Origin of the sequence: Stenotrophomonas maltophilia, assembly GCF_047782825.1 — a bacterium.
GTDB lineage: Bacteria > Pseudomonadota > Gammaproteobacteria > Xanthomonadales > Xanthomonadaceae > Stenotrophomonas.
In genome coordinates, this window is the sequence record NZ_CP180589.1 from 340,778 (window position 1) to 395,483 (window position 54,706).

A 54,706-nucleotide genomic window follows, 5' to 3' on the forward strand; every position below is an offset into this window, starting at 1 on the left:
ACCAAGGCCCGTATGTGCAGGGCGCGGGGGAATCGATCGTCGTGTTCGTGCACAACACCGCCGGGCCGGTGCTGCGACCTGAGCTCTCGCCGGTGTCGACTGATCCCAGGGCATCCCTGCACGTGAGCCTGATTGACGGAAAGTCCGACTTCAAGCTGCTGTTCAGCACGGGCCTGCATGGCGCCGGCCCGCCGATGACCGAGCTGTTCCTGTGCCTGCAGGGCAACTGGCCACTGCCACGCACAGGGCTGGCCGATGAGAGTGTGTGGCGCTTCCCCGAACGGCTGCTGTCACGCGTGGTGGAGCAGGTGTTCGCGAAGGGACCGATCAGCGAGGGGGACCTGCTGGAGCGCAGCGATCCCGCGTTCACCGATCTGCCGTGGCCAGAGGATGTCGACGCGCTGCTGGCGGTGGACAAGCCCTGGAATCCGGTGGACGAGCGCGAATCGATTCCGGCGCACCAGCGCGTCCTGCTGCTGGTGCTGGCGCCAGTGAAGTACACGAAGAAGGGTCGGCCTGATGCCAGCGCGCTGGCGACGCTGGTGGAGCGCAAGCGCAAGGCCGGTTGGCGGGTGTTGTCGCTGCGGCGGGATGATCCACGCGTCCGCCGCGACATCCTGCCCGGCTGACCAGGTGCCGCCTCAGCGCGGCACCCGCACCATCCTCGTCATCAGATGGTCCACCACGCCGGCCGGATCGGCCGTGCGGCCCACGTGCGTGCTGGACATCTGCACGATGGAACTGCGCTTGGCGGTGAGGAAGTGGAAGCGCGCCCGTGCCGGCAGCTGCGCGATGGGGCCGGCATCGGCGTCGCCGCGGCAGATCGCCACGATGGCATCCAGCCAGGGCTGCAGCGCGTCCAGGTCCAGCGCGGGCGCGAACGCCTGCAGGCGCGCCGTATCGATCTCGATGGCCGCTTCCAGATGGCGTGCGCCGGGGCAGGACACGATCACCCCGACGTTGATGAATTCCTCGCGTTCCACCCGCGGTACCACGCGGATGACGGCATAGTCATACGTGTGCAGCGTGGGCACGGATGGCCTCCTGCACGAACACCGCACGCACCTTCAGGCGGTGCTTGAGGTAGTTGATATAGCCCTGGCGGTACGCCTGCGGGCTGTCGAAGGCCGGCTCGTCCACCAGCCAGCTGTCCGGCACCAGGCCAACGATGCGCTCGATTTCCGCATCGGGCAGGCGCGCGGCCAGCTCGGCATCCACCTCGGCAATGCGGTTGGCAAATGGCAGCAGCACGTGGTCGCGGATCAGCACGAAGGGCTTTTCGCAGGCATCGCCGGCATTGGCCCAGTCGTGGTGGAAGTACATCGCCGCACCATGGTCGATCAGGTACAGCTTGCGGTGCCAGACCATCAGGTTGGGGTTGCGCGTGGTGCGGTCGACATTGCTGGTGAACGCGTCGAACCAGACGATGCGCGAAGCCAGATCGGCGTCCACCGGCATCGCCGCCGGATCGTAGTTGATCGAGCCGGGCAGGTAATCCAGGCCCAGGTTCAGGCCCTCGCTGGCGCGGATCAGGTCCTGGATCTCCGGGTCCGGTTCGGTGCGGGCGAATTCGCTGTCCAGCTCCACGAACAGGATTTCCGGGATCGGCAGGCCGACCGCGCGGGCCATTTCGCCGGCGATCAGCTCGGCGATCAGGGCCTTGGGGCCCTGACCGGCGCCACGGAACTTGAGTACGGCCATGCCGTCGTCGTCGGTCTCGACCACGGCGGGCAGGGAACCCCCTTCGCGGAGCGGGGTAATGTAACGGAGGGCGTGGACGGTGCGCATGCGCGCATTCTAGCGTGGCGTGCGATGGGAGCGCCGGATGATCGTCCGGCGCCCCATCGCCAAGCTGCCTCAGTGGGAGAGCGGGCTGCGCTGCTGGTCCTGCACCTGCGCGCGTGCGTGCTCCTGCGATGCGGCCTCGACCTGCCGCTGGTTCACCAGGGCCAGGCTGTCCAGACTGTCCCGCACCGGCCGCTGTGCTGCCTCGGTCGTGGCCATGGAAGCGCGCACTGAAGCCGGGTCATCAAGCGCTCCCTTCACCACGAAGACGTTCTGTGCGCCTGCGGCATCGGCGGTCTGCCGGCTCAGTACGACATGGTCTACGCGGTCCAGGCCATTCTCGCGGGCCAGCACCAGCAGGCTGGCGCTGAGTCGCTCGCTGTGCTGGTCGAAACTGCGCCCGTTGGCTGCATCAAGCCCAGCCACCTTGTTCCGGATCTGTTCGTGGAGGTCACGGTCGGCATCCGGGGCGAGCGGGGAGGCGTCCTGATCGCGCGGTACCGCGGGAATCACCGCATCGGCAGACGAGCGCGCGGCGATGGGCACGTGCACGTGGCTTCCTTCGGTGTGGTCGAAATAATGCAGTGTCGAGGGCGCGCTGCTGGTGTCGAAGTAGGGCTGGCGTGGGGGCGTTCCCTCGCCCAGATAGAGGCCATTCTGTTCAAGCAGGCCCTCCTGCAGGCCCAGCCGTTGCATGTTGATCTCCATCCTGCTGATGCCGTCGGGCGGCGGGTTGGCCGCTTCGTACTGGCAGGCGCGGGCAACGGCATAGGCGCCATACAGATTCTGGTAGTCCGAGTTCCCATGGTGCCCAAGCTTCGCGCTTACGCCCTGGTCAAAATAATGCCTTGCCATGCCCTCGATGTTGGCTGGGGTGGCGGTCATGCTCAGGTCGGCATTGAGCGTCAGGTCGGTATGGGCGGCGTAGCTGGCGGGCGGGCCTGGAACCATCCGTACGAAGTCCTTCGCGCGTGGGCTGGCGTCGTACAACTCCTTCAGGGTCGCGTTCGGGTCTGCTGTGCGGATCTGGCTGACCAGCGCGTTCCAGCCCTCGATGTTCGCCGTGGCCTCATCGCGGCGGTTGGCAGCCAGCACGGTTGCGATGGCCGGGGTGTAATCGTGGCCCGTGCGTCCTGCGACAACTCTCTCGAGGTCATCTTCGAATGCTTCATACGCATCGCTGGTCGCCTGGTGGTTGAAGCCGTGCTGGATTTCGTGCCCGAGCACGAACGTCAGTTCCGCGGTATCCAGGCGGCCATTGCCCGCTGGCGTGGACAGGCCCGCTGAAGGAAGTTCGATGGTCTTGGTATCGCCATGGTAGGTGCCGCCGGCATGTTCCCCGGCAGGCTGCAGCTCGAAGTGCTGCAGGTGCCCCGCGCTGATGGCCGCATCGACCTGGGCAGCCAGTACGGGGGAATGGCTGATGACCGCGCGCAGGTTGTTTACCTGATCGGCGGTAACGCCGGTCTTGCCTGCAAACTCGCCCAGCAGGCGCTCGGTCGCTTCTGAAAGGGTCGCCATCGATCGCAGCCCTTACTGCACGGTCACAAGGCGGATGCACGCATGCAGTGCCTCGCCAGTCGCCGCAGGACGCTCGGGGGTGGTGTCCACTTTGATGCTCAGCTGCGAACGGTCAAAGCGGTCGTAGATGGTCCGGCCATGCTCGCCCCGCACGGTTTGCCGGGTGAAGCCCGCAGCATCCAGCGCTGAGGCGAACCGGTTGAAATCGATCTGGCAGATGGCCGTGGCCGGTGCCTTCTGCTGCGTACTGGTGTCGATGAAGTTCAGATCCAGCCGTGCGTCCGCGGTACCCGCGTGTTTCACTTCCAGCCCATAGCTCCACTCTGGGGTGAGCGCGCCACCGTATCCGAAGTGACCGGGTGCAAACAGGCGGGCGGGTTCACCCATCGCGGCAGAGACGCGCTCGACGGTCAGTTCGCTTGCCGAGGACGTGGCCTGGACCAGATCCAGCAGACGCAACAGCAACTGCTCTGCGTCCAGCGGTGCAGCGGGGGTGGTCTGTGAAGCGGTCGGGGCCATGGTGTCGAGTCCTTGAGTTGTCTGCGTGCGGGCGGCGGTGTGGGAACACGCGCTGAGCGTGGCCGAAACAAGAAGGAGCCACGTTGGTATGAATGCGTGCCTGGGCATGCGCGTTCCTTGCGTGATGAAGGCTGACCTTAGGGGCAGCAGGGTGAAGCAGAGGTTACTCCAATGGATCGCCAGGACCCTGCGGCCGACCGCAGCCGGCGCGCGATCTTCACTTCCCCCTGCCGCAGCCGGTGGCAGCATACAGCGTTGGGGAGACTGAACCGGCCAGGATGGTCGTGGTGTCCGCAAGCTGCCATCCTTCAAGCGTTTCGAAGATGTCCCTGCAGGCTTTGGAGGTGCACCCATGAGCAACGAATCCATTCCCCTGCTGCCGACCCTGGACGACGCCAAGGTCGAGCAGATGATCGGCAAGGTGGTGCTGGTGGGCATTACCCGTTATGGCGGTGATGGCCAGATGCAGGACCAGCAGCAGTATTCGGGCACGGTGCTGCGCATCAGTGCGGAGGAAGGCGTGGTGCTGGCCGACGAGGCCGATGGCCATGAACGTTACCTGCCTCCGATGCTGGACCAGTACCTGCCGGCGGAGCCGGGTGAGTACCGCCTGCGTTCGGGCGGCGAGATCGTGGTCGACCCTGACTATCTGACCACCTGGGATCTGCACGCGCAGCAGTAACGCAAGGGCAGGTGGTCGCCGGGCATGGCCCGGCGCTACCGGAGACAGCCCTGTGCCTGGTAGCGCCGGGCTATGCCCGGCGGACTTGGCCCCATCCGGCCACTAGCCCTTCCGGCCCATTCACGACAGCTCCTGGGGTGCTAGATTCGGCCGATGCCCGCTGTGCGGGTACCCAATCACACCCCAGGGGATCACGGATGCTCATCCATCGCACCTCGCTGGCGGCGGCCATTGCCGTTGCCACTGCCGGCCTGCTGGCCGCCGGCCCGGCCCTTGCCGACTACGCAAAGCCGCCGGAACAGCTGCTCAAGGTTCTCAAGGCGCCGCCGCCGCCGATGCCCAACATCGACCCCAGTGGCCAGCGCCTGCTGCTGACCACCGCGCAGACCTATCCGTCCATCGCGCGTGTGGCCCAGCCCTACCTGAAGCTGGCCGGCGTGCGCCTGGAGCCGAAGAACCGCAGCCGCCATGACACCCCTGGTGGCTACGGCATTCCGGCCTGCGTCGCCGATTTCAGCGTGGTGGAAATCGCGAGTGGCAAGACCACCAAGGTCGACCTGCCGCAGGGCTGCGCCGGTGCGGCGCAGTGGTCGGCCGATGGCAGCCACTTCGCCTTCCAGAACGCGGTTGATACCAGCGTGCAGCTGTGGGTGGGCGATGCGGCCACCGGCCAGGTCAAGCAGGTGCCGGGCGTGCAGCTCAACCCGATCTTCGGCAGCACCGTGCAGTGGCTGGGCGGCAGCCAGAACCTGCTGGTGAAGCTGGTGCCGGCCAACCAGGGTGCAGCCCCGTCCAACGGCGGCGTACCCACCGGCCCGGATGCGCAGGAATCGCTGGGCAGCAGCGGCGAAAGCAGCACCTATGAAGCGCGCGACACGCTCACCAGCGTGCATGACGAAAAGCTGTTCGCCTACTACGGTGCTTCGCAGCTGGCCGTGGTCGACACCGCCAGCGGCAAGGTGCGCCCGGTGGGCACCGCCGCCATCTTCAACGACGTCAGTGCCGCGCCGGATGGCGTGCACGTGCTGACCGAATCGATCAAGGCGCCGTTCTCGCACGCAGTCACCTACCAGCGTTTCGCCAACGATGTGGCGGTGCTGGACATCACCAGTGGCAAGACCACGGCCATCGCCAGCCTGCCGCTGGCCGACCGCGTGCCGGTGCACGGCGTACCGGAAGGCCCGCGTGGTTTCGATTGGCGTTCCACCGATCCGGCCACCCTGGTCTATGCCGAAGCGCTGGACAAGGGGGACTGGAAGGTGAGCGTGCCGCAGCGCGACCGCGTGCTGATGCTGAAGGCGCCGTTCAACGGCAAGCCGGTGGAAATCGCCCGCACCACGCAGCGTTTTGAAGGCCTGGCCTGGTCGGCTGACCCGGCGGTGTCCTTCATGTTCGAGAACGACGAGAACCGCCACTGGGTGCAGACCCGCATCGTCGATGTCGACCAGCCGAAGAAGGAAGGCCGCCTGCTGTGGGACATGTCCAGCGATGAGCTGTACGGCGACCCGGGCAACCTGGTGTTCAAGCGCCTGCCCAACGGTGCGGCCGTGGTGCGCCAGGAAGGCAATTTCGTGTTCCTGCGCGGGCAGGGCGCTTCGCCGCAGGGCGACCGTCCGTTCCTGGATCGCCTGGACCTGGGCTCGCTGAAGACCGAGCGCCTGTTCCGCAGCGACGCCGATGCCTACGAGCAGTTCCTGGGCTTCAGCAACACGCCGGGCCGTTACCTCACCTGGCACCAGTCGGTGATGGACCCGCCCAATGCGTTCGTGCGCCAGCAGGGCGAGCCGGTTGCCGCAGCCAAGCAGGGTGAGGCCCAGTTTGCGTCCACTGCCACCGCGTTGACCAAGCTGGTCGACCCGACCCCGGAAGTGCGCCAGATCAAGAAGCAGCTGGTCACCTACAAGCGTGCCGATGGTGTGGACCTGTCCTTCACTCTGTACACGCCGCCGGGCTACAAGGAAGGCCAGCGCGTGCCGGCCATCCTGTACGCGTATCCGGCCGACTTCGCCAACGCCGCCCAGGCCGGGCAGGTGTCCGGTTCGCAGCAGACCTTCACCCGCCTGCAGCCGTACCGCCTGATGCTGCTGGCCGGCTACGCGATCATCGACAACGCCTCGTTCCCGATCGTGGGCGACCCGAAGACCGCCTACGACACCTACCTGGAACAGCTGGAAGCCGACGCCAAGGCGGCGGTGGACAAGGCCGTGGACATGGGCGTGGTCGACCGCAACCGCATCGGCGTGACCGGGCACAGCCATGGCGGCCTGATGACCGCCAACCTGATCGCCCACACCAACCTGTTCAAGGCTGGCGTGGCCACCAGCGGTTCGTACAACAAGACGTTCACCCCGTTTGGCTTCCAGAACGAGCGTCGTTCGGTGTGGCAGGCGCAGGATGTGTACCTGAAGGCCTCGCCGTTCTTCTACGCCGACAAGATCAAGCTGCCGCTGCTGCTGGTCCACGGCGAAGACGATGCCAACCCGGGTACCGAGCCGTTCCAGTCGCGCAAGCTGTACCAGGCCATCCGTGGCAACGGCGGCACCACCCGCCTGGTGATGCTGCCCAACGAACCGCACTGGTACACGGCGCTGGAATCGAACGAACAGCTGGTGTCGGAAATGCTGAACTGGTTTGACACCTACGTGAAAAACGCGAAGTAGAGTCGAGCTTGCTCGACTGCTCCACGCAGGGCCGCCTTTGGGCGGCCCTGTTCGCATGCACCGGACCTGACGCAAAGGAGTGCACGATGAAAACCTGGTTGCTGGCCGTTGCAGGCGTGATGGCCCTGGCCCCGCTGGCTGCGTGTTCCACCACGCACCCGCCGGCGCCGCGCGTGGAGCTTCCCGTCGCCGCCGATCAGCTCGGCCTGCACCTGGACATGGACTACGCACAGGCGCGCCGGATGCTGTTGGCCGCTGGCTGGGTCGCCCAACCGCACGACTACGAAGGGCGCGCCCCGATGGACGCGCATCCGGAGCTGGACTGCGGCAATGGCCTGCGCTCGGTCTGCACGGTGGTCTACGGCAAGGCAGGCCGCACACTGTTCCTTACCCTGGAACCGCAGGCGGATGATCGCCTGGCTGTAGCCGCTGTCGATGACCTGCAGGATTCCGCGTACGCACGGTAACGCGGCTGTGCCGGTGCAGCGCCTTTGCGTAACCATCTGTGATGTGTGCATGGCAGTGCCGCAAAGCTGCGGTACGCTGCAGCTCTGATGCTTGCCACGGATGCGTTCAATGAAAGCCATCGCCCTTGCAGTGTCCCTGTCGTTGGCCATCGCCCCGGTCATCGCGTCGGCGCAGGACGTGACCGGTGAGCTGGCCGCGTTGGGCATCACCGCCGGCATGCCCTATGCCAAGGCCAAGCGCCTGCTCGATGCGGCGGGGTGGCAGGCCACGCTGCCGGAATCACGCCAGGCCGCATTGCCGGATTTCCCGGAAATCGAGTGTGGCCAGGGGCGCGATGCGGTGTGTTCGGCGGGTTTCCGCAAGGAGGGTCAATCGGTGGCGATGATCATCGGCACCACCCAGGCGGGCCAGCCCTTCGTGCAGGGCACGTACTGACCGGGCAGGCATGTCGCGATGAAAAAGGCTGCCGTGGGGCGCGCTGGATTCGGATGGTTGCTGATCGGCCTGCTGTGCAGCGGCGTGGCCGCGGTGGGCTGTACCGCGCTGGGCAGGTTTGCCATACCGCGCTTCGCTGAAAGCTTTGCCGAAGCCGGCCAGCCGCTGCCAATGATCACCCAGGTATTTGCCAGCAGCTATGGGCTGGTCTGGCTTGCACCGTTGCTGGTGATTGCCGCGTGGCTGGCAGGGCGGGCGCGCCTGTCCGCGCTGATCGGCAGCGTGACGCTGATGCTGGCGACCCCGCTGGCCATGTTCGCCGCATACCTGCCGCTGTTCAAGCTGGGCACGCTGTTCTGATAGAGGCGCCCGCCGGGCGCTGCGGTTCGTGATCGGGTACCGGCAACCATGACCTACGGCCTGTCGCCCGGGGGTCAAGCACGTACTACTCTCAGTGGCTCAAGGCGCGTGGGTGCCTCCTTCCACTGGAGTTGTCGATGTCCCGTTCGTTGCTGGTCGTGGTGTCTGCCGCGCTTTCCGCAGGCGTGTTGTCGCTGGCCCCGGTGCCACTGCTGGCGGCCAAGGCTCCCGCGCAGGATCTGGCCGCCGAGGTCAATCCTTTCATCGGCACCACCAACGCCGGCAACGTCTATCCCGGCCCCACCGTGCCCTTCGGCATGGTGGCCTTCAGCCCGGAAATGACCGCGCTGCCGGGCAAGCGCTTCCCGATTGCCGCACCCGGTGGCTATGAGTGGCGCAGCAACGGCGTGCGCGGTTTCAGCCTGACCCACGTCAACGGTACCGGCTGCACCGGTGCCAGCGGCGATATCCCGTTGATGCCGGTCACCCTGCCGGTGGAACTGTCGCCGTCTTCGGCCGATGCGGGCATGCGCTATACCAGCCTGCTGGACCATCGCAAGGAAACGGCCAGCCCCGGCGCCTACACGCTCACGCTGGACAATGGCGTGGCGGTGAGCCTGGCGGCGACCGCGCGCACGGCGGTGGGGCAGTTCCAGTTCCCGGCCGACAAACCGGCCAACCTGCTGTTCCGCACCTCCGACAGCGAGGTGGGCAGCAGCGATTCGACCATCATCATCGACCCGGCCACGCGCACCGTGCGCGGTTCGGTCACCAGCGGCAACTTCTGCGGCTACCTGGCCGAAGACCGTCGCGAGAGCTACTACACCCTGCATTTCGTTGCCGAGTTCGACCAGCCGTTCGGGGTGGGTGGCACCTGGCGCGATGACGCCGTGCAGGCCGGTGCGCGCGAAGGCGGTGGCGGCACCACCTATGGCAGCAAGGGCCACCCGCCGGCCGGCAAGGGCGCGGGCGGCTGGATCAGTTTCGATGCCAAGCGCACGCCGGTGGTGACCGCACGTATCGGCGTGTCCTACGTGGACGAAGCCGGCGCGCGTGCCAACCTGCGCCGCGAAAGCCCCAAGGGCGCCACGGTAGCGGCCACCCAGGCGGCCACCCGCGCGCAGTGGAACGCGCTGCTGGGCCAGGTGCGGGTGCAGGGCGGCACGCCGGACGAACGCACGGTGTTCTACACCGCGCTGTACCACGCCATGCTGGCGCCCAACCTGCACAGCGATGGCGACGGCCGTTACCGCGGCATGGATGGCAAGGTGCATGGCCTGTCCAAGCGGCAGAAGGCGCAGTACGCCAACTATTCGGGCTGGGATGTGTACCGTTCGCAGCTGCAGCTGGTCACCCTGCTGCAGCCGCAGGTGGGTTCGGACGTCGCGCAGTCGCTGCTCAACCAGGCCGACCAGAATGGCGGCGTGTGGGACCGCTGGACCCATATCACCGGCGCGACCGGGGTGATGAACGGCGATCCGTCGCCGCCCTCGGTGGCCGCCATCCATGCCTTCGGTGGGCGCAGCTTCGATCTGCAGCGTGCCTACGCATCGCTGAAGCAGGCCGCCACGGTGCCCACCGCGCGCGACCTCGACAAGCGCGGTTGCCCGGTGCTGTGCGTGGGCCAGCGGCCGGGCCTGGACCAGTGGCTTGCCCTGAAGTACATGCCGGAAGGCGCACCAGGCTGGGGCAGTGCGGCCGATACGCTGGAAATGGTCGCTGCCGATTTCGGTCTGTCCGAGCTGGCCCTGGCCGCCGGCGATGCGCAGGGCGCACGGCAGTTCCGCGAGCGTTCCGGCTGGTGGCGCAACCTCTACAACCCCAAGGCCACCGCGCAGCAGGGCTATATCCAGCCGCGCAACGCCGATGGCAGCTGGCCGGCCTTCGATCCTGCCGCCGATGAGGGTTTCGTTGAAGGCAGTGGCGCGCAGTACCTGTGGATGGTGCCGTTCGACCCGGCGGGCCTGTTCCAGGTGCTGGGCGGCCGCGAGGCCAGCATCGCGCGGCTGGACGCGTTCTTCCGCAAGCCCGATGGTGGGTGGGCGGTGACCAAGTCCGGGCCGCTGCACGCGGAACTGGACAATGAACCGTCCATCGCCGCGCCCTGGCTCTACAACTTCCTGGGCCAGCCATGGAAGACCCAGGAAACGGTGCGCCAGGCCATGCGCCAGATCTGGACCAATACCCCCGAAGGCATGCCCGGCAACGATGACCTGGGCCAGATGTCCTCCTGGTACGTGTGGTCCGCGCTGGGCCTGTACCCGGTGTATCCGGGCCGTGCGGACCTGGTGATCGGCAGCCCGCTGTTCCCCGAAGTGGTGATCGCCCGCCCGGGCGCGAAGATCGTGGTGCGTGCACGCGGCGCGGCGATGGATGCGCCCTATGTGCAGTCGCTGCGCGTGGACGGCAAGGACAGCGGCGCCAGCTGGTTGCCGGCCGACTTCGTGCAGCGTGGCGGCACCCTGGATTTCGAACTGGGCACCACGAAGAACGAACAGTGGGGCGCACAGGACGTACCGCCTTCGCACGGCCCCCGGTAACTCCGCACCATGCGTGGATGAACCAACGCACGGCCGGGCACCACCCGGCCCCGGTAACTCCGCACCACACGTGGACGAATCGCCACCCGCCCCAGTAGATCCACGCCATGCGTGGATGCAGTGCCACGCCATGCGTGGATGCGGTACCACGCCACGCGTGGATGAACTGCCACCCGGCCGTGCTAGCCTGACCGTGCAACACACAAGCGGCAGGAGGTTCCCATGGAAATTCCACAGGACGTGTACGACCACGTACTGGGCGTAGCGGTCGAAATGGCCAACGCCAGCACCCACGGCGACACCCGCAGCCAATGGCGGCTGCACGATGAACTTCGCCAGTACTGCGATGCGATGGCGACCGAAGGCCGCGACCATCCCTTCATGTGGGAAACACTGGGCGACTTCACCAGCGACAGCGGCGTGGCGATTGGCTACTACCAGCGCGCGCTGGCCCAGGCGCGCCAGCTGGGCGTGATCGAAGGCGAAGCGTCCATCTGTCTGGAACTGGCGCGCCGCCACATCGACCAGGGCGAGCCCGAGCGCGGTTACGAATTCGCGCTGCGCGCCGACGAGGCCGCGCGGCAGACCGATGACCTGGACCTGCGGCGCGAGATCAGCCAGTTCCTGCTGGAGAATTCATGAAACGCGCACCATCGCGGGTACGCATGGCCTGCACGGCCGCGCTCTTGCTTGGCGCGGCCGCCGCACAGGCGCAGCCGGCACCGGCCATCAACCCGCTGCTGGTGAAGCCGGTCGGGCAGGTCACTGCCGACGAAGTGCAGTTCATGCAGCAGCGCCTGTCCGACTGGGCCGAACTGGGGCGCTACCGTGCAGCGAACGCACAGCTTCCCGCCAGGCAGGCCGGTGTGCCGCGCGTGCTGTTCTATGGTGATTCGATCACCCAGGGCTGGGGCGAAGAAGATGCGGCTGCGTTCTTCCCCGGCAAGGGCTACCTCAATCGTGGCATCGGCGGGCAGACCACCGCGCAGCTGCTGCTGCGCTTCAGCCAGGATGTGATCGCCTTGAAGCCGGATGTCGTGGTGATCCTGGCGGGCACCAACGATCTTGCCGGCAATACCGGGCCCAGTACGCAGGCGATGATCGAAGACAACCTGCATGCAATGGTGGATCTGGCCAAGGTGCACGGCATCGCCGTGGTGCTGGCCTCGGTGCTGCCGGTCAGTGACTACCCGTGGATGCCTGGCACCCAGCCAGCGCCCAAGGTACGCGCACTGAACGCCGCACTGAAGGACTACGCCGGTGTACAGGAACTGGTGTACCTGGATTACTACACGCCCATGGCCAATGCGGCCGGCGGGTTGGATCCCGCCTTGGCGGCCGATGGCGTGCACCCCACCGCGAAGGGCTATGCGCTGATGTCGCCGCTGGCCGAAGCGGCGATTGCGCGGGCGCTGAAGGGCAGGCCGTCTGATGCGCGTTGATCGTGCAGGCATCGGGCGCTCCGCGTTCGCTGCACAACGGCGGCCTGGCAACCCGGTGTAACGATGGCGGCTGTGTCCAACAGAGTGGTGGAAACCATGGCACACGCCGTGTTCAAGCGTGGCCCGGTGCTGGTCACCGAACTCTATTCCAGTGCGGGCATGCCGCCGCGCCGCTTCGATTCAGCCGAAGTGTTCTGCGGGCATGCGCGCGCGTTGCAGACCCTTTCCGGCGGCATGCTGCTGGTGGGCGTGCAGTACCCGGACATGGGCGGTGGCGTGCGGGTGCGTCCCTTCGAACCTGGCCGTGGTGAATCCGGCCGCTTCAGCGTGGCCGGTTGGGGCCTGATCAGCATCCTGCTGCCGATGGCCGCCGATGCAAACTGCGTGGCAAAGGTGCATGCGCTCACCGAACGCGCCGCCCTCGACCGCGAGCGCGGCGCATTGGATGTTCCGCCGGTGTGTGATTGGAACTGGAGGGCCGTGGAATCGCACAAGCGCCGGTTGAAGGACGTGCTGAGGAAGGCGCTCTGACCATCCGGCTCAGCCGTCGTCGCGCTCCAGCGTGGCCAGCAACCAGTTGCAGAAGCTGACCACCAGCGGATCGCGGGCGCTGTCATCGTGCAGCAGCCAGCTCCAGCGTGGTCCCTGCACCCGGTGTTCGTCCAATGGCTGCAGCAGGCCCTGCGCGCGGGCACCGGCAGCCAGCAGTTCACTCACCAGGGCGATGCCCAGGCCCTGGCAGGCCGCATCCAGCAGTTGCCCCGGCTCGGAAAAATTCAGGCCCGCGCGCTGCTGGCCCACGTCCGCGCCGCCCTGCACCTGCCATTGGCTCCAGTCCATTTCGCGTTCGCCATGCAGGGTGGTGCGTTCGGCCACCGGCTGCGCCAGCACGCTGGGGTGGCAGGCCGGATACAGACGGTCCTGCAGCAGTACCCGCTGCTGGCACTGCGCCTGCGGCTGCAGGTCATCCCCCACTGCGATATCCACCGTCTGGCTGGCCATGTCCGGCGGCGTTTCACTGGTCAGCAGCCACAGGTCGGCTTCCGGGTGCCGCCTGCGGAAGTCGCCCAGGCGCGGCACCAGCCAGTGGCGGGCGAACGCCGGGCTGGCGCTGACAATCAACTGGTGCGGCTTGCGGTACTGGTCCAGGCGGCGGATGCCGCCGGCCAACTGGCGCAGCATCGCCTGGGTCGTGGCCAGCAGATCGATACCGGCATCGGTCAGGCTGACGCTGCGCCCCTGGCGGAAGAACAGCGGCTGTTCCAGATAGTCTTCCAGCCCACGGATCTGCTGGCTGATGGCCGACTGGCTCAGGTGCAGTTCCTCGGCGGCACGGTGGAAACTGCCCAGCCGGGCGGCGGCTTCAAAGCCACGCAGTGCGGTCAGCGGGGGCCAATGCTTGAGCATGATCGATAAGTAAATCTGATCAGATATGCGCTGAATCTATCGTTTGTCGGCCGGCGCCGGCAAGCGCAGCATGGGCCCATCGCGCTGCACGCGCTGGATTCCCATTCATCAGCTGGACTTCACCGTCATGTCGACCCGACGTTTCTTCCTTTCCCAACTCGCCGGCGCCGCAGGCCTGGGCGGCCTGGCGGCACTGGGCCTGGCCGCCACCCCGGCCGCGCGGGCCGCCTTGCCTGCCGGCTGGTACATGCCCGACGAACACGGCCCGCAGGAACGTGTGTTCCTGGCCTTCGCCGCGCAGCCCCGGGTGTGGGGCGCGCAGGCCGCAGCGGTGAATGACACCGTGGCCCGCCTGGCCCGCACCATCGCCCGCTACCAGCCGGTCAGCGTGCTGTGCCGCCCCGGGCAGCGCCGCCAGGCGCAGGACCGCTGCGGCCACGACAACATCGAATTCCTCGATGTGCCGCTGGATGACATCTGGGTGCGCGATTACGGCGGCTGCTTCGTCACCGACGCGCGCGGCGGGCTGGGCCTGGTCGATTTCAACTTCAACGGCTGGGGTGGCAAGCAGACCGCGCGCAACGATGGCGCGGTGGCGCCCTGGCTGGCGCAGGCCACCGGTGCCACGCTGCTGGAAAGCGACCTGGTGGGCGAGGGCGGCGGCATCGAAGTGGATGGGCACGGCACGGCCATCCTCACCGAGAGCTGCTGGGTGAACCGCAACCGCAATCCGGGGTGGTCACGCGCCGAAATCGAAGCCGAACTGAAACACCACCTCGGCCTGCGCAAGGTGATCTGGCTGCCGGGCATCGCCGGCGAAGACATCACCGATGCGCACGTGGATTTCTATGCACGTTTCGTGCAGCCGGGCGTGGTCATCGCCAACCTGGACAACGACCCCGACTCCTACGACCACGATCTGACCCGCGAACACCTGCGCATCCTGCGCGCGGCCACCGATGCCGATGGACGCCGCCTGCAGGTGCATACGCTGCCGCCACCGCTGGGCGGGCGCAGCAACGTGCACACCCGCAACAATGATGATCTGGCCCGCGGCTACATCAATTTCCTGCCGATCAACGGAGCGGTCATCGCCCCGCAGTTCGGCGATGCGAACGCTGATGGCTACTGCCGCGAACTGCTGCAGACGCTGTACCCGGGGCGGGTGATCGAACAGGTGGACATCGATGCCATCGCCGGCGGCGGTGGTGGCATCCATTGCGTGACCAAGAACATGCCGCGCGTCTGAGCCTGCCCAACGCACGGGCAGGCAGCGCTCAGTCGTTGTCGCGCTTCAACGCCGCATCGGCGGCCAGCAGTGCTTCGGCGGCCGCACTGAGCGGCGGCGACGGTGGCGTATCGCAGCCGATGGCGGCCATCATCCGTTCCATGCCCACGAAACTGCGCGCGCGGCGGTCGTAGATGCCGGTGACCAGCAGCGCGCGCGTGGCCACCTTCTGTTCCGCGCCCACCAGCACGCGCTGTTCCATGATCACCCGCGTGCCGACCCAGCCCGCCAGCCGCGTTTCCAGGGTAAAGCGCTGGAACGGCTTCAGTTCACGGCGGAACTGGATGGTGCCGGCACCGACGATGGGCGCCCACTTCTCGCGCAGCGCCACCTTGCCCAGGCCCATGCGCAGGATCAGGTCCAGCCGGCCCAGATCGAAGATGTTCCAGTAGCGGCCGTTGGTCATGTGCAGGTTGCTGTCCAGATCGTTGGGCAGCACCCGGAACGGCAGGCGCGAGACCCCGAACGGAGCCTGCAGCTTCGGCCGGAACAGGCTGCACAGCAGCAGGTGGAGCAGGCGGAACCAGAGATTCATGGCTATGACGACTGTTATAGAACCGCCGGTACGCTAATCTATGACGACTGTCTTAGCAAGGAGAGTGGCATGTGTCCTCGAGCCTCCGATGCCCCGCAGCGCGTGATCGATGCCGCCGCGCAGATGCTGGCGCGGGTAGGGCTCAATGCCACCAGCATCCGTGAAGTGACCCGGCTGGCCGAAGCGCCGCTAGGCTCCACCTACCATCATTTCCCGGGCGGCAAGCAGGAACTGCTGGCCAAGGCGACCCAGATGGCCGGCGACAAGGTGGAAGCGCTGCTGGTGGAGCTGCTGAAGGGAGGCGCGGTGCAGGGCCTGCAGCAGTTCCTGGCCATGTGGCGCGAGCGGCTGCTGCGCACCCAGTTCCGTGCCGGTTGCCCGGTGCTGGCCGCTGCGGTTGAAGAGCCGGTGGACGCCTTGCCCAGCCAACCCCGTGCCGCCGCTGCCGACGTTTTCGTGCGTTGGCAGGGCCACCTGTCTGCGGCGTTTGTTGTCGATGGCCATGCGCCGGCGCAGGCCGCCAGTCTGGCCAGCCTGGTCATCGCCAGTGTGGAAGGTGCGGTGGCGATGAGCCGCGCACTGCAGGGCATCGCACCGTTCGACCAGGTGGCAGCGCAGCTGCTGAAGGCGGCCGCGCCGCCGGCCTGACATCGGCGGTGGCAGCGTGCGGATTACTTGAAGATCATGAAGTAGGCCCAGCCCGCCAGGATCGGCAGCAGCGCGGCAACGGCCGATGCACCCAACCATTGCACGTAGCTGTGGGAGACCTTGGTGACGTGCCGTTTCAGGGCCCACGCATGCAGCGGAAGCACCAGCAGCGCCTGCAGGATGAAGACGGCAACAGCAGCAATCCATGCCAGAGCAGCCGCGAGGCAGCCGTCGCTCAGGCAGTAACTGCCGAACCACGTTCCCCAGCTGCCCAACCCGAACATCGGGATGAACATGAGGACGGCGACGGGGCGGGTGAACTGATAGGCCTTCATCGGTGAAGCGTCCATTCTTCGGTGGCCAACCATAAGCGATCGGGCAGGCCCATACCACGCACGGGCCCGCCGATGCGCGAAGGCCGCGGCCACGCCGGGTAGACGGCGCCGGGGGGCAGGCTAGAATCGGATCGACCGCGCAACCGCGTGCCCGGCAAGGATGTCCGCATGCTGCACCACCTTTCTCTTGGCGTCCGCGATCTGCACGCGGCCGGCCGTTTCTACGATGCCGTTCTGGCCGCGCTGGGGTATCGGCGCGTATTCGAGGATGACACCGCCATCGGTTACGGCCTGGTGGATGACCAAGACGTGCTGTGCCTGAAGCTGCGCGATGACGCCACCGCGCCGGGCCCCGGCTTCCACCTGGCATTCGCTGCGCAATCGCCCGCGCAGGTCGATGCCTTCCACGCCGCGGCGATGGCCACTGGCGGCCGTGACAATGGCCCGGCCGGCCTGCGCCCCGATTACGGCGATACCTATTACGCCAGCTTCGTGGTCGACCCGGATGGCCATCGCATCGAAGCGGTTACCAAGCAGCGTGCCCCATGAAGCCGCGCAAGCGCTTCATGCCGCGCCCGCTGAAACGGCCGATGACGCGCGGCAGTGAAGTCGCCCGCGCGCGCCGGCAACTGCAGCACCACGGGTGGCCGCGCCTGCAGATGTCCTTGATCGTGCTGCTGACCGGTGGCGCCGGTTTTCTTGCTTCGTATCTGCTGCGGCTGGCGGGCCTGGACAGCATGCTGCTGCGCTACCCGCTGGCAGTGCTGCTGGCCTATGGCGTGTTCCTGCTGCTGATGTGGATCTGGATCCGCTGGCGCTGGGATGCCGTGGTCGATGGCGTCGCCGACGTCGCCAGCAGTGGCGGCGGTGGAAGCCCGCCACGCAGCGGCCCCGGCTGGGGTGGCAGTGGCGGCCATTCCGGTGGCGGTGGTGCATCTGCCTCCTGGGCCGAGGCGCCGGCCGCGTCGGTGATGGACAGTGATGCGCCCGCGCTGCTGGAGGTTGCCGATTCCGAGGCCGGCCTGCCGTTGCTGGTTGTGCTGGGCATCGTGGCGATTGCCGCCAGCGTGCTGCTCGCCAGTGCCTGGGTGGTGTGGTCGGCACCGGTGCTGATGGCCGAACTGCTGGTGGATGCCGCCATTGTCGGTGGCCTGTACCGGCGCATGCAGGGCATGGGTGCGCAGGGCTGGTGGCGGCTGTGTCTGTCCCACACGATCTGGCCGTTGCTGGGCCTGCTGGTGTTCTTCGCCGCGCTGGGCTGGCTTGCACAGGAACTGGCACCCGGGGCGGTCAACCTGATGCAGGTGGTGCGGGCGCTCTGACAGGCGCTGGGCTATGATCCGGCCGTGGCTGCGGTGTGTAGCCACGCAGTAATCACCACTGACAAGGACAAGCGAATGGATGTCGCTGCACGCAGAAACAGGATGTTGTTTCGTTGGTTGATGGGCGCGATGTTCGTGCTCCTGATGCCGTTTACGGTCTGGGCCCAGCCGGCTTCGGGCCCGGCCGAACCCATCGTTGACGCGGCGGCCGCCACGGCCGAGGACGCAACGTGCCGCGCCTGCACGTATGAGCGCTTCGGGCCCAAGGTCAACATCGGCCTGGTGGCACTGGTGTCGCTGCTGGTGGTCGGCCTGCTGGTGGCGGTGTCGCGCGAATGGGGCACCACCTCGCAGCGCTGGACCTTCCGCACCACGGCGCTGCTGCTGGTCGCCATCGGCGTGGCTCTGCTGTGGTGGGCAGGCAGCATCCTCTACCTGGGCTACAACCCCTGGCAGGAAGCCGCCGCACCCGCCGATGGTTCACTGGCCAGCAACGTGCTGGGCACCTCGCCGAAATGGCTGGCCGGCCTGCTGATGATCGGCTTTGCGCCCAGCATCTGGAAGCGCAGCGAACGCCTGCCGCGCTGGCGCATCGCCTGAGGGAACGCCGGGCCACCCCCGGCGGTTCCCCGCTGGCGCTCAGTCAAAGCGCCAGCGCACCCCGGCGTAGGCGCCGCGGCCTTCGCCCGGTGTCGAGCGCGCAACGTCCTTGCCGGCGTCGTTGTAGCCCGGCGTGACCGTGGCCGCATAGTGGCGGTCGCCGATGTTGCGCATTTCCGCCCATGCCTGCCAGCGGCCGCCCGGTGCTTCGTAGCCGATACGGCTGCCGAAGATCACATGGCTGCCGGCCCAGTAGCTGTTGGCGTAGTCCACGGCAATGCGCGAGGCGTATTCGGTATTCACGGCCGCATACAGGCCTGAAGCATGGTCGAAGCGCAGTTCGGCCTGGTAGCTGTGCTGCGGCAGGCCGGGCAGGCGGTTGCTGCCGAAGCGGGCATCGTGGCGATAACGGAAATCGCTGAACGTATAGGCCTGGCGCAGCGACAGGCGGCCCGGCGCTGCCTGCCACAGCGTGCTGTCCAGACCGGCTTCGATGCCGCGGTGCACGGTGGGGCTGGCGTTGTTCTCGGCCACGAACAGGTTCGGCACCGGCTGCAGCTCCACGCTCAACAGTTCGTGGTTCACATGCGCGTAGTAGCCGGTCAGATCCCATCGGCCCAACGCCGCTTCACCGCGCGCGCCCAGTTCCAGCGTGGTGGCGGTCTGGTTCTGCATCGCTACCGGTGTGCTCTGGCGGCCGGTGGACGGGCCGTTGCCCGCACCGAAGAACTGGTTTGAACCCCAGATCATCGACCACGGGTGCGGCGCCTCCACCGAACGGCTCAGGTTGCCGAACCACTGCGTCTGTGCGCTGTGCTGCCAGATGAAGCCCAGGCGCGGCGCGTAGTCCCAGCCGCTATCGCGCAGGCGGCCACCACTGCTGGGCCAGGTCACCTGCACGTCGCTGCGGGTGTTGATCACGGCCAGGCCGGTCTGCACGCGCAGGCGATCGTTCATGGCCACGGTGTTGCCGATGTGCAGCGTGCTGTGGGTGCCAAGATGGCGGAAATCACGCGTGCGCGTGCCGGCGGCATAGCCGTTGCTGGCATAGCGCAGCGACTCGCGCACGTTCGCGTCCAGGTCGTGGGCCACGCGCAGGCCGAGGGTGGTTTCGCTGTCCAGGCCGAACAGCGGATGGCGCCGGCGGTAGTCCAGCGTGGCATTCAGATCGGCGTAGTCCAGCTGCTGCCGGTACAGGCTCTCGCCCAGGTCCATCGGGTACTTGTGGTAGACCAGTCCGGCCTGCAGCGAAGAATCCTCATCGATCTGCAGCGTGGTCATGTTGCCGATCCAGGTGCTGCCCGGCTGCGGGCGGCGCGCGTCGATGGCCAGGTTGGCCGGGTTGGCCGCGCGCGGATCGTTGCGGATCTGGTCGCGGGTCAGGCGCCCGGGCGTTTCGTGGTTGGTTTCGCGGTAGCGCACGTAGAACCGCGTCTGCAGGTCCGGGCTGATCTGCCAGCCGATATTGGCCATCGCACCCGTGCCATCCCCGCGTGCATGGCGCTGGTAGCCGTCGTACTCGCTGTCGGTGTAGGCCAGGAAGTAATCGACATCACCACTGACCTCGCCCCAGCTGATCCCGCGCTTCTGGTAACCACGGCTGCCGGCTTCGTAGTGCAGCTGCACGCCGGCCGAATCACGCCCGCTACGGCTGACGTAGTCGATGGCACCGCCCAGCGCCGGTGCGCCGCGCTCGAAGCCGTTGGCACCGCGCAGCACCTCTACCCGCGACAGCCACAGCGGTTCCAGCAGCTCATACGGCGTGCCGCCCGGGCCGGTCAGCGGCAGGCCATCCAGGGAAACGGCAATGCCCGACGCATGCGCACCTGGCCCGCGATTGATGCCCGAACCACGAATCGACACCTTGGTGCCTTCGTTGCCCGGCGATTGCGCGCTGATGCCCGGCTGCAAGGCCAGCACATCGGCGCTGCTGGACAGGCGGCTGTCCGCCTTGGCCACATCGATCACATTGCCGGCGCCGGGCACGCGCTTGAGCGCCTGGCGGGCCTGCGCGCTGGCATCGGCTGCGGTGACCTGCACGGCGTCCAGCGTTGTGGCCTGCGGTGCGGCCTGGGCGCTGGAGGCAAGGCCGAGGGATACGGCCAGGAACAACAGCGACGGGGTGGGGCGGTAAGACGGAAGCGACATGCGGGAATGCTGTAAACCACGAAAGTGGCGCGAAAGTTAACAGTTCGCGCGCGCCACGTCACCCACCGCCAGCGTATGGGGCATGCCTTTGTAGAGCCGAGCCCATGCTCGGCTGCTTTGTTCTTACGGAGCCGAGCATCGGCTCGGCTCTACAGGTGCGCCAGTCGAGCATGGCTCGGCGCTGCAAGGGCTGTCGCGCCAACCGCGCCGATCAGCGCCCGAACACCTTCTCCACGCCCAGCATCACCGACTGGTCATTGCCGCTGCTGCTGTCCAGCCGGGTCTGGTACTCGGCCCGCAGCAGCCAGGCGCTGTCGGTCTGCAGGCTGATACCTGCACCCAGCAGCCCATGGCTGCGCGACTGGCCATACAGCGTCGTGCGGTAGAGCGGCGCCCCCGGCAGATCCGCATAGCCCAGGCGCGCCTCGCTGCTGCCCTGCAGGTCGCGCCCGAATTCGGCGCGCAGCTGCGGTGACCACAGCGCACCATCGCGCTTGAATGCCCAACGTGCCAGCGCACCTACCGTGGCGGTGGAAAGGTTCACCGTCTGCGACTGGTACGCCAGTGCATCCAGCACGTCGCCCTGTTCGGTGAATCCATCCAACCGCGCACGCGCCATGTCCAGGCGGCCATACGGGGTGAACTCCAGCGTGCGGCCGACGAAGCGGTAGCCGCTGGACAGCGACGCAAACCATTGCCTGCCATCACGCTGGCCATGCAGGGTATTGCCGCTGTCGGTGGCGTGGCGGCGTGCATCCAGGTCCAGTCGCTGGTGGCCGAGCAGGGCATCGACATACAGCCGCTCGCTTGGCCGGTAGCTGGCGTACACCGCCATGCTGTAGCTGTCCACGCTGCTGCGGCTGCCGTTGTCGCCGATGTCCGAGCGGTCCCGGCCGTAGCCGATGCCGCCGCCCACGGCCAGCTTCCCGTTGATGGCCCGGTCCGCACCCAGGCTGATGCCGGAGGTGGTGAAGTCGGTGCCGCTGTCACGTCCACCACCGCGTGCGGAACCGAAGTTCAGTGCGCCACCGGTCCACAGCGACCAGTCACCAGCCAGGCCGCCCGGCTGCAGTCCGGCGGCCTGCGCGGTGTCCGCCGAAGCGGCGTCGGCCTGCAGCAGGTAGCGGCGGCTCATCTGCTGCGGGTCGGGTCCGGTGTCACGGCCGTCGCGCTGGCGCGTGGCCCCTGCCGAAGCCAGGGTGATGCCGTTGCTGAAGCCGGTGACATTGCCGCTGTGCAGCTGTTCCAGGCGGCGCTGGAAGTTGTTGATCTGGCCCATCGCCATGCGTCGCGCGGCATCGGCGTGCGCTGACAGCAGTCCACGCACTTCGGCATCAGCGGAGGGATCGCTGCGTGGCGCCACGGTGATGGTCACCACGCCCTGCGCCGATGTCGCGTAGGTGTTGCTCAGGGTGTAGGCAATCTGCGCGGTGCCGCTGAAGCTCGATGCGGGCGTGAAGTCCAGCACGTAGCCGTCGGCGCCGGGATTGATCGTGGCCGTGCCGGCGGCAGCCGGCATCACCGCGACCAGGGTGGCCGCAGTGAAGGGGCCGCCGTGTGCGGTCCGGCTCAGGTTGATCTGCACCGAATGACCAGCGACGGCCTCGGCGGTGATTGGCACAACGGTCGGTGCAGGGTTCACGGTCAGGGTGACGCGTGCCGGCTGCGATAAACCAAACGCGTTGCTGAGCGTGTAGTCGAAGCTGACCTGGCCACGGGTCTGCTGTGCGGCGGTGTAGACAAGTTCGTTACCTTGCACCACCGCCTGGCCTGATGCGGGAGGCATGCTGATCGCCACTGCGGTGAAAGGCCCATTGCTGGCGCCTTCGGTTGCATCCAGGCGGAGCGACGCCCCGGCCAGCAGAGTAACCTCGCGAGGCGTTGCAACCGGTACCGGCCCGGCAGTGATGCTGATTGCCAGCGTTGCTGGTGCCGAGACGCCGCCCGGGCCGGCTGCGGTGTACTGCAGGCTGTCACTGCCGAAGTAGTTCGCGGCGGGAGTGTAGATGATGTGCAGCCCTTCCACGACGGCAGTGCCATGTGCCGGGCCGCCCACCACCGATATGCTGGTGATCATGCCACTGTCGTTGGCCGTGACTGCTGCGCGGACGTGGCCATTGGCGGCGACAGCGGCAACATCATCCACCGCGACGGGTTGCGCGTCGGTAATGGTCACTACCCGGGGCTGGCTTGTGCTGGATCCGAAATTGTCAGTGGCAGTGATCGTCACTGCGTAGGTTCCCGCAGCCGTAGGGATGCCTGAAATCGTGCCGGACGCCGAAAGACCCAGCCCCGCCGGCAGACTGCCTGAGGTGATCGCGTACGTATAGGGCGCGATGCCACCGCTGGTGGAAAAGGTGGTGGCTATGAATGGCATACCCACCGTGCCGGCGGGCAGCGTTGGCGGGCTGATGGTGAAGGCCGGCGAGACGACCACGCCTGCGTACGTCTGCCGGGCCGTCTGCAGTGCCTGGTCGGTGACCTCCACCGTGAAGACGTAGGGACCGCTACCTGTTGCTACGCCAGTGATCGTTCCCGACGCGGGGTTCAGTACCAGCCCGTTTGGCAGCGGGCCGCTGACGATGCTGAATGTGTACGGTGGTGCACCACTGCTGGCCACAACGGTCTGTGAGTACGGCGTGCCTCGAATGGGCGGGGGAAGGGAGGTCGTAAGGATGTTCACCGCAGCGCCAGGTATCAGTATCTGGAAGGACTGGCTGACGCTGGTTGCAGGCAGATAGGCGCTGCTGCCGGGCTGGCTGGCCGTGACCGTGCAGGTTCCCGGTGCCTTCGCCCGCACCTGGTTGGTGTTGATGATGTCGCAGATGTTGGTGGTCTGGGCAACCAGCTGGACCGCTAGTCCGGAACTGCTGGTGGCCGACAGGGGCGTGGTGGTGCCGAAGTTCAGCCCGCCGGGGTTGACGAAGCTGATGGTCTGCTGACCCATTGGCGTGACGGCATTGCTCTGCGCCGAAGGAGGGCTGGACCCTGCGGAATTAGTGGCAATGACGCCGAACGTGTACGACGTGCCCAGGGTCAATCCAGTGACGACCGCTGGCGAGCTGCTGGCGCTGACACTCTGTCCGCCGGGCGAACTGATAATGGTGTAGTCACTGATCGCCGCGCCGCCATCACTGGAAGGCGGGCTGAAGGACACGGTCGCGCTGCCGGTCTGCATGCCGGGGGACGAAGGGGTGGTGATGGCCGGGCCAATAGTTGGGGGCCCAGGTACGGTCTGGGCCGCAGCTGGGCCGATGATGCCCAGCCAGAGCAGCAGCAACTGCAGCGCAGCCATGGTTGGAATGCGGGCTTTCCGGCCGGGCAGGTGATGGCCGGCGCGATCGGTTGAACGGTTCATGCTTCCCCCAGAAGCAGAGCGCAGCGGCGCCCGGTTGTGCAACGCATTCTAGGGAAAGCACTTTGCTACCTGTTACCCCGAAACCAGGGTAGTGCCGGCCGCTGGCCGGCAATCCACAATCAACCGGTAATTCCAGGCAGATCCAACCCCTTCTCCTTCGCGCACGCCAGCGCGATGTCATACCCGGCGTCGGCATGGCGCATCACGCCGGTGGCCGGGTCATTCCACAGCACCCGGCCAATCCGCTTCGCCGCCGCTTCAGTACCATCGCAGACGATCACCATGCCGGCATGCTGCGAGAAGCCCATGCCCACGCCACCACCGTGGTGCAGCGACACCCAGGTCGCGCCGCTGGCGGTGTTGAGCAGGGCGTTCAGCAGCGGCCAGTCAGACACCGCATCGGAACCATCGGCCATCGCTTCGGTTTCGCGGTTCGGCGACGCCACGCTGCCGCTGTCCAGATGGTCGCGACCAATCACCACCGGCGCCTTCAGTTCGCCGTTGGCAACCATTTCGTTGAAGGCCAGGCCCAAGCGATCACGGTCGCCCAGCCCCACCCAGCAGATGCGTGCCGGCAGGCCCTGGAACTTGATCTTCTCGGCGGCCATGTCCAGCCAGCGGTGCAGGTGCGGGTTGTCCGGAATCAGTTCCTTCACCTTGGCATCGGTCTTGGCGATGTCTTCCGGGTCGCCACTCAGCGCCGCCCAGCGGAACGGGCCGATGCCACGGCAGAACAGCGGGCGGATATAGGCCGGCACGAAGCCGGGGAAATCGAAGGCATTGGCCACGCCTTCTTCCAGCGCCATCTGCCGCAGGTTGTTGCCGTAATCCACGGTGGGCACGCCCAGCGCGTGGAAGCCCAGCATGGCGCGGATATGGTTGGCCATCGATGCCCGCGCGGCCTTTTCCACTTCCTTCGGCGCGCTCACACGCTTCTCGTCCCACTGCTCGACCGTCCAGCCCTGCGGCAGGTAGCCGTTCACCGGGTCATGCGCCGAGGTCTGGTCGGTCAGCAGATCGGGCTTGATACCGCGCGCCAGCAGTTCGGCCAGCACGTCGGCCACGTTGCCCAGCAGGCCCACCGACTTCGGCGTACCGGCCCTGCAGGCTTCGTCGATCAGCCGCAGCGCTTCGTCCAGGTTGTCGGTCCAGGTGTCCAGGTAGCCGGTGCGCAGGCGCATGTCGATGCTGCTCTTGCGGCACTCCACGGCCAGGCACGAGGCACCGGCCATCACCGCGGCCAGCGGCTGCGCGCCACCCATGCCGCCCAGGCCGCCGGTGAACAGCCACTTGCCGGTCAGGTCGCCACCGAAGTGCTGGCGGCCCATTTCCACGAAGGTTTCGTAGGTGCCCTGCACGATGCCCTGCGCGCCGATGTAGATCCAGCTGCCGGCGGTCATCTGGCCATACATGGCCAAGCCCTTCTTATCCAGTTCGTTGAAGTGGTCCCAGTTGGCCCAGCGCGGCACCAGGTTGGAATTGGCGATCAGCACGCGCGGCGCATCGGCGTGGGTGCGGAACACGCCTACCGGCTTGCCCGACTGCACCAGCAGGGTCTGGTCATCGTCCAGGCGCTTGAGGGTTTCGACGATGGCATCGAAGCTTTCCCAGTCGCGCGCGGCGCGGCCGATGCCACCGTACACCACCAGTTCCTGCGGGCGCTCGGCCACGTCCGGGTGCAGGTTGTTCATCAGCATGCGCAGCGGCGCTTCGGTCAGCCAGCTCTTGGCGTTCAGCGTGGTGCCGGTAGGCGCGGCGATGGTGCGGGACGGGTCGTTGCGGGTCATGCGGCGCTCCGGTTCGTAGCGAATTCAAGGCAGGCGTTGAGCACCTGCGCCAGGGTGTGGCGCAGCGGTGCGGCGTGGTCGGGGTGAAGCGGGGTGGGCCAGCTGTGCTCGTCCACCTGGTCGGGCAGGGGCTCGTGCATGTAGCCGCGGCAGGCCAGTTCCATCTGCAGCGAGTGCACGCCACCGGGGATGTCGCTGTAGTGCCGGGTAATCCAGCCGCCCTTGAAGCGGCCGTTGCGCACCTGGCTCATGCCGCTGATTTTCAGCAGGTTTTCCACCACATCGCTCAACGCGTTGTCGCAGGAAGTGTCCGGCGCACCGGACGGGCCGGCGGTGCCCAGGTTGAACTGCGGCAACTCGCCATCGAACAGGTGCGGGATATGCGAACGGATCGAGTGCGCGTCGTACACCACCACCGTACCGTGGCGTGCACGCAGGCGCGCGATCTGTGCCGCCAGTGCATCGTGGTAAGGCGCGAAATACGTGTCACGGCGGCGCGCGATCTCCGCCTCGTCCGGCTCGCGGCCGGCGTGGTACAGCGCCTGGTTGTCGAAGGTGGTCAGCGGGCACAGCCCGGTGGTGTTCTGGCCCGGATACAGCGATACCCCGCTGGGGTCGCGGTTGAGGTCGATCACCGAACGCGAAATGGCCGAACGCACCGTGGTCGCGCCCATGCCGCGCACGAAGTCGTACAGGTCATGTACCCACCAGTCGGCATCGCGGCGCGCCAGCCACGGCGAGTGATAGTCGCCCATCAGTTCGTGCGGCAGCTCGCTGCCGGTATGCGGGAAGCTGACGATCAACGGGGCATCGCCCTCGTGCACCGTCAGCCAGTCGGGGCGGGCATTCATGCCTGCGGCTCCACGGTCGGCAACAGCGCTTCCAGCCCCTGCGCCAGCGCACCACTGCGCACCAGGTTCGTGGCGGTCACCATGTCCGGGTGGAAGTAGCGGTCCTCTTCCAGCGTCGGTACCTGCGCGCGCAGGGTGGCGCGCACGGTTTCCAGTGCGGCGCTGGAGCGCAGCGGTGCGTGGAAGTCGCAGCCCTGCGCGGCAGCCAGCAGTTCGATGCCGATCACGTTGGCCGCGTTTTCGGCCATCTGTATCAGGCGGCGGGCACCGTGCGCGGCCATCGACACATGGTCTTCCTGGTTGGCCGAGGTGGGAATGGAATCGACGCTGGCCGGGTAGGCGCGCTGCTTGTTTTCAGAGACCAGCGCGGCAGCAGTTACCTGCGGAATCATGAAGCCGGAATTCAGGCCGGGGCGCGGGGTCAGGAACGCGGGCAGGCCGGACAGCGCCGGATCCACCAGCATCGCCAGGCGGCGCTCGCTGATCGAGCCGATCTCGCACACCGCCATGGCCAGCATGTCGGCCGCGAAGGCCACCGGTTCGGCGTGGAAGTTGCCGCCGGACAACGCCTCGCCGGTATCGGTGAACACCAGCGGATTGTCGGACACGCCGTTGGCTTCGATCTCCAGCGTGGTCGCGGCCTGGCGCAGGATGTCCAGCGCCGCGCCCATCACCTGCGGCTGGCAGCGCAGGCAGTACGGATCCTGCACGCGCACATCGTTGTCGCGGTGCGATTCGCGGATGTCCGAACCCTGCATCAGCGAACGCAGGGTGGCGGCGGTGGCGATCTGCCCGCGCTGGCCACGGATGGCATGGATGCGCGGATCAAACGGCGTGTCCGAACCCTTGGCCGCTTCCACCGACAGCGCGCCGGTCACCAGCGCGGCCTGGAACACGGTCTCGATCTCGAACAGGCCGGCCAGCGCATAGGCGGTGGAGAACTGGGTGCCGTTGAGCAGGGCCAAGCCTTCCTTCGCGCCCAGTTCGATCGGCTGCAGGCCGGCACGTGCCAGCGCGTCGACCGCCGGCAGGCGTTGGTCGCCGATGAAGGCCTCGCCCACGCCCAGCATCACGCTGGCCAGGTGCGAAAGCGGTGCCAGGTCACCCGAGGCACCCACCGAGCCCTGTGCCGGCACCACCGGCAGCACGCCCTTCACCAGCATCGCTTCCAGCAGCAGCAGGGTTTCCTCGCGCACGCCCGAAGCGCCCTGCGCCAGGCTGACCAGCTTCAGCGCCATCATCAGCCGCACCACGTTGGCCGGCATCGGCTCACCTACGCCGGCGGCATGCGAGAGCACGATGTTCCGCTGCAGGGTGGCCAGGTCTTCGCGCTCGATGCGCACGCTGGCCAGCTTGCCGAAGCCGGTATTGATGCCATACACCGGCGCGCCCTTGGCGACGATGGCGGCGACGGTCGCGGCACTGGCACGCACCACTGGCAGCGCAGCCGGGTCCAGTGCAAGCGGCGCACCGCGATAGACCTGCCGCCACTGGGCAAGGGTGACATGGCCGGGGCGAAGAACCAGGGTGTTGCTCATGTGTTGCTCCAGGAGGCAGGCAGGTCGGGCTGCCCGCGCACCACGCGCGCGTGCAGCGGGTTGAATCCCATGCGGTAGACCAGATCGGCCGGGGCGTCGATGTCCCAGATCGCCAGGTCGCAGTCCAGGCCTACCGCCAGGCGACCGATGCGATCGCCGCGGCCGAGCGCGCGCGCGGCTTCACGGGTGAAGCCGGCAATGCATTCGTCCACGGTCAGGCGGAACAGGGTCGCGCCCATGTTCATCGCCAGCAGCGGGCTGGTCAGCGGCGAAGTGCCGGGGTTGCTGTCGGTGGCCAGGGCCAGCGGCACACCGGCCGCACGCAGCGCGGCGATCGGCGGCAGGGTGGTATCGCGGGTAAAGTAGAAGGCGCCGGGCAGCAGCACGGCCACGGTGCCGGCAGCTGCCATCGCGGCAATGCCGGCGTCATCAAGGTGTTCGATATGATCGGCCGACAGCGCACCGAAGCTGGCCGCCACTTCGGCGCCATGCTGGTTGCTCAGCTGTTCGGCATGGATCTTCAGCGCCAGCCCGGCCGCACGCGCCGCCTCGAAGACCTGCCGTGCCTGCGCAGGCGAGAAGGCGATGTTTTCGCAGAACACGTCCACCGCTTCGGCCAGGCCTTCGGCGGCGATGGCCGGAATCATCTCGTTGCACACCTCGTCGGTGTATTCCTGTGCCTCGCGCCCCGGCGGCACTGCATGCGCGCCCAGGAAGGTCGGCACCACGTTCACCCGGCATTCCTCGCCCAGCGCGCGCGCCACCTGCAACTGCTTGCGCTCGTCGGTCAGGGTCAGGCCGTAACCGGATTTGATCTCGACCGTGGTCACGCCCTCGGCGCGCATGGCCAGCAGGCGCGGGCGGCTTTCGTGGGCCAGCTGTTCCGGCGTGGCGGCGCGGGTGGCGCGCACGGTGGACACGATGCCGCCGCCGGCCCGCGCGATGTCCGCATAGCTCACGCCCTGCAGGCGCTGCTCGAATTCGTTGGCGCGGTTGCCGGCGTAGACCAGGTGGGTGTGGCAGTCGACCAGGCCTGGTGAAATCCAGCGCCCTTCGCCATCGATGCGGGTGGTCGGCCGCAGGTGGGCATCACTGCCGGCGGCGCCGACGTGGACGATGCGGCCACCGGCGCAGGCCAGGACGCCATCGGCGATGACCCCCAGGCCCTCGCCGTCGAGGGTCATCAGGTGGACGTTGGACCAGAGGGTATCGACGTGCATGGCATCCACAACGCGGCTGTGCTTATATGTCTATACAATATAGGTGTCCATTTCGGGTTGTCCAGCCATGTCCGATTCGCGTTCCCCGCACGCTTTCCACGCCGCCCACGCCCTGCTGGCGCAAGGCTGGGCCCGTGATGTCCGCCTGCAGGTGCAGGGTGGCCGCATCACCCGCATTGAAACGGGGCAGGGTGCGCAGGATGGGGATACCCGCGTCGGCATCCTGCTGCCGGGCCTGCCCAACCTGCACAGCCACGCCTTCCAGCGCGGCATGGCCGGCCTGACCGAGATCGGCGGCGGCGACGGCGACAGCTTCTGGAGCTGGCGCGAGCTGATGTACCGCTTCCTGGCCCACCTGCGCCCCGATGCGGTGCAGGCCATCGCCGCCCAGGCCTATATGGAAATGCTGGAAAGCGGCTTCACTCGGGTCGGCGAATTCCACTACCTGCATCACGATGCCGACGGCCAGCCCTATGCGGACCGCGCCGAGATGAGCGCGCGCATTGCCGCCGCCGCCGAGCAGACCGGCATCGGCCTGACCCTGCTGCCGGTGTTCTACGCCCATGCCGATTTCGGCGGGGCGCCGCCGAATCCCGCGCAGCGCCGGCTGATCCACGACGTGGACGGGTTCGCACAGCTGCTGGACGCCGCGAAGCCGGCACTGGCCGCGCTGCCGGATGCGGTGCTCGGCATCGCCCCGCACAGCCTGCGCGCGGTGACCGGCGAGGAACTGGCCGCCCTGCTGCCGCTGACCGGCGGCCCGGTGCACATCCATATCGCCGAGCAGGTGCGTGAAGTCGAGGCCTGCCTGGCCTGGAGCGGCCAGCGCCCCGTGCAGTGGCTGTACGACAACGCGCCGGTGGACGAGCGCTGGTGCCTGGTGCACGCCACCCACATCACCGATGCCGAGCGCGCGCAGATGGTGGCCAGCCGGGCCGTGGCCGGGCTGTGCCCGATTACCGAAGCCAATCTGGGCGATGGCCTGTTCCCGATGCAGGCCTTCGCGCGCGAAGGTGGGCGCTTCGGTGTCGGTTCCGATTCCAACGTGCTGATCGATGCCGCCGAAGAACTGCGCCTGCTCGAATACGGCCAGCGTCTGACCCTGCGCGGGCGCAACGTGCTGGCCCCCGATGCCACCCGCAGCAGCGGCCGTTTCCTGTTCGAAGGCGCGCTGCACGGCGGTGCGCAGGCACTGGGCGTGGCCGCCGGCCTGCAGGTGGGCGCCAGTGCCGATCTGCTCGAACTGGACGCCAGCCACCCGGCGCTGCAGGCGCGGCAGGATGACGCATGGCTTGACAGCTGGGTGTTCGCTGCACGTAATGGCGCGCTGCGTTCGGTCTGGCGCCATGGCCGCCAGGTCGTGGCCGATGGCCGCCACCTGCAGCGCGAGGCGATCAACCGCGCCTTCGCCGCTGCCCTGCGTGGCGTGCTGGGCTGACCGCCTCCCTGCTTATCGAGATCCTCATCGAGACCCCCGCACCCGTGAAGGCCAGCAAGTCCGCCACGCTCAACCAGCGTATCCGCAGCGATCTGGAAAGCCGCATCCTCAGCGGAGAGTGGGCGCCGGGTTTCCGCATCCCCTATGAGCACGAGCTGATGGAGCAGTACGGCTGCTCGCGCATGACGGTGAACAAGGTGCTGACCGCGCTGGCCGAGAGCGGCATGATCGAGCGCCGCCGCCGTGCCGGTTCGTTCGTGGCGCGGCAGCCCCCGCACCTGGAACAGGTGGCGCTGGAGATTCCGGACATCGCCATGGAGGTGGGGTCGCGCGGGCACAAGTACGCCTACCGGCTGCTGCAGCGCGACCTGCGCCTGGCCGAGCCCGGCAATGCGGGTGAAGTGGAGCTGGCCGGCAGCGAAGCGCTGCTGGCGATGCGCTGCCTGCACCTGGCCGATGGTCGCCCGCTGGCGCTGGAACACCGCCTGATCAGCCCGGTGGGCGTGCCCGAAGTGCTGGACGTGGATTTCACCACCACCGCACCCGGCAGCTGGCTGCTGCAGAACGTGTCCTGGACCCGTGCCCAGCACCGCATCAGCGCCTGGGGCGCCGATGCCGCTTCGGCCAAGCTGCTGGACGTGAAGCCCGGCACTGCCTGCCTGGTGATCGAACGCCTTACCTGGCGCGGCGAACAGCCCATCACCCGCGTGCGGCAGATGTTCCTGGGCGATGCCTGGGATCTGGTGGCGCGTTTCGCGCCGGGCGCGCGGTAGGCTTCCACGCCATGCGTGGATGTCACCCGACCATCAGTAGATCCACGCCATGCGTGGATGTGCCCCATCAATACGTGGCGCACTGCCGCCAGCGCACCGGCTCATTCACACCCGGGCGGGCGTTGAGCTGCACGCGTACATTGCGCAGGGCCGGGAAGCGCAGCACTTCCTGGCACACCCGCGGCCACACCTCTTCCAGTTCGCCGGAGCGGTTGATGGCCAGGGTCTGGCGGGTCAGCCAGACGCCGCTGGCAATGCCGGGCTGGCGGGCGAGGGCCCGTGCCAGTTCGGCCTGGTAGCGGTCCAGAGTGGCCGTGTCTGGATTCAGGTCGCTGTGGCCGTCGTCCGCGCCGGGCGTGGCCGGGGCGGGCGTCGGCACGGCAGCTGCCGGCGCATCGGCGGGTGCAGCAGCCGGCGTGGCAGTCGGTTCCGGCGCCGGGGCCGTCGTCGGCACAGCGGCAGGGGCAGGGGCAGGGGCCGCAGTCGCCACGGCCGGCGCGCTGTCAGCGGCCGGCTCGCTGGTTTCCACATGCAGGCCCTGCAAGCTCAGGCCCACCAGCAGGCCCAGGGTCACGGCGCCCAGGGCGGAAATCGCGATGCGGCGCAGCGCCTCGTTGCGGGCGATGGCCCGCACGCGCTGGTCGATCTCGGTCGGCAGATACGGCTCCAGCAACGGCCACAGGCGCGGGCCGTCCAGTACTTCCACGGCCTGCTTTTCCGCAGCCGCCAGGCCATCGCGTTCAACCCGCCCCTCGGTGATCAGCAGGCCGCCCTTGGCGCCGCCCAGGCGCGCGGTCGCACCCAGTTCGTTCACCGCGGCGGTACCGATGCGGTAGGCCAGGCCGTGCTTGCACGACACCAGCCAGCTGTTGGGGCCATCGCTCAGCAGGAAATCGCTGCTGGGCTCACGGGCGTCTTCGCTGGGGTGGTCGATTTCGCGCAGGCCACGCTGCTCGCGCAGCATGCGCTTGATCAGCGTGGAAAACTCGCGCCAGTGCATGCCCGCCAGGGCTTGCAGCCCCAGTTGCATTTCCGTTCGCCGCCGCTTGATCCACCACAGGTAGACAATTGCCAGGGTGCAGGTAAGCAGGGCCGACAACAGGGCCAGAATCCAAGGGAGCATGCAGGACGGGAGCGGAAGGGGCGAAAACGGAAGACGACAGTGTAAAGGCCACGCCGGCCGATTGCGTCAGGACGTTCCCCACATGAAGCGTGATGCAGCCCGCAGATCAGCGCGGCGCAGGCACGAAAAAACCCGCCAATCCTGAAGCCGTGAGGGGAGGGAACAAACGGCAGCCGAAGCGATTGGCGGGTTCCTCGCGATTGTCAGCCAAATTTTATTGCATTGCAACAATGGCCGGTCAGGGCGCCTGGTGGCTGCCCGGTGGCGGCGCATCGGTGCCCGACGCCGCGCGGTTTTCCAGCTTGGCCAGCCGCGCATGCAACGCGTCCAGCCGTGCTTCCAGCGCAGTCAGTTCATCGGCGGTGGGCACGTGCAGGCGCTTGAGCACACCCTGCACCTGGTCATCGAAGGCCTTTTCGACCTTGTTCCAGGTGCCCGAGGCCTTTTCGCGGGCCTCGTCCAGCGAGGTTTCCACGTTGTCGCGCCAGCCCGGACCCTGCTCGCCACTGCGTTCGCGGCGGCGGGCTTCCCAGGCTTCGCCTTCCTTCACCAGGCCATCGAAGAAGCGGCTGCCTTCGGCCTGCGCGCGCCCCAGGGCGCCAAGGCCGGCCAGCCAGACCTGCTGTGCCGAATCGCTGAACTTGCGCGAAAAGCGCTCGGCCTGTTCGCCGAACGAAGCGTCGTCGTCGCGGCGGTCGTCATTCTCGTACTGGTTCATCGCGCTTCCCGGGGGAGTTGGACCTGCCCCCGAGGGTAGCGCGCAGCAACGTTGCTGGGCCGTGATGGCCGCCGCCGGGGTTCAGCCCAGCTTTTCCTTCAGCACGCGCTGGATTTCGCTTTCCACCATGCCCTTCATGGCCGACAGCAGGAAGCCCAGCTTGGCCGTGACCCGCACCGCGCCCGGCTGCAGCTCGATGGCGCCGTCCACGCCGCTGCCGCTGAAGTTCAGCACGTCGGCGGCCCAGTTGGATTTCAGGCCGAAGCGCTCGCCCAGCTTGGCGGCAACCTGTTCGATCGCTTCGCGTGCCTGTGCATCGGGCAGGGCGTGGGCGTGGCGGACATCGATGGTGGACATGCAGGCTCCTGGCGCTGGGCGGGGATATGTAAAGAGGGCGGCCATTGTGCGCATCGGCGGGCGCCACGCCAAGCGCTCATCGCCGGTTCTTCTTCGTTGGCGAGCAACCTGCTAGTCTGCGCCGCGTGCAGAACCTGCTTGTTCACTTCAGCCAACAACAACAGCCCGACCAGCCCCTGCGGCCCGGGGTGCAGCGCATCGTGCGCCAGGCCAACGGCAGCGTGCGGCTGGGTGACCCCGGCAACGGCGCACTGCTGCTGGCGCAGTTCTGCATGGACGACCGCGGCCTCTGGCTGCAGGTCGGCAACGGCATCCGCAGCATTCACGTGAACGGCCGCCCGGTGCGGCGCATGGCCCTGCTGCGCGCGGGCGATGCGGTGTACGTGGATGGCGTGGAAATGGTCCTGCAGGGCGAGGTCGACAGCCTGTTGCAGGCACCGACCCCCGGCAACGAGAGCAACCCCGACGAGCAGCGCCTGCTGCGTGGCGTGGGTGGCCTGCACCATGGCCGCAGCTTCACCCTGTCGCGTGCCCGTCTGGTCGGCCGCGGCGGCGATGCCGATATCGAAATCGACGATCCCGCCTTTGCCGAACAGCATGCGCGGGTGGAAGTGCAGGGCGACCGCGTGCTGCTGCGCGACCTGGGCAGTGCCGACGGCACCCGGGTGAACGGCGTGGCCGTGCGCCATTGCTGGCTGCAGCCCGGCGACCAGGTGGTGTTCGATGGCCAGCACCGCTTCGTGCTGGAAGTGCCGCACGACCCGCGCCGTCGCCCGCTGCCGGCCGAAGACGAATCCAGCCAGGACGCCGAACAGGTGGCCGAAGCCCCCGTCGCGCCGCGCCGCGTCCGTCGCTGGCCGTGGCTGCTGGTCAGTGCCGTGGCGCTGGCAGGCATCCTCAGCCTCCTGCTCTGGTTCGGCGCCCGCTGAAGGCGCTGCCGGCCAGCGGCCGGCACGACCTTCGTGGCGGGCAAATGGATTCCAATGAAACCAAAATTCCCTTGCCGCACTAGGCCGCAAGGCTGGTGCACTGCGGCATACTAGGGGTCTTGCCCCACAGGTGTGACATGACGCGCGCGTTCAACTTCAGTGCCGGCCCTGCAACCTTGCCGGAATCGGTCCTGCGCCAGGCGCAGGCGGAAATGCTGGACTGGCACGGTGCCGGCGCCTCGATCGTGGAAATGAGCCATCGCGGCGCGGAATTCATGTCCGTGGCCGCCGAGGCCGAGGCCGATCTGCGCCGCCTGCTCGATATTCCCGATGACTACGCCGTGCTGTTCCTGCCCGGCGGTGCCACCACCCAGCAGGCCCTCATTCCGCTCAACTTCGCCCATGCCGGCCAGCGGGCCGACTACGTGGTCAGCGGCCACTGGGGAAAGACCGCGGTCAAGCAGGCCGGTCCCTACGTGGACGTCAACATCGCCGCCAGCAGCGAAGCCAACGGCTACCGCGCGCTGCCCGAGCGCAGCAGCTGGCAGCTCTCGCCCGATGCCGCCTACGTGCACATCACCGCCAACGAGACCATCCACGGCGTCGAATTCCGTGATGTGCCCGATACCGGCAGCATCCCGCTGGTGGCCGACTTCAGCTCGTCCATCGCCAGCGAACCGCTGGATGTGCGCCGCTATGGCGTCATCTATGCCGGCGCGCAGAAGAATCTGGGCCCGGTCGGCATCGCGGTGATGATCATCCGCCGCGACCTGCTCGAGCGCAGCGGCCAGGCCCGCGCGGACATCTTCGATTACCGCTCGCACGTCGCCCGCGATTCCATGCTCAACACCCCGCCCACCTGGAACTGGTACCTGGCCGGGCTGGTGTTCAAGTGGATGCTGGCCGAAGGCGGCGTGGTCGAATTCGCCAAGCGCAATGCCGCCAAGGCCGCGCTGGTGTACGGCGCTATCGATGCCTCCGGCGGCTTCTACCGCAATGAAGTCGCGCACTCGGCGCGCTCGCGGATGAACATCCCGTTCTTCCTGCCCAACGCCGATCTCGATGCCCGCTTCGTGGCCGAAGCCAAGGCCGCCGGCCTGCTGGCGCTGAAGGGCCACAAAGTGGTCGGTGGCATCCGCGCCTCGCTGTACAACGCCATGCCACTGGCCGGGGCCGAGGCGCTGGTCGCCTTCATGGCCGATTTCCAGCAGCGCAACGGCTGAGCAATGAACGGCGCGCACCGTCGGGTGCGTGCCCCGCAACAAGGAATTCCGATGGCAAGCAAACCCAGCAAGAAGTCGCCGAAGCAGGGCGCATCCGCCAAGGCCGAGCCGGCCAAGGCCGCTGCCGCGCCCAAGCGCAAGGCCGCCTCCAAGACCACCCCGGTGCCGACCCAGGCGCCGCTGGCACTGGCCGATGTGCGCTCCAAGATCGACCAGATCGACCGCGACATCCAGAGCCTGATCGCCGAGCGTGCGCAGTTCGCCCACCAGGTCGGCAAGGCCAAGGGCAAGCTCGCCGCCGCCGTCGATTACTACCGCCCCGAGCGCGAAGCGCAGGTGCTGCGCATGGTGGTGGACCGCAACGAAGGCCCGCTCAGCGATGAAGTGCTGGTGCACGTCTACCGCGAAATCATGTCGGCCTGCCTGGCCCAGCAGGAGCCGCTGAAGATCGGTTACCTCGGCCCGGAAGGCACCTTCAGCCAGCAGGCTGTGCTCAAGCACTTCGGCCGCTCGGCCATGGGCCTGCCCATGGCCAGCATCGAAGAAGTGTTCCAGGAAGTGGAAGCGGGCAACGCCGATTTCGGCGTGGTGCCGGTGGAAAACTCGGGGCAGGGCACCATCCAGATCACCCTGGACATGTTCCTCACCTCCAACCTGAAGATCTGCGGTGAAGTGGAACTGCGCGTGCAGCAGTACCTGATGTCGCGCAGTGGCCGCCTGGAAGATATCGAGCGCGTCTACGGCCACCCGCAGTCCTTCATGCAGACCTCGGCGTGGATGCGCGCCAACCTGCCCAAGGCCGAGAAGATTCCGGTGGCCAGCAACGCCGAAGGCGCGCGCCGTGCGCGCAATGCCGACGATGCAGCAGCCATCGGCGGCGAGAGCGCCGGCCACGTGTACGGCCTGAAGAAGGTCGTCACCAAGCCCATCCAGAACGATGCCGATAACACCACCCGTTTCCTGGTGGTGGGCCGCAACATCTTCCCCACCTCCGGCCACGACCGCACCTCGGTGCTGGTGTTCATCCATGACAAGCCCGGCGCGCTGTTCGATGTGCTCAGCCCGTTCGCTCGCCACGGCATCAGCATGAACCGCATCGAGTCGCGCCCCTCGCACCACGGCAAGTGGGAATACGGCTTCTTCATCGATCTGGCCGGCCATATCGACGATGCGCCCATGCAGGCCGCACTGGCCGAACTGGAAGCGCACTCGGCGCAGATCAAGGTGCTGGGTTCCTACCCGGTGGCCGTGCCCTGATTGCCGTTGCGGCCGCGTGCCGCGCCCTTTGATGCACCGCCGGCGCGCCGGCGTTTACGGAACGATCGAACGATGAGCAACGCGCAACACTGGATTGCCCGCAAGGGCCAGCCGCTGCAGGGCAGCCTGACCATTCCCGGCGACAAGTCGGTCTCGCACCGCTCGGTGATGTTCGCCGCGCTGGCTGATGGCACCTCCCATATCGACGGCTTCCTGGAAGGCGAAGACACCCGCGCCACCGCGCGCATCTTCAGCCAGCTGGGCGTGCGCATCGAAACCCCCAGTGCCTCGCAGCGCATCGTGCATGGCGTCGGCATCGACGGCCTGCAGGCGCCCAGCGCGCCGCTGGACTGCGGCAACGCCGGCACCGGCATGCGCCTGCTGGCTGGTCTGCTGGCCGGCCAGGCGTTCGACTGCACCCTGGTGGGCGATGAATCGCTGTCCGGCCGCCCCATGCGCCGTGTTACCGGCCCGCTTTCGCAGATGGGCGCGAAGATCGACACCCAGGACGATGGCACTCCGCCGCTGCACGTGCATGGCGGCCAGTCGCTGCAGGGCATTGATTTCGCCTCGCCGGTGGCCAGTGCACAGGTGAAGTCGGCCGTGCTGCTGGCCGGCCTGTACGCGCAGGGCGAAACCAGCGTGGTCGAACCGCACCCCACCCGCGACTACACCGAACGCATGCTGTCGGCCTTCGGCGTGGAAATCGAATTCTCGCCGGGCAAGGCCCGCCTGCGTGGCGGCCAGCGCCTGCGCGCCACCGACATCGTGGTTCCGGCCGATTTCTCCTCGGCCGCGTTCTACCTGGTCGCGGCCAGCATCATTCCCGGTTCCGAGCTGCGCCTGAAGCAGGTCGGCCTGAATCCGCGTCGCACCGGCCTGCTGCATGCACTGCGCCTGATGGGCGCGGACATCACCGAAGAGAACCCGGCCGAGCAGGGCGGTGAACCGGTGGCCGATCTGGTGGTGCGCTACGCCCCGCTGAAGGGCGCGCGCATTCCGGAAGCACTGGTGCCGGACATGATCGACGAATTCCCGGCCCTGTTCGTGGCGGCCGCTGCCGCGGAAGGCCAGACCGTGGTGACCGGCGCCGCCGAACTGCGGGTGAAGGAATCGGACCGTCTGGCCGCCATGGCCACCGGCCTGCGCGCGCTGGGCATGCAGGTGGATGAAACCGAAGACGGTGCCACCCTGCACGGCGGCGTGCGCCTGGGCAGCGGCACCATCGAAAGCCACGGTGACCACCGCATCGCCATGGCCTTCGCCATCGCCGGCCAGATCAGCGAAGGCGAAGTGCGCATCAACGATATCGCCAACGTCGCCACCTCCTTCCCCGATTTCGACGGCCTGGCCCGCAGCGCGGGTTTCAACCTGGCTTGAGGTCGGCACGGCGCCGCTGCGCTCGCCGGGCATGGCCCGGCGCTACCATTCGGCGTCGACCCCGGTAGCGCCGGGCCCATGCCCGGCGAAAATGCAGCCGCGCCCGTAACCCGGTAGTGCCGGCCGCTGGCCGGCAATCCACAACCCCGGCACAAAAAAAGACGGAGGCCGAAGCCTCCGTCCCGATCACGAACCCCTCGCTCGCGATCAACGCTCGGTACGGAAATCCACCGGCACGCGCACCACACTGGCCACCGCGCGGCCGTCATGCACCGCCGGCTCGAACTTCCAGCCCTGCACGGTGTTCAGCACGGCGCGGTCCAGGTCACGGCTGCGCTCGCCGCTGCGCGACACGATGCTGGCATCGGTCACGTTGCCGCGGGTATCGACATTCAAGCTGGCAATCACGCTGCCCTGCACGCCGCTGCGCAGCGCAGCAGGCGGGTAGGCCGGCTTGCCATTGCTGGCCAGCGGGCGCGCCTCGCGGTTGCGTACCGGAGCCGCCTTGCGCGTGTCGCCGACCGGGGTGGCATTACGTGCCGCCGGGGCGGGCGTGGCCGCCACCGGGGTCTCGCTGGCCGGCAGCATGCGCTCGCCCACCGGGGCCGGCGCCACGTCTTCCTGGTTGGAGAACCGCAGCCACATCAGCGCCGCAGCGAACATCGCCACGATCAGCGCAAGCCACAGCCAGGGCGACGTGCGCTGCGGGCGTTCGCTCGCATCCTGCTGCAGCTGCGGGGAATGAAGATGTTCATGGGTGGTAGCACTCATCGCAGACTCCTCGCGTCAGTAACGACGCCCCAAGTCTTGCCCGTGCCGGTGTAGCGATGTGTCAGTACTGCGTCAACGCAACCGACAGGGTTCAGGTTGCCTGCCGGGAAGCGTTCAGTTACTGCGGCTTGAAGTCGAACGGCACTTCAATGCTGCCCGGCACCGGCTGGCCATTGCTGTGCGCCGGGGTGAAGCGCCAGCGGCGCACGGCGTCGGTGGCGGCACGGTCCAGGTCGCGCGAGCCACTGCGCTGGATCACGGTGATGTTGTTGGCGTAGCCGGTGGCGTCCACATCCACGCGCACCACCACGCTGCCCGATTCACCACGGCGCAGGGCGGCGGCGGGGTAGGACGGCGGCGGCGACTGCCCAGCCACCGGCATCGGCTGGCTGTTGCCGGTGCCCGGGGTGGCAGCGCCCGGCGCGGCGGGGGGCGCCTCGGTGCTGGCCGGCGGCGGCGGTGGGGCGGTTTCCACCAGCTTCGGCGCTTCCTCCTCGGCCGGGACCGGCTTGGCGTCGGGCATGTCGCTGGACCCGGCAGCGGCCGGCAGCGGCTCGGGCAGCGGCTCCACCTGGGCCGTTTCCTGCGGGGTCTGGGTGGCCGGATCGTCGGCGCGGAAGAATTCCTTGTCGCGGCCGGCCAACCAGACCACCACGAACAGCAGCAGGCCCACGCCGAAGGCGATGCCGGCGATCTTCAGCGCGTTGCGCGGGATATGCACAGTGAACGACTTGGCAGACGACGAGCGGGGTGCAGACATGGACCGAACCAGTACGGAATGCCCCGATTCTGCCATGGCGGGAATGAACCGGGCGGCAGAATTCCGTATAACAGGCGATAATCCTGTTCCTGATACCCACCACGACGCCTGCCATGCTTGATCCAGCCCTGCTCCGCCACCAGCCCGCCGACCTCGCCGAACGCCTGCGCACCAGCCGCGGCTTCGAGCTCGACGTGTCTGCCCTGGAGTCCCTGGAGGCTGATCGCAAGCGCATCCAGGTACGGACCCAGGAACTGCAGAGCCTGCGCAACAGCCGTTCCAAGGCCATCGGCCAGGCCAAGGCCAAAGGCGAGGACGTGTCGGCCATCATGGCCGAAGTGGCCGCCTTCGCCGACGAACTGAAGGCCTCGGAAGTGGCCTTGGACGAGCTGCGCGAGAAGATCGAGACCATCGCCGCCGGTATTCCGAACCTGCCCGCCGACGATGTGCCGGCCGGTGCCGACGAGAACGACAACGTCGAACAGGCACGCTGGGGCACCCCGCGCACCTTCGATTTCCCGGTGCTGGACCACGTCGAGCTGGGCGCCCGCAACGCCGGCCTGGATGCCGAGACCGCTGCCAAGCTGTCGGGCTCGCGCTTCACCGTGCTGCGCGGCCAGATCGCCCGCCTGCACCGCGCCCTGGCCCAGTTCATGCTGGACCTGCACGCCGGTGAACACGGCTACGAAGAAACCAACGTGCCGTTGCTGGTCAACGCCGATTCGCTGCGCGGCACCGGCCAGTTGCCGAAGTTCGAGGACGACCTGTTCAAGACCGCCGTGGGCGAGTCCACACGCTACCTGATCCCGACTTCGGAAGTGCCGCTGACCAACCTGGTGCGCGATGAGATTGTCGATGCCGAGCGCCTGCCGCTGCGCGTGACCGCCCACTCGATGTGCTTCCGTGCCGAAGCCGGCAGCGGCGGCCGCGACGTGCGCGGCATGATCCGCCAGCACCAGTTCGAGAAGGTGGAGCTGGTGTCGATCTGCCGCCCGGAAGACAGCGACGCCGAGCACACCCGCATGACCCGCTGCGCCGAAGTGGTGCTGGAAAAGCTGGGCCTGCCGTACCGCAAGGTGCTGCTGTGCACCGGCGACATGGGCTTCTCGGCCATCAAGACCTACGACCTGGAAGTCTGGCTGCCCTCGCAGAACACCTACCGCGAGATCAGCTCGTGCTCCAACACCGGTGATTTCCAGGCCCGCCGCATGCAGGCCCGCTGGCGCAACCCCGCCACCGGCAAGCCGGAACTGGTGCACACCCTGAACGGCTCGGGCGTGGCCGTGGGCCGCGCCATGATCGCGGTGATGGAGAACTACCAGAACGCCGATGGCACCATCACCGTGCCGGACGTCCTGCGCCCGTACATGGGCGGCATCGAAACCATCGGCTGAACCCGGTAGCGCCGGGCCATGCCCGGCGTATTGGGGGGGGGCCACGCATGGCGTGGCCCCCCATCCACGCCATGCGTGGATGAACCCCGCGATCACCCCAAAACCCGCACCTTCTCCAATGGCACCCACCCGGGTTCACCCTTTTCCGGCACGCACCACGCCCATCCATTGAGCGTGCGCACCCCGCGCAACACCTGCCCCGGGTCCACATCCAGCTCCCGCGCGCAGTAATCCTCCGTGGCGAACGCGTCACCCTGCGCATCGCGCCCGATCACCGGCGCCGGCACGAATCCGGGCTGCTGCCCTTCGGCCTGGCACAGAAACCAGTCTTCCCAGCCCTCGGGCCCTTCATAACGTTCGCCCACCACCAGCGCCTGGCCTTGGCGCAGGGTGATCGGGTGCGGAAATTCGCTGCGGTGCGCAGTGGTCACGATGTAGTTCATGACTCAGCCTAGCGTTCTGAGGAGTGTCATGCATGGCGCTGCATCCACGCATGGCGTGGATCTACTGCATGTGCGCCTGCCCACGGCGCAGGGTGATCGGGTGCGGAAATCCGCTTGCTTCGGTAGATCCACGCCATGCGTGGATGGCGCACCGCTCAGGCCAGACACAGAAGAACGGCCCCGCAAAGCGGGGCCGTCAGGGTGGGCCGGGATGGGGGAGGGGCTCCCGGCCCGCAATCAGCGCCCCCGACGAGGAGGGGGGAGGGCGCCGATCGCTGGAACGCAGTACTTACGCAGCCACTTCTTCGGCAGCGTGCGACGGCAGGGCCGACAGCGCGCCGGCAATGGCGTCTTCACGGTGCTTCGGCGAATACGCGATGCCCTCGGCACGCACGAATTCCACGTTGTCGATGCCCATGAAGGCGAACACCTGGCGCAGGAAGGGCTCCTGGAAGTCGGCCGGCGAATCGGTGTAGATGCCGCCGCGGGCACTCACCACGATCACGCGCTTGCCACCGGCCAAGCCCACCGGGCCGTTCTCGGTGTACTTGAAGGTGCGGCCGGCCACGGCCACGCGGTCGATCCAAGCCTTCAGCGTGGACGGAATGCTGAAGTTGTACATCGGCGCGCCGATGACCAGGATGTCCGCTGCCAGGAACTGCTGCATCACCTGTTCAGCATCGGTCGCCTCGGCGGCATCGACACCGGCCAGCGAGCTGCTGCGCAGATGAGGTACCGGATTGGCGTCAAGATCGCGATAATCGACCTGCAGGCCGTCGATCTGGTTCTTGAACTGGGCGACCACGGCAGCGGTCAGCTGGCGGGACACGGAATTGTCGCCAAGCACGCTGGCGTCGAGATGCAGAAGCTTCATGGCAGTCACCTATGTTCTGGAAGGAGGGGGCGGTGTTTGCCGCCGACGGAGAGAACGATAGGTTGTTGCATGGGCAGGATAAAGGTGGTTCAATGCCACGAATTGTTCTAGATATGGAACTCGGGTATGCATGACCTGAATGACCTGTACTACTTCGCCATGGTGGTCGACCACGGCGGATTCGCCGCCGCCGAGCGCGCCCTGGGTATCCCCAAATCGCGCCTGAGCCGCCGTATCAGCCAGCTGGAAACCGACCTGGGCGTGCGCCTGCTGCAGCGTTCCACGCGCCGCTTTGCCGTGACCGACGTCGGCACCAGCGTGCACCGCCATGCGCAGACCATGCTGGCCGAGGCCCAGGCCGCGCGCGAGGTGGTGGACCGCCTCAGCGCCGAGCCGCGTGGCGTCGTGCGTGCCAGCGTGCCCGTCTCGCTGGCGCAGATGCAGCTGCCCAAGCTGCTGCCCAAGTTCCTCGAGCAGTACCCCAAGGTCCGCCTGCAGCTGAACATCAGCAACCGCCGCGTGGACATCATCAATGAAGGCTACGACGTGGCCCTGCGCGTGCGTTCGCGCCTGGATGACGACGGCAGCCTGGTGATGCGCAGCTTCGGCCAGGTGCAGGAACTGCTGGTCGCCAGCCCGAAGTACCTGGACCGCGCCGGTCGCCCCAAGGACCCGGAAGAGCTGACCCAGCACGTCACCCTCAGCATCAGTGAAGACGAGGCGCGCCAGCGCTGGGAACTGCATGGCCCCGAAGGCGAAGTGCGCCGGGTGGACCTGCAGCCGCGCGTGGCCGGTTTCGACTTCCCGCTGCTGCAGAGCATGGTGAAGGACGGTTTCGGCATCACCATGCTGCCGGAAACCGTCTGCGCCGAAGCCGTGCGCAATGGCGAACTGGAAGTGGTGCTGCCGGACTGGTCGCTGCCGCAGGGCGTGTGCCACGCCGTGTTCGCCTCGCGCCGCGGCCTGCTGCCGGCGGTGCGCGTGTTCATCGATTTCTTGGCTGAACACCTGCCGCCGCAGCTGGAGGCCTCGCGCCTGGATTGCGGTGGCGCGTGCGAGAAGGCCAAGGAGAAGATCAAGGCCAGTGCGCTGGGCGCGCTGGCGGTGGATGCGGGCTGAGGGTTGCCTCACCGCTGACATGACGAAAAGCCCCGGCGATGCTCCGGGGCTTTTTGCTTTAGCGCGAAAGGCTCATCCGCACGCCCAGTCGATCTTCATCTGCTGCAGATCCAACTGCGCGTTGCCGCCACCGAAATTGAAGCCGCCAAAACCCTCCTCGAATTCGAGGTAGTAGGGGCCGAACTCAGGGTAGCCCTGCTGGGGCTGCATCGTTCCGCCGAGGTGGGCGATGGAATCCCAGCGACTGAGATTCAGTGCCTCTCCACGCTCGCTGAATGCCTCGATGTAGCCACTGATGGCGCACTCGCTGTCCCATTCCCGCGGCGATCTGCCAACGTTGGGGTCGTCAGCGCGGATGCTGGTACTGATCGGCAGCGCCACGGTTTCGCCGGAGGCACTTCCAATCCCCGCGACAGGGATGTCGGGGTCTCCGTTCCGGGTGTAAAGCCAGCGGTCGTAAAAGTAGCTCGCGTAGTCTTTCTCGATCCAGGTTGGCGGGTCATCCAGCAGGGATGAATTCGGCTTGGGCGGCAAGGTCAGCTCGCCATCAAACTCCTGCTGTGTAAGCCAGATTGCGCAGAACTGCGTGCCGAGGATGTCTTCCATGCTGTGGCTGTGCGCATGCCTGGCCTGGCGATGCTGCCAGAAGGGAAGCAGGTTGCTGTCCTCTGGCGGCGTCATGGAAAGAGGGCTGGAGAAGTAGTCCGCGATCTTTTCCACGGAAGAGAGCTCCTCCTGCTGATCGTCGACGAACAGGGAGAGCGCAACCAGCTCATTTCCCTTGGTTCGGTACTCCGACGGCAGGTGCAAGGTAAAGGCGTGCCGCAGCGGATGCCCGTTGCTGGAACTCAAAGGCCATTGTTCAGCGGTGATGCCTGGCGGAAGGCCCAGCGTCCAGCCTCCGTCCCATTCGGTGCCCCGTCGTGCTTTAGGGAGTACGCGCTGAGGGCCAAGCGCGATGTCAAAGGCCTTGGTCAACGTCGGATCGAAGATGGGCGATGCAGGCTCACAGTAGGTGGCGTTCGGGTTCTCCAGGCGAATGCTCTTTACAGTGTTGTCCCGCGTGTTCACGTTAGCGGCCACCTGCATACCGTCATTCGTGACGAAGCCGTAGGTCGCCCATCCCTCGCATGCGTCCTCGGGCTCTTCCGGCAGTACAGCGAGACGAGGGTTGTTGGCGAGAGCGTCGCCAATGGCCATTCCCGTACGCATGCCCTCGACCAGCACCGTCTTGGGCATTGAACAGGCGAAAATGACGTATCCAACCGCTCGATCGCTGTCCAGTCGAACGAAAACGTCCTTGCTCAGGCAGCTCAGATGACCTTGTTCATCCGGCTCCTTCCATCGGGTGCCCAGAAGCTCGGCGAAGGCGCTTGAGGGCATGCCCGGGCGTATGTCCAGGAGGCTGGAGTTGTCCATATGGGTTGGGACCAGGGGGGAATGGTCACTGTAGCCAGCCCGGGCATGGGGAGGCTATCGGATTAGTTGCAGATGGGCGTGGCGTAGGGGGTCTTGGGCAAATCGCCCGGCCGTGCGAGAATGCGTGCCCGGCCAGCAGGCTGGGCCGATACGGAGAGATGGCCGAGCGGTTTAAGGCACCGGTCTTGAAAACCGGCGAAGGGTTAAACCTTCCGTGGGTTCGAATCCCACTCTCTCCGCCAGAATCATGAAAGGCCCCTGTCTTTGCAGGGGCCTTTCTTATGGCGGGCATACCGCGGGCAGGGCCCAGGCAAAATCACGATCTCGATGGCACTTTCGCATCTGCCCGTGTCATTCAATGCCGGCAGATGGGTGCCCTTGAATGGACACCCATGGCCTGCAACAGGGCTAACCTTGAGGGCGCGGATCAGGTACCTGGTCGCCTGCGAATCCCTTGTAAAGCAGGGATGCCCTGCTGTCGGCGGCGGCCAGCTCAGCCGAGCTGAGGCCCATCTTCGCGATCTCTATCGCTGCTTTGTGATCACCCATGATGTAGGCCAAACGGAGGTAGGCGGCCCCATCCACGGCGTTGGGCATTCTCGATTCACGATAGGATTCGGAGATCGCGTATAGCGCGTAGAGGTTGCCCGAAAGCACCTGATTTCTGAGCATGACCTGGCCGTCCATGAAGTTCTTCTCCAGGGCGATCCGTTTTCCCAGTATCGCGGCTGCAGTAGTGTCACCCACAGACGCCTTCTGTTGCAGTACATCGAGCGACTCTGACCGCAGGTGCTCGAGCTCAGCTTGTGAAGGGTACTTGTGGCGGATCAGCCACTCAGCTTCTTCTTGAGATTTTGCTTGCAGGGGGCCGGCTTCATTGCAGTCTCCGGTGCATATGCGCTGTGCAACTGCAGACGCGTTGAACCCGGATGGGCTGCCGCCAATTGAGCGTTGCGGCGTGTTGGCGGCCGGGGATTGGCCCGATTGAGCGGGCGACGACGCGGGATTTTCTGACGCCGATGATCCTGTGCTCTGGCTTGAGCCCGGTTGCTCCGAGCAAGCAGTGGCAGTGACTGCCAGAATGGCCGTAAACAAGATCGATCTCATGTGCATCACTGTACTCCACACATATTGTTCTGGACCTGGGTCCACCACTTGGAGCATGACGCACCCTCTGCTACTGCGCGCCATTTCTCACCGATCGAGTTCCTCGTGTCAATGAGGTCGATGATCGAGCATGCCTATTTTGCTGATGACGCGAGGTATAGGGAGGCTACTCGGGAGCGTTGGACCAGGAAGTCAAAGGAGGCGCTGATCCCTCTCGATTGGCCTGTGCGCAAGGATGCCTGACAGCCCTGCCAGAAGGTGTCCTGTTCAGGCACTGGATGTAGGGATACTTGACCAGCTTTGATCAAGGAAACTTCGAAAGGAAACCTGCCCAGCAGGCCTTCTGCAACGGTTTGAAGGGGTTGGATCGAAGGTGATCCGATCCCACCCTCTCCGCCAGAATTCCTGAAGCCCCTGCTTGCAGGGGCTTTCTTTTTTGCCGTGCCGGCGTCTGAAAGGCCCCTGGTGGGGCATCTTCATGCGTCATCTGGCTGCGCAATCACGTGAGAGCAACGAACAGATGGGGTTCGGTTGCGCAGCAATTACCCCATGCGCATTGCATCTCGCGCCTGCTCGTGGGCTTGCTCTTTCTGGGCAACCTGCTGCTGCGCCTGTGAGATCTGCTCTGCCTTGGCAAGTGACTGCTCCACTGGTGTGTTGATCGCGTCGCTGATGGCTACCGATGCCCGCAGATGTGCCGGGTTGTCGAGCTCACCTTGCACAACGAACATGCGCGGGCCAGAGCCGTCGGAAGATGGGTTGCCCAGGACCACGTGATCGACCTGATCCAGGCCGCCACTCTTGGCCGATGCCAGCAGGCTGGCGCTGATTCGTTCGCTGGTTTCATCGAAGCTGCGCCCATGCGTGGAGTCTACGACCGATACACCATTGCGGATCTGTTGATAGAGCGGGTGATCAGGATGTCCTTTCTCCCTGGGACCAGGATTCATCGTGTCCAGGGTCGATTCGATGCTCTCCTGCAGCGGACTCTTGGGAGTGAAGCCCGGGTTGCTCAGCGAAGGCGAGCCCTTGTGGGTTGATTCTTGCGTCAGTCGCTCGCCAGGTTTGAGCGCACTTTGTGCCCGTTGTTCCGCTACGGCCTCGCGGCGAGCGTACTCGCCGGCTTCCTCGGTGCCCCGCAGATGATTGATCCCGTCACGTAGTAGCCCTGGGCCGCCACTCACAACAACGGTGGCACCCACGCGCAGTTGATGGATGTCACTGCGGTACTCAGCGATCCGGCGCAGGTCGTCGGGTTCGGTGATCCGTGCGCTGGGGTCGTCTAGGACGGACTGCACCGGCCCTTTGTCGGTCATGCGATCAAGGAAATGAACTACCCGGTGGGAGTCGCCCAAGTGCACAGCCACGGCAGCGGAGATGGCGTGCCCGCTCCTCAATCCAGGTGCCAGAAGGGACCCGACGCGTTGGCCCTGTTCAGCGTTGCGCAGAACCTCCAGTTCCTTGGGGAGCGCATACATCTCAACTTTGCCGTAGTGCGGGCCGCCTGCGCTCACCAGGTCGCCTGCCATGACATGGTTGGTGAAGGGGGCCGCATTGGCGGGCTGGCCTTCGGGAATGCGGTACGCCAATCCGGCAGCGCCGTAGGGATTGAACGCGTCGCCGGGGAGGTTGTAGTGATGTGCGGTGATCTGTGCAAGCGCGCCACCCAGGGAGTGGCCGGTGACGTGTACAGGGCCGTACCCCATCTCATTCGCTATTCTGATGGCTTGTTTGGTCAGCGCGAGGGCATCGTCGAGCTGTGGGTTGATTCTGGCGGCAACCATGGCGGCGTCGATCCCGCCATCGAGCAGTGGCTCGCGATCAAACTCGGTGCCGCGGTGGGCAACAATGACTTCGTTCGTTGCTAGGCTGCGATAGACGGTGCCTTGATATCCGGTACTGGAGTCGCTTCTGGCCAGTATCTCGTACTTGCCACCCGCAACGGTGATGAACGCATCGTCTAAGGGAGGGGATTCATACGTGCTGTTGGAGAGCGCGGCGGCGGTAACAGGATTCATCGAATCTCCCCTTCAGCCCTTCTGGAAATCTCGATAGGGAAGTACTTTGAGTGCTCACCTTGGGGGATCTTCTGGAATTGGCTGTCGGGCCAGATGCTCGCTCGCTCGGGTGTCTGTCCTGGAATCAGTGGTCTAAGCGCCTTCTCCACGTATGTAGTAGAGCGCGCTTTATCTTCGATCTCTGGAAAGAAGGCGGGAACAGCTACTCTGATCGGGCGGCCTTCGACGTCCAGCGTGAACGATGCCTGCACAAAGCGTGGCGTCCAGTTACATGGTCCGCGGCCATAGTAGTCGGCGACCTCCATCCCATCTTTGAACACTGTGGCCGTGAATTCGGTCTTGCTGACGCGTTGCACTGGAAACTCCACTGACTGGCGCTGCGGCGCGTACTGCACGCCCTCGTAGTTGTCGATCGGTGGGAGACAGAGCGGGTCTATTTCATAGGAGACGAAGATCTTGGGAGCAGGGACGTCCACGGGCGCATCGTGTACCCGAATCACGATAGCAAGCGCATCCGTGGGAGCAGGATTCTCGCGGTAGGCCGGGTACGAACGGTCCTCGCTGCAGCCAGGCGCGACGACGGTGATCAAGGCGATGAGAACTACACGAGGAAGAGGCTGGAGGGAAGTCAGCATGATCGGTCCATGTCGCTGATTGAGGTGCTGTTGGGTGGCGCCAATACAGGCTTACTACAAAGCATGGCTCTAAGGGCGTGACGCAGTAGGCAGGACTGCGCAGATCGTAGTTCAGCTGGGCAAAGCGCGTTTCCCTGAAAGATGAAGCCCGGACTGGCGTCTTGGGCAGATGCGACAATTCGCGCTCTCTCAGCTTCACGCTCATCGGCGCGCCATTGCAAGGCGTGCGCTGACGATATGATCCGCTCTGGCCAGGCCCCACGGCCTGGGCCCGGCATGCCCCCGCAATGGCTCGCTGGGCCCGAGTGCTTTCACCTACCCGCGACGCCCACCCTTCGGCTTGTTATGGCACAACGGATAACTGGAACACGACCGAAACGCCCCATGCGGCCCATTCCGCTCCACAAACACGCCCACCTGGCACACCGGGCAGCGCTCCTCATTGATGGCCGCGCCTGAAATCCCGGTCACCTCCACAACCCCTTCCGCCACCAGCTCATCCAGGAAGGGTGAGCGCTTGCCCTGCAGCGTGAACATCGCCACGCTGCGCCGTGCGCGCGTCAGCGCCACATAGAACAACCGCCGTTCTTCGCTCAGCGGGTAGGTGTCCCCATCCGGCATCGCCAGGGAAAGTACCGGATCATCCGACCGCAGGCTGGGGAAGCCACGATTCACCATCCCCGGCAGGATCACGTAGTCCGCCTCGCGCCCCTTCGATCGATGGGCGGTCAGGAACTCCACCTCCATCGTGCTGCCAAACGCCGTCTTCCAATCTGCGGGTACCGCATTGCGATCCGCCCGATAGCGGCCCAGCACAAACACGCGAACACGACCATCACGCCCCTGCGGCACCACCCTGGAAAGCAACTGCTGATGCAGCTTGGCCAGGTACTGGCGCACACCGTCCTGCACTTCCTCGCGCCGGGTCATCTGGAAAGCCTGCAGCACCGGCCCAATTGCCGGCGTGGCCGAGCGGACCGCCTTGGCAATCTGCGCGGGATTGCGGCTGATGAAGCGGCTGGAGATATCGCACAGTTCCTGCGGGCAGCGGAATGTCTGCTCCAGTTTCAGTACCTGCCCATGCCCCATCCATTCGCGGAAACCGGTCATCACCGAAACATCGGCGCCGGCAAATCGGTTGATCGACTGCCAGTCATCGCCCACCGCAAACAGATGCCGCCCTGGGCGATTGACCAAGGCACGGCAGAGCCGTGCGCGGGCGCGCGAGGCATCCTGGAACTCGTCGGCCATCACCAGGTCGTAGGGTGATTCATAGCGCCCCTGTTCCAGGATGCCGGCGGCCATGTTCAACATGTCTTCGAAGTCGATGCCGTCCTCGTCCGCCAGCGCGTTGTCCCAGGCCTGGAAGACAGGCCCGGCAATCTCCAGGAAACGCCGGTGGCGCTCCTTGAACTGATCCTCGGGCATCTGCCGCAGGCGCGCGGCCATATCGTCCAGCGTCAGGCAGTTGCTCTTGGCGTGGGCAATGAAGGTGCGCATCAAGCCGATCAGATCTGCATCCGGCATGGGCTTGGCGCCCTCGTTGGGCAGCTCACGGTCGGGATTCGGGTCGAGCTGGACATCGGAATCGCCCAGCTTCCCGGCAAGATGTTCCAGGGCGTGCCCGCTGCGCAGGCCGAACGAGGTCGTCTCCACCAGTGCAGTGCCGCGTGCAACATGCTGCTGGCGCTTCCACTGCATGCCCTCAGCGTAGTTGGCGAAGTGCTTCGGCGGCTGGCCATCGGCATCCAGCGCAAAGTGCTCGTGATAGAGCTCGGCGTCCGGGTAATAGAAGTCCGGGCGATATTGGCGGTGGGTGTCAGTGGCGGTATCAAATTCGTAACGGCGCTCGTAGTCGTACGCCACGCCGTTGTAGAACAGCCAATCGGCAATAACGCACTCTTCCAGGCTCTTCACCCGTTCGCCCTGCAGGGTGCGGATATAGGGCGTGCCGTCGCGGTCGAAGCCGTCGGCCAGCATTTCCGCGCCGAATGGCGGAAGGTCGCGGCCGAACACCAGGCGGAACATGTCCCACTGGGTGCGGAAGTGGATCGAGAGGTCCTTCAGGTCATCCACCAGCTCGGCCAGCTTGTGGAAGCCCAGCGAGGAATCGACGGCCCATTCCGGAATGTCGGGCTTGCGGCCGGTGGCCTTGGCGACAATGGCCAGGCCCAGCGCGTGGAAGGTGCGGGCCTCGACCACGGTGTCGCCCATGCCGAGCCGGTCGAAGGAGCGCTGCGCGCGTTCTTCCAGTTCCTTGGCGGCGTCTTTGTTGAACGCGAGCATGACAATCCGCTCGGGTTCAACGAAGCCACGGTCAATGGCATAAGCGGCCTTGGCGACCATGGTGGAGGTCTTGCCGGAACCGGCCGAGGCGACGACCTGCACGCGGTTGTCAAAACAGATGACCGCACGGGCCTGTTCTTCGGTCAGTGGCTTGCTTTCCACCCGGTCCAGGAAATCCTTGGCCAGCACCAGCTCACGCGTGGCCATGGCGGCATTCGCCTCGGCCCAGACGGCCGGCCAATCCAGCTGCCAGTCGTGCAGGGCATCCAGCGCGGCCCGGTGGCTGTCGGAGTGCAGGTCGTCATGCACATCCTCATCCCGGAACAGGCGTTCCAGTTCGCGGGGCTGCAGGGGCAGGGCGGGGCGCTCGGCCAGCAACGCCTGCTGTTGCTCGTGGGTGATCCATCGGCGGGCGTCGTGGCTTCGGTCAGTCAGCGAATCCGCGGCGCTCAGCCATGCCTGGATCTGCTCCAGAATCGATGCGAAGAGCGCCTTGCGCCCACGCGTGGTGCGCGCAAAGAGCGCCTCCTGCACGGCAGCGGCAAGCTGGGCGGCCTTCCGGTTGGGCAGGCCGCCTACCGACAGCGCGGTGCCATCCTCGGTCTTCAGTTCGATCCGTGACCAGAAAAAGCCCGGTAGGACCTGCACACGGCCATCGTCATCCACGTGCTGCCGGTACTGTCTGCCCCCGACCTTCAGCGCGATGTATTCGCCATCAAGCCGCAGCCACCAATGGGGCGAGCGGGTAACCAGCCGGCCCCAGTTCGAGGGGCACCATTCCATAGACATCCAGATACTGCCTTGCGCGCGTCACTGGGCGTAAAGAGCCCTTAGAGCCCAATGATAAAGGGCCTTGACGCTGCATGTGGCAGTTCCTGTAGGCGCCCACTCAGACCGGCGGCAGCACTTGGTCACCGCCGGTCGCAGCTGCCTTACGCGTTCACATCCACCACGATCCGCCCGCGCACCTTGCCCGGGATGATCTGCTCATACACATCCAGCACGTCGGCCAGCCCGATCATCTGCACCGTGCTTTCCAGCTTCTGCGGGTCCAGGTCGGTGGCGAGACGATCCCATGCACGCTGGCGCACGTCCTGCGGTGCATTCACCGAATCGACGCCGGCCAGGGTCACGTTGCGCAGGATGAAGGGCAGCACCGAACCGTGCAGCGCATCGCTCTGAGCCAGGCCGCAGGCCGCCACGGCGCCGCGGTACTTGGTTTCGGCAAGTGCGTTGACCAGGGTCGGGCCGCCGGCCACGTCCACCACGCCGGCCCAGCGCTCGGCGCTGATCGGCTTCTTGCGCGGCTCGGAAAGCTCCGCGCGGTCGATGATCTCCGCCGCGCCCAGGCTGTGCAGGTATTCGGCGTGTTCGGGGCGGCCGGTAGCGGCCACCACGCGGTAGCCCAGCTTGGACAGAATGGCCACGGCAATCGAGCCCACGCCGCCATTGGCGCCGGTCACCAGCACATCGCCCTTTTCAGGGGTCACGCCCGCATCTTCCAGCGCCAGCACGCACAGCATGGCGGTATAGCCGGCGGTGCCGATCGCCATGGCATCGCGGGTGGTCAGGTTGCCGGGAATCTTGTTCAGCCATTCGCTGCGCACGCGGGCGCGCTGGGCCAGGCCGCCGTGGTGGCCCATGCTCAGATCCCAGCCATTGAGCACCACGCGATCACCGGCCTTGAAACCGGCATTGCTGGATTCAAGCACCACGCCGGAAAGGTCGATGCCGGGAATGAGCGGAAACTTCTGGATGACCGGCCGCTCGTTGGTCAGCGCCAGCGCATCCTTGTAATTGAGCGTTGAATATTCAACCTGCACCAGGACATCACCGTCCATCAGGTCGGCCTGGTCAAAATCCACCAGTTCGGTGGAAACGCGGTTGTTCGTCTTGCTGGAAAGCAGTGCCTTGAACTTCATGCGGGGCCTCACGTTCAGTGGATGGCGCCATGCTAGGCTCGCACCGTTATTGCAACAAGAACGATGGTTTTTCGTAGGTACTATGGTTTTCCGGAGTATGTATGCGTAGCAAGCGTTGGGATGGAAAGAGCGGTTGCGCCGTGGAAGTCACGCTGTCGGTGATCGGTGGCGTGTGGAAGCCGGTCATTCTGTTTCACCTGGTGAAGCGCAAGCGGCGCTTCATGGAGCTGACCCGGCTGGTGCCCAACGCCACCCAATCCATGCTGACCAGCCAGTTGCGTGAACTGGAGGCGGACGGGGTGCTGATTCGCCACGTGTACCCGGAAGTGCCGCCCAAGGTGGAATACGAGCTTTCCGAGTTCGGGCGCACGCTGGTGCCGGTGTTGCTGGCCATGCGCGAGTGGGGTGAAACCTATCGCGGCGTCAAGACGGCTTGCGAAGACGCCTGACGGCGCAGGTCTGTCGCGTTTGGCCTGCTGGCGGGTGCTACGGGGAACGTTTTCCAAGAGAAGGTGAACGGGCGAATTGCGCCATTGGGTGGGTAATTCGCCATGCCGTGTCGCATCTGCCACGAAAGCGGCGCAACGCGGGTTTTCCCTACTTTTCGACGCCGGAAGAGTGCGCCAATGATGGCCCTGCCAAGGCACCCGTCTTGGCCGGGATTGGCGTCCCGAATGTAAGCCTTGCTCGGAGTCGCGGTTGCAACGAGAGTTGCAACCGCGACAATGCATCAGCTGCCAGTTCATGGTGGGCGGTGCGTGGGGATCCCTGATCCGCCGGCTTTCTGCAAGGTTTACCCGGTACGCCAACCCGCATCGCCCGCCACCTCGCATCTGCAGGTGGCTATGCCGTGAGGTTGCCGTCATGCCCGACCTGCTTCCCGACCACCCCCGCCTGCACGCACTGCTGGGCGACACGCTGCACGATCTTCCCGGCGCCCTGGCCGACACGCTGGAGCGCGCCCTGTCTGAGTGCACCGAGTGCGACCCGCCGTCCTCGTTTTTTGCCCACCTGCAGGGCTACGGCAAGTGCGTGCGTGCCGATGGCGCGCCTTGGAACGAAACCTGGCTGACCGCCGGCCGCACCCATGACCTGGCGCTGGCCACCCGCAGCGCATCGGGCATCATCGCGCTGACCACCGTCCTGCACGCCGCGCACATCGCTCGCGAAAACGACGATCCCGATGGCTACCCGTCTGCGGCCCTGGTCGATGGGCTGTTCAACGCCTGCCAGGCCTTGTCACTGCAACTGGAACGCTGCCTTGTTCCGTGAACCGCTGGCGGCAGCCTGCTTCCGCTACTCGCTGTCGCG

General features: G+C 66.5%; 52 protein-coding genes and 1 tRNA gene (2 of these 53 cut by a window edge). 26 read left to right on the forward strand and 27 right to left on the reverse strand.

Annotated elements, in window-relative coordinates; translation table 11 throughout:
* Positions 1 to 629 carry the 3' portion of an ankyrin repeat domain-containing protein gene (locus ACM2ZB_RS01550; protein WP_416057150.1) on the forward strand. Its footprint begins 547 nt before the window's first position, so 629 of the gene's 1,176 nt are visible here — the last part of the coding sequence; the start codon falls outside the window, past its left edge; the stop codon is at positions 627 to 629.
* Positions 630 to 641: 12 nt separating this feature from the next.
* Here the strand turns inward: ACM2ZB_RS01550 and ACM2ZB_RS01555 are convergent, their stop codons facing one another.
* From ACM2ZB_RS01555 to ACM2ZB_RS01570, 4 genes are all read right to left on the reverse strand, one after another.
* Positions 642 to 1,034 (reverse strand): DUF3037 domain-containing protein, encoded by a 393-nt coding sequence (locus ACM2ZB_RS01555; protein ID WP_416057151.1) that lies wholly within the window; start codon positions 1,032 to 1,034, stop codon positions 642 to 644.
* Positions 1,012 to 1,788 carry a HipA family kinase gene (locus ACM2ZB_RS01560; protein WP_416057152.1) on the reverse strand — a complete coding sequence of 259 codons (777 nt, stop codon included), beginning with the start codon at positions 1,786 to 1,788 and terminating at the stop codon, positions 1,012 to 1,014. Before ACM2ZB_RS01560 ends, ACM2ZB_RS01555 begins: the two co-directional genes overlap by 23 nt.
* A gap of 69 nt (positions 1,789 to 1,857) precedes the next feature.
* Complete coding sequence (locus ACM2ZB_RS01565; RefSeq protein WP_416057153.1) at positions 1,858 to 3,306, reverse strand: XVIPCD domain-containing protein; 1,449 nt, start codon at positions 3,304 to 3,306, stop codon at positions 1,858 to 1,860.
* A gap of 12 nt (positions 3,307 to 3,318) precedes the next feature.
* Positions 3,319 to 3,825: a hypothetical protein gene (locus ACM2ZB_RS01570; RefSeq protein WP_416057154.1), complete on the reverse strand. Its 507-nt coding sequence runs from the start codon at positions 3,823 to 3,825 to the stop codon at positions 3,319 to 3,321.
* Positions 3,826 to 4,177: 352 nt separating this feature from the next.
* On the opposite strand from ACM2ZB_RS01570, the gene ACM2ZB_RS01575 reads away from it, so the two are divergent.
* The 9 genes from ACM2ZB_RS01575 to ACM2ZB_RS01615 all read left to right on the forward strand — a co-directional run bounded on the left by ACM2ZB_RS01575 (position 4,178) and on the right by ACM2ZB_RS01615 (position 12,943).
* Complete coding sequence (locus ACM2ZB_RS01575; protein ID WP_416057155.1) at positions 4,178 to 4,507, forward strand: hypothetical protein; 330 nt, start codon at positions 4,178 to 4,180, stop codon at positions 4,505 to 4,507.
* Between the two features lie 197 nt (positions 4,508 to 4,704).
* On the forward strand, positions 4,705 to 7,167 hold the full coding sequence (locus tag ACM2ZB_RS01580; protein WP_416057156.1) for a S9 family peptidase: 2,463 nt from the start codon (positions 4,705 to 4,707) through the stop codon (positions 7,165 to 7,167).
* An 86-nt stretch (positions 7,168 to 7,253) separates the two neighbouring features.
* Positions 7,254 to 7,634 (forward strand): hypothetical protein, encoded by a 381-nt coding sequence (locus ACM2ZB_RS01585; protein WP_416057157.1) that lies wholly within the window; start codon positions 7,254 to 7,256, stop codon positions 7,632 to 7,634.
* A gap of 109 nt (positions 7,635 to 7,743) precedes the next feature.
* Positions 7,744 to 8,070, forward strand: coding sequence for a hypothetical protein (locus ACM2ZB_RS01590; protein WP_416057158.1), 327 nt, complete (start codon positions 7,744 to 7,746; stop codon positions 8,068 to 8,070).
* 18 nt (positions 8,071 to 8,088) lie between these two features.
* On the forward strand, positions 8,089 to 8,430 hold the full coding sequence (locus ACM2ZB_RS01595; protein WP_313437407.1) for a hypothetical protein: 342 nt from the start codon (positions 8,089 to 8,091) through the stop codon (positions 8,428 to 8,430).
* 137 nt (positions 8,431 to 8,567) lie between these two features.
* Entirely contained in the window at positions 8,568 to 10,970 is a 2,403-nt protein-coding gene (locus tag ACM2ZB_RS01600) for a GH92 family glycosyl hydrolase (protein WP_416057159.1), read from the forward strand.
* Between the two features lie 222 nt (positions 10,971 to 11,192).
* Positions 11,193 to 11,612, forward strand: a complete 420-nt coding sequence (locus ACM2ZB_RS01605; RefSeq protein WP_313437401.1) for a hypothetical protein — start codon at positions 11,193 to 11,195, stop codon at positions 11,610 to 11,612.
* Positions 11,609 to 12,412 (forward strand): SGNH/GDSL hydrolase family protein, encoded by an 804-nt coding sequence (locus ACM2ZB_RS01610; RefSeq protein ID WP_416057160.1) that lies wholly within the window; start codon positions 11,609 to 11,611, stop codon positions 12,410 to 12,412. Before ACM2ZB_RS01605 ends, ACM2ZB_RS01610 begins: the two co-directional genes overlap by 4 nt.
* A gap of 96 nt (positions 12,413 to 12,508) precedes the next feature.
* Positions 12,509 to 12,943, forward strand: a complete 435-nt coding sequence (locus tag ACM2ZB_RS01615; RefSeq protein ID WP_416057161.1) for a hypothetical protein — start codon at positions 12,509 to 12,511, stop codon at positions 12,941 to 12,943.
* A 9-nt stretch (positions 12,944 to 12,952) separates the two neighbouring features.
* Here the strand turns inward: ACM2ZB_RS01615 and ACM2ZB_RS01620 are convergent, their stop codons facing one another.
* Complete coding sequence (locus ACM2ZB_RS01620; RefSeq protein ID WP_416057162.1) at positions 12,953 to 13,819, reverse strand: LysR family transcriptional regulator; 867 nt, start codon at positions 13,817 to 13,819, stop codon at positions 12,953 to 12,955.
* Positions 13,820 to 13,946: 127 nt separating this feature from the next.
* Here ACM2ZB_RS01620 and ACM2ZB_RS01625 point away from each other — a divergent pair, with 127 nt between their 5' ends.
* The gene (locus tag ACM2ZB_RS01625; protein WP_416057163.1) at positions 13,947 to 15,068 is read left to right on the forward strand and encodes an agmatine deiminase family protein; all 1,122 of its coding nucleotides are present in this window, start codon (positions 13,947 to 13,949) and stop codon (positions 15,066 to 15,068) included.
* Positions 15,069 to 15,096: 28 nt separating this feature from the next.
* Here the strand turns inward: ACM2ZB_RS01625 and ACM2ZB_RS01630 are convergent, their stop codons facing one another.
* On the reverse strand, positions 15,097 to 15,642 hold the full coding sequence (locus ACM2ZB_RS01630; RefSeq protein WP_416057164.1) for an acyl-CoA thioesterase: 546 nt from the start codon (positions 15,640 to 15,642) through the stop codon (positions 15,097 to 15,099).
* A 69-nt stretch (positions 15,643 to 15,711) separates the two neighbouring features.
* Here ACM2ZB_RS01630 and ACM2ZB_RS01635 point away from each other — a divergent pair, with 69 nt between their 5' ends.
* Positions 15,712 to 16,290: a TetR/AcrR family transcriptional regulator gene (locus ACM2ZB_RS01635; protein WP_416057165.1), complete on the forward strand. Its 579-nt coding sequence runs from the start codon at positions 15,712 to 15,714 to the stop codon at positions 16,288 to 16,290.
* 23 nt (positions 16,291 to 16,313) lie between these two features.
* Here ACM2ZB_RS01635 and ACM2ZB_RS01640 read toward each other — a convergent pair whose 3' ends face one another.
* Complete coding sequence (locus ACM2ZB_RS01640; protein WP_416057166.1) at positions 16,314 to 16,625, reverse strand: hypothetical protein; 312 nt, start codon at positions 16,623 to 16,625, stop codon at positions 16,314 to 16,316.
* A 168-nt stretch (positions 16,626 to 16,793) separates the two neighbouring features.
* Here ACM2ZB_RS01640 and ACM2ZB_RS01645 point away from each other — a divergent pair, with 168 nt between their 5' ends.
* From ACM2ZB_RS01645 to ACM2ZB_RS01655, 3 genes are all read left to right on the forward strand, one after another.
* Positions 16,794 to 17,174: a VOC family protein gene (locus ACM2ZB_RS01645; protein WP_416057167.1), complete on the forward strand. Its 381-nt coding sequence runs from the start codon at positions 16,794 to 16,796 to the stop codon at positions 17,172 to 17,174.
* On the forward strand, positions 17,171 to 17,947 hold the full coding sequence (locus tag ACM2ZB_RS01650) for a hypothetical protein (RefSeq protein WP_416057168.1): 777 nt from the start codon (positions 17,171 to 17,173) through the stop codon (positions 17,945 to 17,947). Before ACM2ZB_RS01645 ends, ACM2ZB_RS01650 begins: the two co-directional genes overlap by 4 nt.
* 102 nt (positions 17,948 to 18,049) lie before the next feature.
* The gene (locus ACM2ZB_RS01655; RefSeq protein WP_416057169.1) at positions 18,050 to 18,547 is read left to right on the forward strand and encodes a hypothetical protein; all 498 of its coding nucleotides are present in this window, start codon (positions 18,050 to 18,052) and stop codon (positions 18,545 to 18,547) included.
* 39 nt (positions 18,548 to 18,586) lie between these two features.
* On the opposite strand, the gene ACM2ZB_RS01660 is transcribed toward ACM2ZB_RS01655, so the two are convergent.
* The 6 genes from ACM2ZB_RS01660 to hutI form a co-directional block, all read right to left on the reverse strand.
* Positions 18,587 to 20,695 carry a TonB-dependent receptor family protein gene (locus tag ACM2ZB_RS01660; RefSeq protein ID WP_416057170.1) on the reverse strand — a complete coding sequence of 703 codons (2,109 nt, stop codon included), beginning with the start codon at positions 20,693 to 20,695 and terminating at the stop codon, positions 18,587 to 18,589.
* A 211-nt stretch (positions 20,696 to 20,906) separates the two neighbouring features.
* Positions 20,907 to 24,053, reverse strand: a complete 3,147-nt coding sequence (locus ACM2ZB_RS01665) for an autotransporter domain-containing protein (protein WP_416057171.1) — start codon at positions 24,051 to 24,053, stop codon at positions 20,907 to 20,909.
* A gap of 119 nt (positions 24,054 to 24,172) precedes the next feature.
* Positions 24,173 to 25,840, reverse strand: coding sequence for a urocanate hydratase (gene hutU / locus ACM2ZB_RS01670; protein ID WP_416057172.1), 1,668 nt, complete (start codon positions 25,838 to 25,840; stop codon positions 24,173 to 24,175).
* Positions 25,837 to 26,691: an N-formylglutamate deformylase gene (gene hutG / locus ACM2ZB_RS01675; RefSeq protein WP_416057173.1), complete on the reverse strand. Its 855-nt coding sequence runs from the start codon at positions 26,689 to 26,691 to the stop codon at positions 25,837 to 25,839. The genes hutU and hutG overlap by 4 nt, the downstream gene beginning before the upstream one ends.
* The gene (hutH, locus tag ACM2ZB_RS01680; RefSeq protein ID WP_416057174.1) at positions 26,688 to 28,229 is read right to left on the reverse strand and encodes a histidine ammonia-lyase; all 1,542 of its coding nucleotides are present in this window, start codon (positions 28,227 to 28,229) and stop codon (positions 26,688 to 26,690) included. The genes hutG and hutH overlap by 4 nt, the downstream gene beginning before the upstream one ends.
* Entirely contained in the window at positions 28,226 to 29,449 is a 1,224-nt protein-coding gene (gene hutI / locus ACM2ZB_RS01685; RefSeq protein WP_416057175.1) for an imidazolonepropionase, read from the reverse strand. Before hutI ends, hutH begins: the two co-directional genes overlap by 4 nt.
* Before the next feature lie 67 nt (positions 29,450 to 29,516).
* Between hutI and ACM2ZB_RS01690 the strand changes: the two genes are divergently transcribed.
* Positions 29,517 to 30,887, forward strand: a complete 1,371-nt coding sequence (locus ACM2ZB_RS01690; RefSeq protein WP_416057176.1) for a formimidoylglutamate deiminase — start codon at positions 29,517 to 29,519, stop codon at positions 30,885 to 30,887.
* Positions 30,888 to 30,931: 44 nt separating this feature from the next.
* Positions 30,932 to 31,660: a histidine utilization repressor gene (hutC, locus tag ACM2ZB_RS01695; RefSeq protein ID WP_416057177.1), complete on the forward strand. Its 729-nt coding sequence runs from the start codon at positions 30,932 to 30,934 to the stop codon at positions 31,658 to 31,660.
* A gap of 67 nt (positions 31,661 to 31,727) precedes the next feature.
* Here the strand turns inward: hutC and ACM2ZB_RS01700 are convergent, their stop codons facing one another.
* The 3 genes from ACM2ZB_RS01700 to ACM2ZB_RS01710 all read right to left on the reverse strand — a co-directional run bounded on the left by ACM2ZB_RS01700 (position 31,728) and on the right by ACM2ZB_RS01710 (position 33,858).
* Positions 31,728 to 32,783, reverse strand: a complete 1,056-nt coding sequence (locus ACM2ZB_RS01700; protein WP_416057178.1) for a restriction endonuclease — start codon at positions 32,781 to 32,783, stop codon at positions 31,728 to 31,730.
* A gap of 238 nt (positions 32,784 to 33,021) precedes the next feature.
* Entirely contained in the window at positions 33,022 to 33,501 is a 480-nt protein-coding gene (locus ACM2ZB_RS01705; protein ID WP_313437353.1) for a phasin family protein, read from the reverse strand.
* Positions 33,502 to 33,582: 81 nt separating this feature from the next.
* Positions 33,583 to 33,858, reverse strand: a complete 276-nt coding sequence (locus tag ACM2ZB_RS01710; protein WP_416057179.1) for a polyhydroxyalkanoic acid system family protein — start codon at positions 33,856 to 33,858, stop codon at positions 33,583 to 33,585.
* A 125-nt stretch (positions 33,859 to 33,983) separates the two neighbouring features.
* Here ACM2ZB_RS01710 and ACM2ZB_RS01715 point away from each other — a divergent pair, with 125 nt between their 5' ends.
* The 4 genes from ACM2ZB_RS01715 to aroA all read left to right on the forward strand — a co-directional run bounded on the left by ACM2ZB_RS01715 (position 33,984) and on the right by aroA (position 38,647).
* Entirely contained in the window at positions 33,984 to 34,787 is an 804-nt protein-coding gene (locus tag ACM2ZB_RS01715; RefSeq protein WP_416057180.1) for an FHA domain-containing protein, read from the forward strand.
* Positions 34,788 to 34,924: 137 nt separating this feature from the next.
* Positions 34,925 to 36,010: a 3-phosphoserine/phosphohydroxythreonine transaminase gene (serC, locus tag ACM2ZB_RS01720; RefSeq protein WP_313437344.1), complete on the forward strand. Its 1,086-nt coding sequence runs from the start codon at positions 34,925 to 34,927 to the stop codon at positions 36,008 to 36,010.
* Between the two features lie 51 nt (positions 36,011 to 36,061).
* Complete coding sequence (gene pheA / locus ACM2ZB_RS01725; RefSeq protein WP_416057181.1) at positions 36,062 to 37,267, forward strand: prephenate dehydratase; 1,206 nt, start codon at positions 36,062 to 36,064, stop codon at positions 37,265 to 37,267.
* A gap of 72 nt (positions 37,268 to 37,339) precedes the next feature.
* A complete protein-coding gene (aroA, locus tag ACM2ZB_RS01730; protein ID WP_416057182.1) occupies positions 37,340 to 38,647 on the forward strand; it encodes a 3-phosphoshikimate 1-carboxyvinyltransferase in 1,308 nt (435 codons plus the stop codon).
* A gap of 207 nt (positions 38,648 to 38,854) precedes the next feature.
* Here aroA and ACM2ZB_RS01735 read toward each other — a convergent pair whose 3' ends face one another.
* Together ACM2ZB_RS01735 and ACM2ZB_RS01740 are read right to left on the reverse strand one after the other, a co-directional pair.
* Positions 38,855 to 39,418 (reverse strand): energy transducer TonB, encoded by a 564-nt coding sequence (locus ACM2ZB_RS01735; RefSeq protein ID WP_416057183.1) that lies wholly within the window; start codon positions 39,416 to 39,418, stop codon positions 38,855 to 38,857.
* Between the two features lie 118 nt (positions 39,419 to 39,536).
* The gene (locus ACM2ZB_RS01740) at positions 39,537 to 40,178 is read right to left on the reverse strand and encodes a TonB family protein (protein WP_416057184.1); all 642 of its coding nucleotides are present in this window, start codon (positions 40,176 to 40,178) and stop codon (positions 39,537 to 39,539) included.
* A 113-nt stretch (positions 40,179 to 40,291) separates the two neighbouring features.
* On the opposite strand from ACM2ZB_RS01740, the gene serS reads away from it, so the two are divergent.
* Positions 40,292 to 41,572 (forward strand): serine--tRNA ligase, encoded by a 1,281-nt coding sequence (gene serS, locus ACM2ZB_RS01745; RefSeq protein WP_416057185.1) that lies wholly within the window; start codon positions 40,292 to 40,294, stop codon positions 41,570 to 41,572.
* Between the two features lie 92 nt (positions 41,573 to 41,664).
* On the opposite strand, the gene ACM2ZB_RS01750 is transcribed toward serS, so the two are convergent.
* Both ACM2ZB_RS01750 and ACM2ZB_RS01755 read right to left on the reverse strand, forming a co-directional pair.
* Positions 41,665 to 42,015 carry a ligand-binding protein SH3 gene (locus ACM2ZB_RS01750; RefSeq protein ID WP_416057186.1) on the reverse strand — a complete coding sequence of 117 codons (351 nt, stop codon included), beginning with the start codon at positions 42,013 to 42,015 and terminating at the stop codon, positions 41,665 to 41,667.
* A gap of 289 nt (positions 42,016 to 42,304) precedes the next feature.
* A complete protein-coding gene (locus ACM2ZB_RS01755; RefSeq protein ID WP_079222337.1) occupies positions 42,305 to 42,889 on the reverse strand; it encodes an FMN-dependent NADH-azoreductase in 585 nt (194 codons plus the stop codon).
* 126 nt (positions 42,890 to 43,015) lie between these two features.
* Here ACM2ZB_RS01755 and ACM2ZB_RS01760 point away from each other — a divergent pair, with 126 nt between their 5' ends.
* The gene (locus ACM2ZB_RS01760) at positions 43,016 to 44,008 is read left to right on the forward strand and encodes a LysR family transcriptional regulator (RefSeq protein WP_079222336.1); all 993 of its coding nucleotides are present in this window, start codon (positions 43,016 to 43,018) and stop codon (positions 44,006 to 44,008) included.
* A 72-nt stretch (positions 44,009 to 44,080) separates the two neighbouring features.
* On the opposite strand, the gene ACM2ZB_RS01765 is transcribed toward ACM2ZB_RS01760, so the two are convergent.
* The gene (locus ACM2ZB_RS01765) at positions 44,081 to 45,427 is read right to left on the reverse strand and encodes a hypothetical protein (RefSeq protein ID WP_416057187.1); all 1,347 of its coding nucleotides are present in this window, start codon (positions 45,425 to 45,427) and stop codon (positions 44,081 to 44,083) included.
* 152 nt (positions 45,428 to 45,579) lie between these two features.
* On the opposite strand from ACM2ZB_RS01765, the gene ACM2ZB_RS01770 reads away from it, so the two are divergent.
* A tRNA-Ser gene (locus tag ACM2ZB_RS01770) sits at positions 45,580 to 45,669 on the forward strand.
* A gap of 166 nt (positions 45,670 to 45,835) precedes the next feature.
* Here the strand turns inward: ACM2ZB_RS01770 and ACM2ZB_RS01775 are convergent.
* The 5 genes from ACM2ZB_RS01775 to ACM2ZB_RS01795 all read right to left on the reverse strand — a co-directional run bounded on the left by ACM2ZB_RS01775 (position 45,836) and on the right by ACM2ZB_RS01795 (position 53,395).
* Positions 45,836 to 46,534, reverse strand: coding sequence for a hypothetical protein (locus tag ACM2ZB_RS01775; protein ID WP_416057188.1), 699 nt, complete (start codon positions 46,532 to 46,534; stop codon positions 45,836 to 45,838).
* 542 nt (positions 46,535 to 47,076) lie between these two features.
* Positions 47,077 to 48,552, reverse strand: coding sequence for an XVIPCD domain-containing protein (locus ACM2ZB_RS01780; protein WP_416057189.1), 1,476 nt, complete (start codon positions 48,550 to 48,552; stop codon positions 47,077 to 47,079).
* A complete protein-coding gene (locus ACM2ZB_RS01785) occupies positions 48,549 to 49,187 on the reverse strand; it encodes a hypothetical protein (protein ID WP_416057190.1) in 639 nt (212 codons plus the stop codon). Before ACM2ZB_RS01785 ends, ACM2ZB_RS01780 begins: the two co-directional genes overlap by 4 nt.
* A 315-nt stretch (positions 49,188 to 49,502) precedes the next feature.
* Positions 49,503 to 52,256, reverse strand: a complete 2,754-nt coding sequence (locus ACM2ZB_RS01790; protein ID WP_416057191.1) for a UvrD-helicase domain-containing protein — start codon at positions 52,254 to 52,256, stop codon at positions 49,503 to 49,505.
* Positions 52,257 to 52,405: 149 nt separating this feature from the next.
* On the reverse strand, positions 52,406 to 53,395 hold the full coding sequence (locus ACM2ZB_RS01795; protein WP_416057192.1) for an MDR family oxidoreductase: 990 nt from the start codon (positions 53,393 to 53,395) through the stop codon (positions 52,406 to 52,408).
* A 101-nt stretch (positions 53,396 to 53,496) separates the two neighbouring features.
* Here ACM2ZB_RS01795 and ACM2ZB_RS01800 point away from each other — a divergent pair, with 101 nt between their 5' ends.
* Positions 53,497 to 53,844, forward strand: a complete 348-nt coding sequence (locus ACM2ZB_RS01800; protein ID WP_416057193.1) for a winged helix-turn-helix transcriptional regulator — start codon at positions 53,497 to 53,499, stop codon at positions 53,842 to 53,844.
* A 415-nt stretch (positions 53,845 to 54,259) separates the two neighbouring features.
* A complete protein-coding gene (locus ACM2ZB_RS01805) occupies positions 54,260 to 54,667 on the forward strand; it encodes a hypothetical protein (protein ID WP_416057194.1) in 408 nt (135 codons plus the stop codon).
* 24 nt (positions 54,668 to 54,691) lie between these two features.
* Here ACM2ZB_RS01805 and ACM2ZB_RS01810 read toward each other — a convergent pair whose 3' ends face one another.
* Positions 54,692 to 54,706, reverse strand: the 3' portion of a protein-coding gene (locus ACM2ZB_RS01810; protein WP_416057195.1) for a helix-turn-helix domain-containing protein. Its footprint extends 345 nt past the window's final position; the window shows 15 of its 360 coding nt (coding positions 346-360); its start codon lies beyond the right edge, outside the window; it ends in the stop codon at positions 54,692 to 54,694.

Bases quoted from the DNA above. Each gene is read 5' to 3' on its own strand.
- ACM2ZB_RS01560 (WP_416057152.1), bottom strand. From the start codon at position 1,788: ATGCGCACCGTCCACGCCCTCCGTTACATTACCCCGCTCCGCGAAGGG.
- ACM2ZB_RS01565 (WP_416057153.1), bottom strand. From the start codon at position 3,306: ATGGCGACCCTTTCAGAAGCGACCGAGCGCCTGCTGGGCGAGTTTGCA.
- ACM2ZB_RS01570 (WP_416057154.1), bottom strand. From the start codon at position 3,825: ATGGCCCCGACCGCTTCACAGACCACCCCCGCTGCACCGCTGGACGCA.
- ACM2ZB_RS01575 (WP_416057155.1), top strand. From the start codon at position 4,178: ATGAGCAACGAATCCATTCCCCTGCTGCCGACCCTGGACGACGCCAAG.
- ACM2ZB_RS01580 (WP_416057156.1), top strand. From the start codon at position 4,705: ATGCTCATCCATCGCACCTCGCTGGCGGCGGCCATTGCCGTTGCCACT.
- ACM2ZB_RS01585 (WP_416057157.1), top strand. From the start codon at position 7,254: ATGAAAACCTGGTTGCTGGCCGTTGCAGGCGTGATGGCCCTGGCCCCG.
- ACM2ZB_RS01590 (WP_416057158.1), top strand. From the start codon at position 7,744: ATGAAAGCCATCGCCCTTGCAGTGTCCCTGTCGTTGGCCATCGCCCCG.
- ACM2ZB_RS01595 (WP_313437407.1), top strand. From the start codon at position 8,089: ATGAAAAAGGCTGCCGTGGGGCGCGCTGGATTCGGATGGTTGCTGATC.
- ACM2ZB_RS01600 (WP_416057159.1), top strand. From the start codon at position 8,568: ATGTCCCGTTCGTTGCTGGTCGTGGTGTCTGCCGCGCTTTCCGCAGGC.
- ACM2ZB_RS01605 (WP_313437401.1), top strand. From the start codon at position 11,193: ATGGAAATTCCACAGGACGTGTACGACCACGTACTGGGCGTAGCGGTC.
- ACM2ZB_RS01610 (WP_416057160.1), top strand. From the start codon at position 11,609: ATGAAACGCGCACCATCGCGGGTACGCATGGCCTGCACGGCCGCGCTC.
- ACM2ZB_RS01615 (WP_416057161.1), top strand. From the start codon at position 12,509: ATGGCACACGCCGTGTTCAAGCGTGGCCCGGTGCTGGTCACCGAACTC.
- ACM2ZB_RS01620 (WP_416057162.1), bottom strand. From the start codon at position 13,819: ATGCTCAAGCATTGGCCCCCGCTGACCGCACTGCGTGGCTTTGAAGCC.
- ACM2ZB_RS01625 (WP_416057163.1), top strand. From the start codon at position 13,947: ATGTCGACCCGACGTTTCTTCCTTTCCCAACTCGCCGGCGCCGCAGGC.
- ACM2ZB_RS01630 (WP_416057164.1), bottom strand. From the start codon at position 15,642: ATGAATCTCTGGTTCCGCCTGCTCCACCTGCTGCTGTGCAGCCTGTTC.
- ACM2ZB_RS01635 (WP_416057165.1), top strand. From the start codon at position 15,712: ATGTGTCCTCGAGCCTCCGATGCCCCGCAGCGCGTGATCGATGCCGCC.
- ACM2ZB_RS01640 (WP_416057166.1), bottom strand. From the start codon at position 16,625: ATGAAGGCCTATCAGTTCACCCGCCCCGTCGCCGTCCTCATGTTCATC.
- ACM2ZB_RS01645 (WP_416057167.1), top strand. From the start codon at position 16,794: ATGCTGCACCACCTTTCTCTTGGCGTCCGCGATCTGCACGCGGCCGGC.
- ACM2ZB_RS01650 (WP_416057168.1), top strand. From the start codon at position 17,171: ATGAAGCCGCGCAAGCGCTTCATGCCGCGCCCGCTGAAACGGCCGATG.
- ACM2ZB_RS01655 (WP_416057169.1), top strand. From the start codon at position 18,050: ATGTTGTTTCGTTGGTTGATGGGCGCGATGTTCGTGCTCCTGATGCCG.
- ACM2ZB_RS01660 (WP_416057170.1), bottom strand. From the start codon at position 20,695: ATGTCGCTTCCGTCTTACCGCCCCACCCCGTCGCTGTTGTTCCTGGCC.
- ACM2ZB_RS01665 (WP_416057171.1), bottom strand. From the start codon at position 24,053: ATGAACCGTTCAACCGATCGCGCCGGCCATCACCTGCCCGGCCGGAAA.
- hutU (WP_416057172.1), bottom strand. From the start codon at position 25,840: ATGACCCGCAACGACCCGTCCCGCACCATCGCCGCGCCTACCGGCACC.
- hutG (WP_416057173.1), bottom strand. From the start codon at position 26,691: ATGAATGCCCGCCCCGACTGGCTGACGGTGCACGAGGGCGATGCCCCG.
- hutH (WP_416057174.1), bottom strand. From the start codon at position 28,229: ATGAGCAACACCCTGGTTCTTCGCCCCGGCCATGTCACCCTTGCCCAG.
- hutI (WP_416057175.1), bottom strand. From the start codon at position 29,449: ATGCACGTCGATACCCTCTGGTCCAACGTCCACCTGATGACCCTCGAC.
- ACM2ZB_RS01690 (WP_416057176.1), top strand. From the start codon at position 29,517: ATGTCCGATTCGCGTTCCCCGCACGCTTTCCACGCCGCCCACGCCCTG.
- ACM2ZB_RS01700 (WP_416057178.1), bottom strand. From the start codon at position 32,783: ATGCTCCCTTGGATTCTGGCCCTGTTGTCGGCCCTGCTTACCTGCACC.
- ACM2ZB_RS01705 (WP_313437353.1), bottom strand. From the start codon at position 33,501: ATGAACCAGTACGAGAATGACGACCGCCGCGACGACGACGCTTCGTTC.
- ACM2ZB_RS01710 (WP_416057179.1), bottom strand. From the start codon at position 33,858: ATGTCCACCATCGATGTCCGCCACGCCCACGCCCTGCCCGATGCACAG.
- serC (WP_313437344.1), top strand. From the start codon at position 34,925: ATGACGCGCGCGTTCAACTTCAGTGCCGGCCCTGCAACCTTGCCGGAA.
- pheA (WP_416057181.1), top strand. From the start codon at position 36,062: ATGGCAAGCAAACCCAGCAAGAAGTCGCCGAAGCAGGGCGCATCCGCC.
- aroA (WP_416057182.1), top strand. From the start codon at position 37,340: ATGAGCAACGCGCAACACTGGATTGCCCGCAAGGGCCAGCCGCTGCAG.
- ACM2ZB_RS01735 (WP_416057183.1), bottom strand. From the start codon at position 39,418: ATGAGTGCTACCACCCATGAACATCTTCATTCCCCGCAGCTGCAGCAG.
- ACM2ZB_RS01740 (WP_416057184.1), bottom strand. From the start codon at position 40,178: ATGTCTGCACCCCGCTCGTCGTCTGCCAAGTCGTTCACTGTGCATATC.
- serS (WP_416057185.1), top strand. From the start codon at position 40,292: ATGCTTGATCCAGCCCTGCTCCGCCACCAGCCCGCCGACCTCGCCGAA.
- ACM2ZB_RS01750 (WP_416057186.1), bottom strand. From the start codon at position 42,015: ATGAACTACATCGTGACCACTGCGCACCGCAGCGAATTTCCGCACCCG.
- ACM2ZB_RS01755 (WP_079222337.1), bottom strand. From the start codon at position 42,889: ATGAAGCTTCTGCATCTCGACGCCAGCGTGCTTGGCGACAATTCCGTG.
- ACM2ZB_RS01760 (WP_079222336.1), top strand. From the start codon at position 43,016: ATGCATGACCTGAATGACCTGTACTACTTCGCCATGGTGGTCGACCAC.
- ACM2ZB_RS01765 (WP_416057187.1), bottom strand. From the start codon at position 45,427: ATGGACAACTCCAGCCTCCTGGACATACGCCCGGGCATGCCCTCAAGC.
- ACM2ZB_RS01775 (WP_416057188.1), bottom strand. From the start codon at position 46,534: ATGAGATCGATCTTGTTTACGGCCATTCTGGCAGTCACTGCCACTGCT.
- ACM2ZB_RS01780 (WP_416057189.1), bottom strand. From the start codon at position 48,552: ATGAATCCTGTTACCGCCGCCGCGCTCTCCAACAGCACGTATGAATCC.
- ACM2ZB_RS01785 (WP_416057190.1), bottom strand. From the start codon at position 49,187: ATGCTGACTTCCCTCCAGCCTCTTCCTCGTGTAGTTCTCATCGCCTTG.
- ACM2ZB_RS01790 (WP_416057191.1), bottom strand. From the start codon at position 52,256: ATGGAATGGTGCCCCTCGAACTGGGGCCGGCTGGTTACCCGCTCGCCC.
- ACM2ZB_RS01795 (WP_416057192.1), bottom strand. From the start codon at position 53,395: ATGAAGTTCAAGGCACTGCTTTCCAGCAAGACGAACAACCGCGTTTCC.
- ACM2ZB_RS01800 (WP_416057193.1), top strand. From the start codon at position 53,497: ATGCGTAGCAAGCGTTGGGATGGAAAGAGCGGTTGCGCCGTGGAAGTC.
- ACM2ZB_RS01805 (WP_416057194.1), top strand. From the start codon at position 54,260: ATGCCCGACCTGCTTCCCGACCACCCCCGCCTGCACGCACTGCTGGGC.